The 56,964-nt window shown below is 62.2% G+C and carries 53 protein-coding genes (1 of these 53 only partly in view); 18 read left to right on the forward strand and 35 right to left on the reverse strand.

Annotation, left to right across the window (positions count from 1 at the left end; genetic code table 11):
• The 3 genes from BLS27_RS24015 to BLS27_RS22055 all read right to left on the reverse strand — a co-directional run.
• Positions 1–79: hypothetical protein (locus BLS27_RS24015; RefSeq protein WP_244155263.1), on the reverse strand; the 79-nt coding region annotated here is incomplete at its 3' end.
• Positions 80–137: 58 nt separating this feature from the next.
• A complete protein-coding gene (gene phnX / locus BLS27_RS22050) occupies positions 138–965 on the reverse strand; it encodes a phosphonoacetaldehyde hydrolase (protein WP_090346850.1) in 828 nt (275 codons plus the stop codon).
• Positions 966–1,077: 112 nt separating this feature from the next.
• The gene (locus BLS27_RS22055; protein WP_090346851.1) at positions 1,078–2,235 is read right to left on the reverse strand and encodes a 2-aminoethylphosphonate--pyruvate transaminase; all 1,158 of its coding nucleotides are present in this window, start codon (positions 2,233–2,235) and stop codon (positions 1,078–1,080) included.
• A 248-nt stretch (positions 2,236–2,483) separates the two neighbouring features.
• Between BLS27_RS22055 and zapE the strand changes: the two genes are divergently transcribed.
• The gene (gene zapE / locus BLS27_RS22060; RefSeq protein WP_090346852.1) at positions 2,484–3,557 is read left to right on the forward strand and encodes a cell division protein ZapE; all 1,074 of its coding nucleotides are present in this window, start codon (positions 2,484–2,486) and stop codon (positions 3,555–3,557) included.
• A gap of 22 nt (positions 3,558–3,579) precedes the next feature.
• Here the strand turns inward: zapE and BLS27_RS22065 are convergent, their stop codons facing one another.
• Entirely contained in the window at positions 3,580–5,469 is a 1,890-nt protein-coding gene (locus BLS27_RS22065; protein WP_090346905.1) for a propionyl-CoA synthetase, read from the reverse strand.
• Between the two features lie 177 nt (positions 5,470–5,646).
• Here BLS27_RS22065 and BLS27_RS22070 point away from each other — a divergent pair, with 177 nt between their 5' ends.
• The gene (locus tag BLS27_RS22070; protein ID WP_090346853.1) at positions 5,647–6,513 is read left to right on the forward strand and encodes a LysR family transcriptional regulator; all 867 of its coding nucleotides are present in this window, start codon (positions 5,647–5,649) and stop codon (positions 6,511–6,513) included.
• Here BLS27_RS22070 and BLS27_RS22075 read toward each other — a convergent pair.
• The 5 genes from BLS27_RS22075 to BLS27_RS22095 form a co-directional block, all read right to left on the reverse strand.
• Positions 6,487–7,644, reverse strand: coding sequence for an HPP family protein (locus tag BLS27_RS22075; RefSeq protein WP_090346854.1), 1,158 nt, complete (start codon positions 7,642–7,644; stop codon positions 6,487–6,489). The genes BLS27_RS22070 and BLS27_RS22075 overlap by 27 nt on opposite strands.
• A gap of 341 nt (positions 7,645–7,985) precedes the next feature.
• Positions 7,986–9,305 (reverse strand): sensor histidine kinase, encoded by a 1,320-nt coding sequence (locus tag BLS27_RS22080; RefSeq protein WP_043213977.1) that lies wholly within the window; start codon positions 9,303–9,305, stop codon positions 7,986–7,988.
• Positions 9,302–9,970: a response regulator transcription factor gene (locus BLS27_RS22085; RefSeq protein WP_070574033.1), complete on the reverse strand. Its 669-nt coding sequence runs from the start codon at positions 9,968–9,970 to the stop codon at positions 9,302–9,304. The genes BLS27_RS22080 and BLS27_RS22085 overlap by 4 nt, the downstream gene beginning before the upstream one ends.
• Positions 9,971–10,285 (reverse strand): PepSY domain-containing protein, encoded by a 315-nt coding sequence (locus tag BLS27_RS22090; RefSeq protein ID WP_090346855.1) that lies wholly within the window; start codon positions 10,283–10,285, stop codon positions 9,971–9,973.
• Complete coding sequence (locus BLS27_RS22095) at positions 10,285–10,593, reverse strand: PepSY domain-containing protein (RefSeq protein ID WP_043213984.1); 309 nt, start codon at positions 10,591–10,593, stop codon at positions 10,285–10,287. The genes BLS27_RS22090 and BLS27_RS22095 overlap by 1 nt, the downstream gene beginning before the upstream one ends.
• 228 nt (positions 10,594–10,821) lie before the next feature.
• Here BLS27_RS22095 and BLS27_RS22105 point away from each other — a divergent pair, with 228 nt between their 5' ends.
• The gene (locus tag BLS27_RS22105) at positions 10,822–11,901 is read left to right on the forward strand and encodes a hypothetical protein (protein ID WP_043213988.1); all 1,080 of its coding nucleotides are present in this window, start codon (positions 10,822–10,824) and stop codon (positions 11,899–11,901) included.
• Positions 11,902–11,953: 52 nt separating this feature from the next.
• Entirely contained in the window at positions 11,954–12,310 is a 357-nt protein-coding gene (gene queD, locus BLS27_RS22110; RefSeq protein ID WP_043213989.1) for a 6-carboxytetrahydropterin synthase QueD, read from the forward strand.
• Positions 12,311–12,358: 48 nt separating this feature from the next.
• On the opposite strand, the gene BLS27_RS22115 is transcribed toward queD, so the two are convergent.
• A complete protein-coding gene (locus BLS27_RS22115; RefSeq protein WP_090346856.1) occupies positions 12,359–12,826 on the reverse strand; it encodes a DUF1289 domain-containing protein in 468 nt (155 codons plus the stop codon).
• A gap of 406 nt (positions 12,827–13,232) precedes the next feature.
• Between BLS27_RS22115 and acnB the strand changes: the two genes are divergently transcribed.
• Entirely contained in the window at positions 13,233–15,842 is a 2,610-nt protein-coding gene (gene acnB, locus BLS27_RS22120; protein WP_043213992.1) for a bifunctional aconitate hydratase 2/2-methylisocitrate dehydratase, read from the forward strand.
• 157 nt (positions 15,843–15,999) lie between these two features.
• On the opposite strand, the gene prpD is transcribed toward acnB, so the two are convergent.
• The 6 genes from prpD to BLS27_RS22150 form a co-directional block, all read right to left on the reverse strand.
• Positions 16,000–17,484, reverse strand: coding sequence for a 2-methylcitrate dehydratase (prpD, locus tag BLS27_RS22125; protein WP_090346857.1), 1,485 nt, complete (start codon positions 17,482–17,484; stop codon positions 16,000–16,002).
• Between the two features lie 68 nt (positions 17,485–17,552).
• On the reverse strand, positions 17,553–18,743 hold the full coding sequence (gene prpF, locus BLS27_RS22130) for a 2-methylaconitate cis-trans isomerase PrpF (RefSeq protein WP_043213997.1): 1,191 nt from the start codon (positions 18,741–18,743) through the stop codon (positions 17,553–17,555).
• Positions 18,744–18,873: 130 nt separating this feature from the next.
• Positions 18,874–21,462, reverse strand: coding sequence for a Fe/S-dependent 2-methylisocitrate dehydratase AcnD (gene acnD / locus BLS27_RS22135; RefSeq protein ID WP_043213999.1), 2,589 nt, complete (start codon positions 21,460–21,462; stop codon positions 18,874–18,876).
• A 96-nt stretch (positions 21,463–21,558) separates the two neighbouring features.
• A complete protein-coding gene (gene prpC / locus BLS27_RS22140; RefSeq protein WP_043214001.1) occupies positions 21,559–22,686 on the reverse strand; it encodes a bifunctional 2-methylcitrate synthase/citrate synthase in 1,128 nt (375 codons plus the stop codon).
• Between the two features lie 186 nt (positions 22,687–22,872).
• The gene (prpB, locus tag BLS27_RS22145) at positions 22,873–23,763 is read right to left on the reverse strand and encodes a methylisocitrate lyase (protein ID WP_043214002.1); all 891 of its coding nucleotides are present in this window, start codon (positions 23,761–23,763) and stop codon (positions 22,873–22,875) included.
• A complete protein-coding gene (locus BLS27_RS22150) occupies positions 23,760–24,476 on the reverse strand; it encodes a GntR family transcriptional regulator (protein WP_090346858.1) in 717 nt (238 codons plus the stop codon). Before BLS27_RS22150 ends, prpB begins: the two co-directional genes overlap by 4 nt.
• A 295-nt stretch (positions 24,477–24,771) precedes the next feature.
• On the opposite strand from BLS27_RS22150, the gene rloA reads away from it, so the two are divergent.
• The 5 genes from rloA to BLS27_RS22175 all read left to right on the forward strand — a co-directional run bounded on the left by rloA (position 24,772) and on the right by BLS27_RS22175 (position 30,223).
• The gene (gene rloA / locus BLS27_RS22155) at positions 24,772–25,308 is read left to right on the forward strand and encodes a retropepsin-like aspartic peptidase RloA (protein ID WP_043214007.1); all 537 of its coding nucleotides are present in this window, start codon (positions 24,772–24,774) and stop codon (positions 25,306–25,308) included.
• A 5-nt stretch (positions 25,309–25,313) separates the two neighbouring features.
• Complete coding sequence (gene rloB / locus BLS27_RS22160) at positions 25,314–26,846, forward strand: osmotic stress tolerance membrane protein RloB (RefSeq protein ID WP_043214010.1); 1,533 nt, start codon at positions 25,314–25,316, stop codon at positions 26,844–26,846.
• Complete coding sequence (locus tag BLS27_RS22165; RefSeq protein WP_043214012.1) at positions 26,846–27,826, forward strand: alpha-L-glutamate ligase-like protein; 981 nt, start codon at positions 26,846–26,848, stop codon at positions 27,824–27,826. Before rloB ends, BLS27_RS22165 begins: the two co-directional genes overlap by 1 nt.
• 192 nt (positions 27,827–28,018) lie before the next feature.
• Positions 28,019–29,362 (forward strand): aminodeoxychorismate synthase component I, encoded by a 1,344-nt coding sequence (pabB, locus tag BLS27_RS22170; RefSeq protein ID WP_090346859.1) that lies wholly within the window; start codon positions 28,019–28,021, stop codon positions 29,360–29,362.
• Positions 29,363–29,488: 126 nt separating this feature from the next.
• A complete protein-coding gene (locus BLS27_RS22175) occupies positions 29,489–30,223 on the forward strand; it encodes a phosphoadenylyl-sulfate reductase (RefSeq protein WP_043214017.1) in 735 nt (244 codons plus the stop codon).
• Positions 30,224–30,314: 91 nt separating this feature from the next.
• Here the strand turns inward: BLS27_RS22175 and cysB are convergent, their stop codons facing one another.
• The 3 genes from cysB to BLS27_RS22190 all read right to left on the reverse strand — a co-directional run bounded on the left by cysB (position 30,315) and on the right by BLS27_RS22190 (position 32,966).
• Positions 30,315–31,289, reverse strand: coding sequence for an HTH-type transcriptional regulator CysB (cysB, locus tag BLS27_RS22180; protein WP_027593928.1), 975 nt, complete (start codon positions 31,287–31,289; stop codon positions 30,315–30,317).
• Positions 31,290–31,416: 127 nt separating this feature from the next.
• Positions 31,417–31,914 carry a universal stress protein gene (locus BLS27_RS22185; protein WP_043215810.1) on the reverse strand — a complete coding sequence of 166 codons (498 nt, stop codon included), beginning with the start codon at positions 31,912–31,914 and terminating at the stop codon, positions 31,417–31,419.
• A 104-nt stretch (positions 31,915–32,018) separates the two neighbouring features.
• Complete coding sequence (locus tag BLS27_RS22190; protein WP_090346860.1) at positions 32,019–32,966, reverse strand: putative 2-dehydropantoate 2-reductase; 948 nt, start codon at positions 32,964–32,966, stop codon at positions 32,019–32,021.
• Between the two features lie 270 nt (positions 32,967–33,236).
• On the opposite strand from BLS27_RS22190, the gene BLS27_RS22195 reads away from it, so the two are divergent.
• Positions 33,237–34,313, forward strand: a complete 1,077-nt coding sequence (locus BLS27_RS22195) for a 3-deoxy-7-phosphoheptulonate synthase (RefSeq protein ID WP_043215813.1) — start codon at positions 33,237–33,239, stop codon at positions 34,311–34,313.
• 68 nt (positions 34,314–34,381) lie between these two features.
• Here the strand turns inward: BLS27_RS22195 and BLS27_RS22200 are convergent, their stop codons facing one another.
• Positions 34,382–34,663 (reverse strand): GNAT family N-acetyltransferase, encoded by a 282-nt coding sequence (locus BLS27_RS22200; protein WP_043215814.1) that lies wholly within the window; start codon positions 34,661–34,663, stop codon positions 34,382–34,384.
• A gap of 491 nt (positions 34,664–35,154) precedes the next feature.
• Here BLS27_RS22200 and oprI point away from each other — a divergent pair, with 491 nt between their 5' ends.
• Positions 35,155–35,406 carry an outer membrane lipoprotei OprI gene (oprI, locus tag BLS27_RS22205; RefSeq protein ID WP_003259780.1) on the forward strand — a complete coding sequence of 84 codons (252 nt, stop codon included), beginning with the start codon at positions 35,155–35,157 and terminating at the stop codon, positions 35,404–35,406.
• Between the two features lie 152 nt (positions 35,407–35,558).
• Here the strand turns inward: oprI and BLS27_RS22210 are convergent, their stop codons facing one another.
• The 3 genes from BLS27_RS22210 to BLS27_RS22220 all read right to left on the reverse strand — a co-directional run bounded on the left by BLS27_RS22210 (position 35,559) and on the right by BLS27_RS22220 (position 37,585).
• The gene (locus BLS27_RS22210) at positions 35,559–36,533 is read right to left on the reverse strand and encodes a L,D-transpeptidase family protein (protein WP_043215815.1); all 975 of its coding nucleotides are present in this window, start codon (positions 36,531–36,533) and stop codon (positions 35,559–35,561) included.
• Between the two features lie 106 nt (positions 36,534–36,639).
• A complete protein-coding gene (locus BLS27_RS22215; RefSeq protein ID WP_043215816.1) occupies positions 36,640–36,921 on the reverse strand; it encodes a hypothetical protein in 282 nt (93 codons plus the stop codon).
• 58 nt (positions 36,922–36,979) lie between these two features.
• Positions 36,980–37,585 carry an arylesterase gene (locus tag BLS27_RS22220; protein ID WP_090346861.1) on the reverse strand — a complete coding sequence of 202 codons (606 nt, stop codon included), beginning with the start codon at positions 37,583–37,585 and terminating at the stop codon, positions 36,980–36,982.
• A 10-nt stretch (positions 37,586–37,595) separates the two neighbouring features.
• Here BLS27_RS22220 and BLS27_RS22225 point away from each other — a divergent pair, with 10 nt between their 5' ends.
• Together BLS27_RS22225 and BLS27_RS22230 are read left to right on the forward strand one after the other, a co-directional pair.
• Positions 37,596–38,270: an ABC transporter ATP-binding protein gene (locus tag BLS27_RS22225; protein WP_043213513.1), complete on the forward strand. Its 675-nt coding sequence runs from the start codon at positions 37,596–37,598 to the stop codon at positions 38,268–38,270.
• Entirely contained in the window at positions 38,270–40,777 is a 2,508-nt protein-coding gene (locus BLS27_RS22230; RefSeq protein WP_090346862.1) for an ABC transporter permease, read from the forward strand. Before BLS27_RS22225 ends, BLS27_RS22230 begins: the two co-directional genes overlap by 1 nt.
• A gap of 172 nt (positions 40,778–40,949) precedes the next feature.
• On the opposite strand, the gene greB is transcribed toward BLS27_RS22230, so the two are convergent.
• From greB to BLS27_RS22250, 4 genes are all read right to left on the reverse strand, one after another.
• Positions 40,950–41,429: a transcription elongation factor GreB gene (greB, locus tag BLS27_RS22235; protein WP_090346863.1), complete on the reverse strand. Its 480-nt coding sequence runs from the start codon at positions 41,427–41,429 to the stop codon at positions 40,950–40,952.
• 87 nt (positions 41,430–41,516) lie between these two features.
• Positions 41,517–41,825, reverse strand: coding sequence for a hypothetical protein (locus tag BLS27_RS22240; protein WP_043213510.1), 309 nt, complete (start codon positions 41,823–41,825; stop codon positions 41,517–41,519).
• Between the two features lie 274 nt (positions 41,826–42,099).
• Positions 42,100–42,537, reverse strand: a complete 438-nt coding sequence (locus BLS27_RS22245) for a DoxX family protein (protein WP_043213508.1) — start codon at positions 42,535–42,537, stop codon at positions 42,100–42,102.
• A 112-nt stretch (positions 42,538–42,649) separates the two neighbouring features.
• A complete protein-coding gene (locus BLS27_RS22250) occupies positions 42,650–44,053 on the reverse strand; it encodes an MltF family protein (protein ID WP_090346864.1) in 1,404 nt (467 codons plus the stop codon).
• A 159-nt stretch (positions 44,054–44,212) separates the two neighbouring features.
• On the opposite strand from BLS27_RS22250, the gene BLS27_RS22255 reads away from it, so the two are divergent.
• The 3 genes from BLS27_RS22255 (at position 44,213) to BLS27_RS22265 (ending at position 47,042) form a co-directional block, all read left to right on the forward strand.
• Positions 44,213–45,010, forward strand: coding sequence for a TatD family hydrolase (locus BLS27_RS22255; protein ID WP_090346865.1), 798 nt, complete (start codon positions 44,213–44,215; stop codon positions 45,008–45,010).
• A gap of 109 nt (positions 45,011–45,119) precedes the next feature.
• On the forward strand, positions 45,120–46,598 hold the full coding sequence (locus BLS27_RS22260) for a methyl-accepting chemotaxis protein (RefSeq protein WP_090346866.1): 1,479 nt from the start codon (positions 45,120–45,122) through the stop codon (positions 46,596–46,598).
• Positions 46,599–46,673: 75 nt separating this feature from the next.
• A complete protein-coding gene (locus tag BLS27_RS22265) occupies positions 46,674–47,042 on the forward strand; it encodes a DUF962 domain-containing protein (protein WP_090346867.1) in 369 nt (122 codons plus the stop codon).
• Between the two features lie 10 nt (positions 47,043–47,052).
• Here the strand turns inward: BLS27_RS22265 and BLS27_RS22270 are convergent, their stop codons facing one another.
• The 3 genes from BLS27_RS22270 to BLS27_RS22280 form a co-directional block, all read right to left on the reverse strand.
• Positions 47,053–47,850 carry an acyl-CoA thioesterase gene (locus tag BLS27_RS22270; protein ID WP_043213497.1) on the reverse strand — a complete coding sequence of 266 codons (798 nt, stop codon included), beginning with the start codon at positions 47,848–47,850 and terminating at the stop codon, positions 47,053–47,055.
• Between the two features lie 119 nt (positions 47,851–47,969).
• Positions 47,970–48,737, reverse strand: coding sequence for a CHAD domain-containing protein (locus BLS27_RS22275; RefSeq protein WP_090346868.1), 768 nt, complete (start codon positions 48,735–48,737; stop codon positions 47,970–47,972).
• Positions 48,738–48,751: 14 nt separating this feature from the next.
• Entirely contained in the window at positions 48,752–49,030 is a 279-nt protein-coding gene (locus BLS27_RS22280; RefSeq protein ID WP_043213493.1) for a hypothetical protein, read from the reverse strand.
• 159 nt (positions 49,031–49,189) lie between these two features.
• Here BLS27_RS22280 and BLS27_RS22285 point away from each other — a divergent pair, with 159 nt between their 5' ends.
• Positions 49,190–50,230, forward strand: a complete 1,041-nt coding sequence (locus tag BLS27_RS22285) for a patatin-like phospholipase family protein (protein WP_043213492.1) — start codon at positions 49,190–49,192, stop codon at positions 50,228–50,230.
• A 59-nt stretch (positions 50,231–50,289) separates the two neighbouring features.
• On the opposite strand, the gene BLS27_RS22290 is transcribed toward BLS27_RS22285, so the two are convergent.
• The 5 genes from BLS27_RS22290 to clpP form a co-directional block, all read right to left on the reverse strand.
• Positions 50,290–52,161 carry a SurA N-terminal domain-containing protein gene (locus tag BLS27_RS22290; RefSeq protein ID WP_043213490.1) on the reverse strand — a complete coding sequence of 624 codons (1,872 nt, stop codon included), beginning with the start codon at positions 52,159–52,161 and terminating at the stop codon, positions 50,290–50,292.
• 184 nt (positions 52,162–52,345) lie between these two features.
• Positions 52,346–52,618: a nucleoid-associated protein HU-beta gene (gene hupB / locus BLS27_RS22295; protein ID WP_011533117.1), complete on the reverse strand. Its 273-nt coding sequence runs from the start codon at positions 52,616–52,618 to the stop codon at positions 52,346–52,348.
• Positions 52,619–52,771: 153 nt separating this feature from the next.
• Positions 52,772–55,168 (reverse strand): endopeptidase La, encoded by a 2,397-nt coding sequence (gene lon / locus BLS27_RS22300; RefSeq protein ID WP_090346869.1) that lies wholly within the window; start codon positions 55,166–55,168, stop codon positions 52,772–52,774.
• A 154-nt stretch (positions 55,169–55,322) separates the two neighbouring features.
• Positions 55,323–56,606 (reverse strand): ATP-dependent Clp protease ATP-binding subunit ClpX, encoded by a 1,284-nt coding sequence (clpX, locus tag BLS27_RS22305; protein WP_043213487.1) that lies wholly within the window; start codon positions 56,604–56,606, stop codon positions 55,323–55,325.
• Positions 56,607–56,714: 108 nt separating this feature from the next.
• Positions 56,715–56,964, reverse strand: the 3' end of a protein-coding gene (clpP, locus tag BLS27_RS22310; protein WP_043213484.1) for an ATP-dependent Clp endopeptidase proteolytic subunit ClpP. Its footprint extends 392 nt past the window's final position; the window shows 250 of its 642 coding nt (coding positions 393–642); its start codon lies beyond the right edge, outside the window — the gene reads right to left on this strand; it ends in the stop codon at positions 56,715–56,717.

Consider the following 56,964-nt stretch of genomic DNA (forward strand, 5'->3'; position numbering starts at 1 on the left):
ACTCACCGCCGATGTAGTTGCCGTAGCGGCTCTTGAAGGAAATTTTCGCGCCTTCGGTACCCGGATGTGCGTAACGCATGGTGTGTCTCCTGGCTCTAGCTCGTAGGGGTTGTGAGTGTGGTGTCGTTGTGCGCCGCTCAATAGGCTTGCGGTGTTTCACCCCGGGCCAGACGCTGGTTGATGTCGTCGATCACCCCTGGCAAATCGGCGATGGTGTCGATCAGGTAGTGTGGACGGGACGGCTCGAACATCTTGACGATGCGCGCGCGCTCCTCGGCCAGTTTGGCCGCCGGCAACGACTTGTAGGCCTGGTAGGACAGGCCCAGGGCATTGCCCGAGCAGGTAAGGGCTACGGTCCACATGCCGGCGCGACGGCCTTCGAGGATGCCCGGCCAGGTGTCGTCGACCTTGACGCAGGCGGCGACGTCATCGATGCCCAAGGCAATCACGTTGGCCAGAGCCTGGGCGGGCCATGGTCGGCCATTGGGTGTTTCGTCAGTGGCCACCACATGATCGGCGACATAACCGTTGTGCTTGGCCAGTTCCACAACCTTGTCCATCACCACTTTCGGGTAGCCGGAACAGGAGCCGATCTTGAGCCCCTTGTCACGCACCGCTGCGATGGCCTCAAGGGCACCCGGGATCAGCGCCGAATGCATGGCGATCTTCTCGATCTGCAGGGGCATGAAGCGCTCGTAGATGGCTGTGACGTCGTCGTCGGTCGGTGTACGACCGAACACCTTGCGGTAGCGCTCAGCAATCTCGGGCACATCGCACAGGGTACGGATGTGATCCCACTTGCCCATGCCCATCGGGCCACGGGCTTCGTCCAGGGAAACGCTCACACCGAATTCGGCGAAGGCTTCGACGAAGATCTGGGTGGGCGCGAACGAGCCGAAATCGACGACGGTACCGGCCCAGTCGAGAATCGCGGCTTGCAACGAGGAAGGCTGTTCGTAGTGCATCGTGGTGGCTCCGGAAATCGCTAACAGGCACCCAAGATCCGCGCAAGGAATCCAGGTCAACGGTATGGGAAAGCGTCGAGGCAGCTAAGCGTGCCGCCTCGACAGGGCCGACTCAGGCAGCTGGACGTTGCATGTCCACGCCCATCGCCAGAAGAGCGTCGGCGATGGCACGCAGCAGTTGGTGAACGATGTGTTCGTCGATCTGGCCGATGCAGCCGATGCGGAAGCTTTCGGCCACGGTCAGCTTGCCGGGGTAGATGATGAACTGGCGGGCCTTGAGTTCGTCGTAGAAACGCTTGAAGTCGAAATTCGGATGCTCAGGGCTGAAGAACGTGGTGATGATCGGCGACAGCCAGCAGTCTTCAAGCAAGGTCTTGAAGCCTAGCTCGCGCATGCCGGCCACCAGCACATCGCGATTGCGCGTGTAGCGCGCTTGCCGGCCCGCCACGCCACCTTCGGCACGGTGCTGCTCCAAGGCCTTGTGGAAGGCCACCACGCTGTGGGTCGGCGGAGTGAAGCGCCATTGTCCGGTGCGCTCCATGTAGGCCCACTGCTCGAACAAGTCCAGACTCAGGGAGTTGGCGCGGCCCTTGGCGGCCTCCAGCACACTGCGACGGATAATCACGAAGCCAAAACCCGGGATGCCTTCGATGCATTTGTTGGCAGACGAGACCAGCACATCGAAGGCGATGTCCTGAACGGTCAGGGGCACGGCGCCGAAGGAACTCATGGCATCGACGATCAGGCTCTTGCCATGGGACTTGACCACGTCGGCGATGGCGCGCAGCGGGTTGAGGATGCCGGAGCTGGTCTCGCAGTGGACGATGAAGACGTTGGTGACGTCCGGGTTGGCCTTGAGCAGCGCATCGACTTCATCCGGCTGGGGCGGCAGGTAGTCGCCCTTGTCCAGGGTGATGTAGGCGCGCTCGAGGTATTCGAGGGTCTTGCTGGCGCGCTGGCCGTAGGCACCATTCATCAGGACCAGGGCCTTGCCGTCCTTGGGGATGGTCGTGGCCAGGGCCGCCTCGACCGAATAACTGCCGCTGCCTTGCAGCGGGACGCAGGCGAAGCTGTCATCCTCCACGCCGGCCATGCTCAACAGTTGCTGACGAACCTCGGCCGTGACCCGATTGAAATCACCGTCCCATGAGCCCCAGTCGCGCAGCATGGCCTCTTTGGTGGCCTTGGAGGTGGTAAGCGGGCCTGGCGTCAGCAGGTAGGGCTCACCCAGGGCTGGCGGGGCGAGCGGGAGGGCTTCGGCTTTGGTCATGATCTTCTCCGGCGGTTTTGTTTTTGTGAAGGAGTGATGCATGAGCGCATGGAAGCAATTTGCACTGGATAAGAAAAATCGATTTATCGTATTTCACAAATAAGCTTTGTTTATTTATCGCAGTTTCCAACGCCTCCAGCGTCTAGACCCATCGCATTTCACGATCATCCCTAGGCATATTCTCGATTGCTCACAGCGCCAGCCTCCTGCAAGCTGCCCTGCCTGCCTTCGCAACGAGGAACCCGCACGTGTCCGCCTGGCTTCCGATGCCGCTACGTCATTTCAAGCAGCGCTTGCGCAACGAGTCGCCCACTGACAACAGACTCCTGGCGTTCTTTCAGGACAAGGCCGACAGCCGCGGCTACCAGCTGAGCGACGGGCAACGTCGCGTCATCCAGGCCATGGCCGAACAACTGGCCCTGCTGGAACAAGGCCAGGCGCGCAGTCTCTACCTGCATGGCTCAGTGGGGCGTGGCAAGAGTTGGCTGCTCGACGGGTTCTTCCAGGCCGTGCCGGTCGAGGCAAAGCGCCGCCTGCACTTTCACGATTTCTTCGCCCGCCTGCACCAGGGCATGCACCGCAACCGAGCGCTGAACGATGCCTTGGGCGCAACGCTGGACGAACTGCTCGATCACTGCCAAGTGCTGTGTTTCGATGAATTCCATGTCCATGACATCGGCGATGCCATGCTCCTCACCCGCCTGTTCAACGCTCTGTTCGACCGCGGCGTGTGCCTGCTGGTGACCTCCAATTACGCCCCCGAGGGGCTGCTGCCCAACCCGCTGTATCACGAGCGCTTCCTGCCGGTGATCCGCCTGATCCACAGCCGCATGCAGGTGCTGGAAGTCGGCGGTGACACGGACTTTCGCAGCCTGCCGGCGAACCGCGCGCATCAGCGCTTTACCCAAGGGCATTACCTGTGGCCTGGCGATGCCAACCAGCGCCAGAGCCTGGCGCTTCCGGTCGCACAGCCAGTCCTGCTGGAGGTGAACAAACGCAACCTGCGCGCCCTGGCCAGCCAGGGACGAGCGGTGATGTTCGCCTTTGCCGACCTGTGCGAACAGGCCACAGCGGTAATCGACTATCTGGCGTTGGCCGAGCGATTCGACGCGTGGATCATCGACGGGCTGGACGACCTGTCCGAATGCTCGCTGGCCGCGCAGCAACGCTTCGTCAATCTGGTGGACGTGCTGTACGACCAGGACAAGACCGTGACAGTGATCGGCAAGCGGCCGCTGGCAGAGAGCCTGGGCGGCTCACTCGCCGACCTGATGCGTACCCGCAGCCGCCTGGGGCAACTGCATCAGGTCGGGCCTGACTGAGCGCACGCTTCGCACTGCCCAGTCAACTCGCCCTGGGCAGATCCGCCAATACCCCTTCGATTTCAACGAGCACCGCCGGATCGTCCAGCGTCGAAGGCGGCACGTAGTCCTGGCCATCGGCGATCTTGCGCAGCACCGCGCGCAGGATCTTGCCCGAACGGGTCTTGGGCAGGCGCTTGACCAGACGCACGCGGTTGAAACACGCCAAGGCGCCAATGTGCTCGCGCACGCTGGCCACCAGCTCTGCCTGCAACTGCTGCTCGCCGATCCCATCGCCGTCCTTGAGCACTACCAGCGCCAGCGGTACCTGGCCCTTGATCTCGTCATGAACGCCGATCACTGCGCATTCGGCCACCGCCGGATGGCGGGCGACCAGGTCTTCCATTTCACCCGTGGACAGGCGATGGCCCGAGACGTTTATGACATCGTCAGTGCGCCCCATGATGTAGACAAAGCCGTCATCGTCCAGGTAACCGCCGTCACCGGTGTGGTAGTAACCCGGGTGGGGGTGCAGGTAAGCCTGCAGGTAACGCTCGTGATCACCCCAAAGGGTCTGGCTGCAACCGGGCGGCAAGGGCAAGGCAATGACGATCGCGCCCTGCTCGTTCGGCCCCAACAGTCGGCCCTCGTCATCGAGCACCTGTACGTTGTACCCCGGCACCGCACGATTGCTCGAGCCTGGCCGCGCCGCGCTGCCCTCCAGGCCGACGCAGGGCGCGGTGACCGGCCAGCCCGTCTCGGTCTGCCACCAATGGTCATGCACCGGTTTGCCGCTGACCCGCTCCAGCCATTGATGGGTGCTCGAATCCAGTTTCTCCCCGGCCAGGAACAACTGGCGCAGCGAGCTCAAATCATGACGACGGATCAGCGCTCCGTCCGGGTCTTCCTTGCGGATCGCCCGCATGGCGGTGGGGGCGCAGAACAGGCCATTGACCTGGTACTGCTCAACCACGCGCCAATAGGCCGAGGCGTCCGGGGTGCGAATGGGCTTGCCTTCGTAGAACACTGTGGTGCAGCCATTCATCAACGGCCCATAGACGATCAGCGAATGCCCGACCACCCAACCCACGTCCGAAATGCCCCACCACACGTCCCCAGCCTGCATACCGTAGATGTGCCGCATGGCATAGCACAGGGCGACTGCGTTACCGCCGTTCTCGCGCACGATGCCCTTGGGTTTTCCGGTGGTGCCGGAGGTGTACATGATGTAGAGCGGATCACCCGCCTCCAGCTCCACCGAGGGCACCGGGTCGACACCGGCCTGCGCCTGCTGCCAGTCCAGATCGCGCCCCGGCTGCAGGGTGGCGTGGGCCTGCGGGCGTTGCAGCACCAGGACATGACGCGGCTGGTGCCTGGCCAGTTGCAAGGCGCGATCGACTAGCGGCTTGTATTCGATCACCCGGTCGAACTCCAGGCCGCAGGAGGCGGTGAGCAGCAGCGTGGGTCGGGCGTCATCGATGCGCAGGGCCAGTTCGTTGGCGGCAAAGCCGCCGAACACCACCGAGTGCACGGCACCGATTCGCGCGCAGGCCAGCATGGCCATGGCGGCCTGGGGCACCATGGGCATGTAGATGATCACCCCATCGCCCTTGCCCACGCCCAGCTGCCGGAGCAGGCCGGCCAGGCGGGCCACTTCATCTCGCAACTGGTGGTAGGTGAAGGTCTGTTGCACGCCGGTCACCGGCGAGTCGTAGATCAACGCCAGCTGGTCGCCGCGGCCCTGCTCGATCTGATGGTCCAGGGCCAGGTGGCAGCTGTTCAGGCGGCCATCGGCGAACCAACGGTGGGTGCCGTCGGGGTTCTCCTGCAGGGTCAGCGAAGGCTTGCGATGCCAGGCCAGGTGTTCGGCCTGTTCGGCCCAGAAGGCAGCGGGGTCGGCGATGGAGTGGGCGTAGCTGTGCTGGTAGGTCATGGCGATTTGCAACCCGGTACTTGTTGTTATTGAAGGGCGAACCCCGAGTATGGACCGGTACCCCGCGCCCGCCATCGGACTTAAGTCGCAACCGATATGCAAGATTGCACGGGGTTGTCGCCCCGCTACAGCACGAGGCCTAGAATAGGGCTTCTCGTGAGCCAAAGAGCCGTTTCAATGGATATCGACCAGGCCCGTACCTTCCTGGAAATCGTGCGCTGCGGCAGCCTCGTCGCCGCCGCCGAACGCCTGTTCGTATCGCAGACGGCCATCAGCGCGCGGGTACAACGCCTCGAGCAGCAACTGGGCTGCCAGTTGTTCATCCGCAGCCGCAACGGCGCAACCCTCACCAGCGACGGCGAGGCGTTCATCATCTACGCAAACCAGATGGTGCAGACCTGGGAGGCCGCCCGCCGCGACCTGCCGCTGCCCCAAGGGTGCCAGCAAGTGCTGCACGTGGGGGGCGAGGTGAGCCTGGCCAACCCGATGATGCTCGCCTGGGTCAGCGCCCTGCACCGGGAATTGCCCAGCCACGCCATCCGCAGCGAGGTGAGCGATGGCGAGTCGTTGCTGCGCAAGGTGGAAATGGGCCTGCTCGATGCCGCGCTGGTGTACCAGCCGACCTACGGCCCGGGGCTGCAGGTGGAGCAATTGATGGAGGAAAAGCTGATCCGCGTGCGCCGGGTCGGTCAACCCGAGCCCTATATCTACATCGACTGGGGCGAGGCCTTCCGTCGCCAGCATGATGCCGCCCTGCCCGACTGCGCACGCCCGGCGCTGAGCTTCAACCTGGGCCCCTTGGCGTTACAGTTCATCCTCGAGCAAGGGGGTAGCGGCTATTTCCGGACGCGGGTGGTGCAGGCCTACCTGGAAAAAGGCGTGGTCGAGCGGGTTCCACAGGCGCCGGAATTCACCTACCCGACCTTTCTTGTCTACGCCCGCAAGCGCGACAGCGAGGCCTTGCAGCAAGCCTTCAATGTGCTGCGCCGGCTGGTGGCCACCGGCGATAGCGATTGGTCACAGCGCTGGGACCCGATTATCTGAACGTTGCGCGGCGGCGTTGAGCAGGTGCCGCTTGAGCCCGGCGATAAGATCGGTCTGGGTGATCACTCCGACCAACTTGTCATCCTCGAGCACCGGCAGGCAATGCAGGCCCTGCTCGCTGAGCAACGGCAACAGGCGATCGAGCGGATGCTGGCTGCTGACACTGATGACCCGGCGGCTCATCACCTGCTCCATACGCACCACCGGGCGACGGAACAGCCCACGCCAACTGAAACGTGCTCGGGCCATGGCCGGGCCGACCAGGTCGCTGAGGCTGACAATGCCCACCAAACGCCCTCCTTCCAGTACAGGCAGGGTCTTGAGCTGGTGGTTGGCAAGCATCTTCCAGGCCTGCTCCAAGGTAGTGGCCGGCGACGCGAACTGCACGTCACGGGACATCACCGAGGCCGCGGTGATACCGTACAGGCTGCGTTGCAGGGCATGCTGCTCGGTGGCCAGGATGATGCGCTCGAGCTCATCGCGCGTAACATCGACGAACTCGCCCAATTCTTCCAAGGCGACATCCAGGTCTTCGCTGTTCACCCCGACCCGCTCGCTGGGCAGCGGATCGTGGGTGTGGTGCAGGTCTTTGCGCGGCAACGGGCCCTTGGGGTAGCGCACGCCGGTGAGACGGTTGTAGAGCACCGCCACGACAATCAGGATCAAAGCATCGAGCACGATCGGCTCTAGCAGATGGTTGCCCAGCGCCGTCAGCCCCGGGTCCGCCAGCACGGCACCTACCGCCACCCCGCCACCTGGAGGGTGCAGGCAGCGTAACAGGCACATCATCACGATCGACAGTCCCAGGGCGCTGGCTGCGACCCACAGTTCAGTACCCAGGTAATGACGCATCACCAAACCCACGATACAGGCCACGGCATAGCTGCCCAGCACCGGCCACGGCTGGGCCAACGGCCCGGAATGCACCGCGAACACCAGCACTGCCGAGGCGGCCAGGGGGCCGAGCAGGTGCAGGGCGACCGAGGGACCATAGGCCAGGCTGACGAGGGTTCCGGCAAGCAGCAGGCCAAGCAGCGCGCCAAGGCCAGCACGCAACCATTCTTTGGGAGGGATGTTCAGGGGCGCAGGCAATAAGCGCTGCAGACGGTTTTCGGGACGCGAGGCAGACATCAGGGCAGTCGATCGTGTTCTTCTTGATTTGAAAAGAAAGCCCAGCCGAACGGGCCTGGGCTTGTATTGCCAATGCAATAGCTTAATGGCTCCGTCCCTGGAGATGGAAACACGAAGTTTCATGGCGGCGATTGTGCCGGGTGTGATAGCAAGCGGGCCAATTCAAAAAAGTGCCGCTGTACTGCAATTTTTTTGCAGTGCCAGGCGTTACGGTGGCCTCGTGGAAGTGGATTTACCGGCCAATACAGGGCTGACGGTGGTCCTCATGGGCGCTGGCGAAGCCTGCGATGGGCTGTGGCAGACCCCACAGTGAACCAATCGAGGTGCTGCCCGTGGCGCCTTCAACGCCCCTTGCGCGGCAGCGCGATACTCACCCGCAAACCGCCCAACGGGCTTTCCAGCAGCGCCAACGTCCCGCCCCAAGCCTCGACGATATCGCGCACGATACCCAGGCCCAGGCCATGCCCATCGACCTGCTCATCCAAGCGCGAGCCCCGCTCCAGAACCTGCAGACGCGCGGCTTCGGGAATGCCAGGGCCGTCATCGTCGACCCACAGCTGATAACCCTCGACCGTCGGCGCGATACCCAGGCGCACCTCGCTGTCGGCCCATTTGCAGGCGTTGTCCAGCAGGTTGCCGAGCAGTTCCAGTAGATCCTCGCGGTCCCATGGCAACAACAGTCCCGGTGGCACGTCGCGTTCAAGCAGCAGCCCTTCGCCATGGATCATGCCCAGGGTGCCGAGCAAGCCCGGCAGCTCGGTGTCACAGTCAAACTGCGCACCGGGCAGCGCGTCGCCGGCCAGACGCGCACGGTTGAGTTCACGGGCCAGGCGTTGCTGGATCTGCTCGAGTTGCTCGCGCAGTTGCTCACGTACGTCCGGCAAGCCCTTCAGGCGTTCACTGGCCGCCAGGCTCAGCAGGACCGCCAGCGGCGTCTTCAGGGCATGGCCGAGGTTACCCAAGGCGTTACGCGAGCGGCGCAGGCTGTCCTCGGTGTGCGCCAGCAGGTGGTTGATCTGGTCCACCAAAGGTTGCAGCTCACTGGGCACCTGGGCATCGAGCTGGGAGCGCTGGCCTTGCTGCAACTGAGCGATCTGCTGACGTGCCCGCTCCAGCGGGCGTAGCGAGCGGGTCACGGTCAGGCGCTGTAGCACCAGCACCAACACCAACGCCACCAGCCCCATGCCAAGACCGATCTGTTGCATGCGCCTGAAGCCCTCGCGCACCGGGGAGTAATCCTGGGCCACGCTGATCGAGATGTCCTGGCCCAGGCGTCGGTAGTCTGCACGCAGGGTCAACAATTGCTGACCCTCCGGCCCTAGCTCAAGGCCATCCTCGAGCCCCGCAGCCGCAGGCTTGGGCATGTCCAAATCCCATAGCGAGCGTGAGCGCCACGTGCCTTGGTCGAAGTCGATGCGAAAGTAATAGCCCGAAAAAGGGCGCTGATAGGCCGCCGATATGCGTCGCTCGTCCAGCTGCAGCCCTGACGGCCCGCGCACCAGGGCCACCAGCAGGTTTTCGCTCTCCTTGCGCAGGCCGGCCTCCAGGTAACGCTGCAAGCCGACCTCGAACAGCCACAGACTCAGCTGGGCCAGGACCAGGCCGACCACCACCAGCACGGCCACCAGACCCAGGCTCAAGCGTGCCTGGATCGACCTCACGCCGCGCTCCCGGCATACACGTAACCCTGGCCGCGGCGGGTCTCGATCACGCTGCGACCCAGCTTGCGACGCAGGTGGTTGACATGCACTTCCAGCACGTTGGAGTCGCGCTCGGTCTCGCCGTCATACAAGTGCTCGGCCAAGTGACTCTTGGACAACACCTGTTGCGGGTGCAGCATGAAGTAGCGCAACAAGCGAAACTCCGCAGCGGTCAGTTGAATGTCGACACCTTCGCGGATCACACATTGACGGCCTTCATCCAGGTGCAGGCCAGCGGCCTCCAGCGTCGGCTGATTGGCCAGCCCCCGGGCACGACGCAACAACGACTGGATACGCAGTTGCAGCTCCTCGGGGTGGAAAGGTTTGGTCAGATAGTCATCGGCGCCGGCCTTGAGCCCTTCGATACGTTCAGCCCAGGAGCCGCGCGCGGTGAGGATCAGCACCGGCGTGGCCAGGTTGGCGGTGCGCCACTGGCTCAGTACCTCGAGCCCCGGCAGGCCGGGCAGCCCCAGGTCAAGGATGATCAGATCGTAAGGTTCGCTCTGGCCCTGGTACACCGCGTCACGGCCATCGGCCAGCCAGTCCACGGCATACCCCTGGCGCTGCAAGCCGGCGATCAATTCGTCGGCCAGGGGGACATTGTCCTCGACAAGCAGCAGGCGCATTCAGTCGTCTTCCTCGTCTTTGAGCAGCTCACCGGTGCGGGCATCGAGCTTGATCTCCCGTACCACGCCGGCCGGGGTCAGCAACTCGACCTCGTAGGCGTATCGGTCATGTTTCTCTTCGAGCTCCGCCTCCAGCAAACGCGCCCCGGGATAACGTCCCAGGGCGGATTCGAGCAGGTGTTCCAATGGCAGGATGATGCCCTTCTGACGCAGTTCGAGGGCTTCATCCTGGTCCAGATCTCTAGCACCGGCCAGCGAACAGGCGGCCATCAGGGCCAGGGCCAGGTAGCGCGCCGTTCGCGGTAGATCACTCATCAGTTGTCTCGTTCGTCCTTGAGGACTTCACCGGTCTTGGCGTCCAGGTCCACGTCCCATTCGACGTTCTGGGTGTCGCGCAGCTCGACTTTGTAGATGTAGCGGCCGTACTCGTTCTCAAGCTCGGAGTCGGTCACGGTGGCACCCGGGTGCTTGGCTACGGCGGCAGCCTTGAGCTCGTCCAGGGACTTGATGGTCTTGGCATTGACCAGCTTCACCACTTCATCGGGCTGAACGTCCTTGGCGAAGGCAGCATTGGCACCGAAAGCGAGGGCGGCGGCAGTGAACAGGGCAGTCAAAGTTTTCATGGGTTCTCTCTCCATCGAGATCAGCAAGTTGTCTACGGGGTTAAGATTACCCCGCGGTCCTTAATCCAACCTGAAAACAGCTGGCCGCATGATAGCGCAGCTTTGTCTCCCATTTCGCGGGTAAACCCGCTCCCGCAGACCACACCTGTGGGCGCGTGCTTGCCTGCGAAAAGGCCGATACAGACAATCCCCTTTATAATCACCCGCTTGTTGCCTGCGAGATCTGTCATGAGCGCCATCCACATCAAGTACCCCGCCCTGACCTTCAAGGCAGGCCAACGCGCCTTGCGCCAGATCCGCGAGCGCGGCCTGCGGGCAGCCGATGTGGGCGTATTGCCAGGCGCCGCTGGTGGCCCCAAGCCACTGGGCATCCAAGGGCTGGACCTGGCGCTGTTTGGTGAGTGGCTGCCCTCGGCCCCGCGCCAACGCGCACTGATCGGTGCCTCGATCGGTGCCTGGCGCTTCGCCAGTGCTTGCCTGAGCGACCCCGTCGATGGCCTGCGCCGCCTGGGTGAGTTGTACACCGAGCAAAATTTTGCCAAAGGCGTGACGCCGACCGAAGTCAGCCAAAGCTGCACGCGCATGCTCGATGAACTGCTGCAAGGCCGCGATGGGCAGATACTCGCCAACCCGCATTACCGCCTGAACATCATGGTGGTCAAAAGCCACGGCCTGCTCGCCGACGACCATCGCGCTCGCCTGGGCATGGGGTTGTCCTCGGTGATCGCCAACAACCTGCTGGGCCGCTCGCGCCTGGCGCGGCACTTCGAGCGGGTCATCCTGCACGACGGGCGTGCCGCGCCGCCGCTGGACGCCCTGACCGATTTCCCGTCGCGCTGCCTGCCACTGGACCTGGCCAACTTGCGCCAAGCCCTGCTCGCCTCAGGCTCGATCCCCATGGTGATGGAAGGCGTACGTGACATTCCCGGCGCAGGCGCCGGCACCTACCGCGACGGCGGCCTGCTCGACTATCACCTGGACCTGCCCTACCAGGGCGACGACCTTGTGCTCTACCCGCACTTCACCGACAAAGTGGTGCCCGGCTGGTTCGATAAAGCCTTGCCTTGGCGCCGCGGCGATGCCACGCGTCTGCAGAACGTGCTGCTGATGACGCCATCGCCCCAGTACCTGGCCGCTCTGCCCTACGGCAAGCTGCCAGACCGCAACGACTTCAAACGCTTCATGGACGATGCACCTGCGCGAAAGCGTTACTGGTACAAGGCCATTGCCGAGAGCCGGCGCCTGGGCGACGAACTGCTGGAGCTGATCACCACCGGGCGGCTTCATGAACAGCTGCAAGCCTTGTAACGGGCATGCTGATAAACTGCACGCCAGCATTGTTTTCAAGAGTCTCTAAAGCGTGGAAATCTTCAAAGAATTTACTTTCGAATCGGCCCACCGCCTGCCCAACGTTCCCGCCGGGCATAAGTGCGGTCGCCTGCACGGCCATTCGTTCAAGGTCGGTCTGCACCTGACCGGGCCGCTCGATCCTCACACCGGCTGGATCCGCGACTTCGCCGAGATCAAGGCGATCTTCAAGCCGATCTACGAACAGTTGGATCACAACTACCTGAACGACATTCCGGGCCTGGAGAACCCCACCAGCGAAGTGATCGCCAAGTGGATCTGGGACCAGGTCAAGCCCCTGCTGCCGGAGCTGTCGAAGGTCCGCATCCATGAAACCTGCACCAGCGGCTGCGAATACAGCGGCGACTGAGTTCGCTGGACGGGCGCCTGCGCGGCGCCCCTGCTCGCGGTCGGCGGGCTAACCCAGCGCCTGCTTGAGAAAGGACGGCGCGATGTAGCGTTGGTAGTGCGCTTCGGAAAGCAAGAAAAACTCCCGGTCAATGGCATCGCGCAACTGCGGCAGCTCCCAGTCGCGAAACTCTGGCAGCAAGGCCATGCCGTAGGCTTCCAGGTCCCGGATCATGCGCGCGCCGCGGGCGATCAACTGATAGGCCCAGCAATACTCGGACTGGTGCGCCAGAAAACGAATCGAACGTTGCTCCAGTTGCTGGCGCAGGCATTGTTTGTCGAACACTTCCAGCTTGGCCATCATCACCTGCACCAGCAATTGCTCCAGGCGCTGCCAGACGGCACGTTTTTCGTCCTCATCGTAGCTGTTCCAGTGGATCACTTCATGATGAAAGCGCTTGCAACCCCGGCATACCAGGTCGCCATAGACCGTGGAACAGAGCCCTACGCAAGGGGTTTTGATGGAGTGGTTGGACATGTACAGACAACAGCCTGGCGGTGGAACACCCGGCAATGTTAGCCCTTTGTCTAAGCAGGGTCACTCGTTAAAGTCGTATGCGCCGCCTTACGTTCGCCCTTTTTTTCCCGTAGAATCACACCGCCTTTTCAAGGCACCAATGTCCGTTGGAAGCTGTTTTCAAAGCGTCACGAGCACAGTTCATCCGGTAGAACGGCGTTGGCCGGGGCATGCCACCGTGCATGGCCCGCGCCAGCCCTCATCAGCTCACCGTTCTACAGGCGTAAAACTTTGAAAGCAGCTTCTGTAAGGATTCTCTGCGACCCTGGCTGGGCGGCCCACAAAGCCGTCATTGCGCATGGGTGCAAAGAATGCTGGATGAGCGTCCCGGACTCCCCTTTAGGGACCACTGATGAGGGTAATAACTGTGCTTGAAGCCTACCGCAAACACATCGAAGAGCGTGCCGCCCTGGGCATCGTGCCCCAGCCGCTTAACGCCGAACAAACTGCAGGCCTGGTCGAGCTGCTGAAAAACCCGCCGGCCGGCGAAGAAGCCTTCCTCGTAGACCTGATCACCCACCGCGTTCCCCCAGGAGTCGACGAAGCCGCCTACGTCAAGGCCGCTTTCCTCTCCGCCATCGCCAAGGGCGAAGCCAAATCCCCGCTGATCGACCGCAAGCATGCCACCGAGCTGCTGGGCACCATGCAGGGCGGCTACAACATCGAGACGCTGGTCGCGCTGCTGGATGACGCCGAACTGGGCGCCGTCGCGGCCGAACAGCTCAAGCACACCCTGCTGATGTTCGATGCCTTCCACGATGTGGCTGAAAAAGCCAAGGCCGGCAACGCTCACGCCAAAGCCGTCCTGGAATCCTGGGCTGCCGGCGAATGGTTCACCGCCCGCCCGGCCATCGCCGACAAGTACACCCTGACCGTGTTCAAGGTGCCTGGCGAAACCAACACCGACGACCTGTCCCCTGCCCCGGACGCCTGGTCGCGCCCTGACATCCCACTGCACGCCCTGGCCATGCTGAAGATGGCCCGTGACGGCATCGAGCCGCAGCAGCCTGGCTCGGTCGGCCCACTGGCCCAGATCGAAGCGGTCAAGGCCAAGGGCTTCCCGGTCGCCTATGTCGGTGACGTGGTCGGTACCGGTTCCTCGCGTAAATCGGCCACCAACTCGGTGCTGTGGTTCTTCGGCGACGACATCCCGTACGTGCCGAACAAGCGCGCCGGCGGCTTCTGCTTCGGCACCAAGATCGCCCCGATCTTCTACAACACCATGGAAGACGCCGGCGCCCTGCCGATCGAATTCGACTGCACCAACCTGGCCATGGGCGACGTCATCGACGTCTATCCGTTCAAAGGTGAAGTACGCCGCCATGGCAGCGACGAGCTGGTCACCACCTTCGAGCTGAAAACCGAAGTCCTGCTGGATGAAGTCCGCGCTGGCGGCCGTATCCCGCTGATCGTCGGCCGTGGCCTGACCGAGAAAGCCCGTGCCGAACTGGGCCTGGGCGCTTCGGATCTGTTCAAGAAGCCAGAGCAGCCTGCCGACACCGGCAAGGGCTTCACCCTGGCGCAGAAGATGGTCGGCCGCGCTTGCGGTCTGCCAGAAGGCCAGGGCGTGCGTCCAGGTGCCTACTGCGAGCCGAAGATGACCACCGTCGGTTCCCAGGACACCACCGGCCCGATGACCCGCGACGAGCTCAAAGACCTCGCCTGCCTGGGCTTCTCCGCCGATCTGGTCATGCAGTCGTTCTGCCACACCGCGGCCTATCCGAAGCCGATCGACGTCAACACCCACCACACCCTGCCGGATTTCATCCGTACCCGTGGCGGCGTGTCCCTGCGTCCAGGCGACGGCATCATCCACAGCTGGCTGAACCGCATGCTGCTGCCTGACACCGTCGGCACCGGTGGCGACTCGCACACCCGCTTCCCGATCGGCATTTCCTTCCCGGCCGGTTCCGGCCTGGTCGCCTTCGCCGCTGCCACCGGCGTCATGCCGCTGGACATGCCAGAGTCGGTACTGGTTCGCTTCAAGGGCAAGCTGCAGCCTGGCATCACCCTGCGTGACCTGGTCCACGCCATCCCTTACTACGCCATCCAGCAGGGCCTGCTGACTGTCGAGAAGAAGGGCAAGAAGAACATCTTCTCCGGTCGCATCCTGGAGATCGAAGGCCTCAATGAGCTGACCGTCGAACAAGCCTTCGAGCTGTCCGACGCCTCGGCCGAGCGTTCCGCCGCCGGTTGCACCATCAAGCTGCCGGAAGAGTCGATCGCCGAGTACCTGAAGTCCAACATCACCCTGCTGCGCTGGATGATCAGCGAAGGCTACGGTGATGCCCGTACCCTGGAGCGCCGCGCCCAGGCGATGGAAGCCTGGCTGGCCAAGCCTCAGCTGCTGTCCGCCGATGCCGACGCCGAGTACGCTGCGGTCATCGAGATCGACCTGGCCGACGTCAAGGAGCCAGTGCTCTGCGCGCCGAACGACCCGGACGACGCCCGTCTGCTGTCGACCGTCGCCGGCGACAAGATCGACGAAGTGTTCATCGGTTCGTGCATGACCAACATCGGTCACTTCCGCGCTGCAGGCAAGCTGCTGGACAAGGTCAAGGGTGGCATTCCAACCCGTCTGTGGCTGGCCCCGCCAACCAAGATGGACGCCCACCAGCTGACCGAGGAAGGCTACTACGGCATCTACGGCAAAGCCGGTGCGCGCATGGAAATGCCAGGCTGCTCGCTGTGCATGGGTAACCAGGCACGTGTACAGACCGGTTCGACCGTGGTCTCCACCTCGACCCGTAACTTCCCGAACCGTCTGGGCGACGCCACCAACGTCTACCTGGCTTCGGCCGAGCTGGCCGCAGTTGCCTCGATCCTCGGCAAGCTGCCGACCGTTGAAGAGTACCTGCAGTACGCCAAGGACATCGACAGCATGGCTGCCGACGTCTACCGCTACCTGAGCTTCGACCAAATCGCCGAGTTCCGCGAAGCGGCGGCCAACGCCAAGATCCCAGTGGTCCAGGCGTAATGAGCGGCAAGCTGTAAGCTACAAGCTGTAATAAGAAGCCCCGGCAGAGATGCCGGGGCTTTTTTGTGGGCCTTGCATTGACTGCCCTGGACGCCTGGCAGGCACAAGCAGATGGAACAACGTGCGGGTTTACCCGCGAGAGGCTGGCAAGGCGCGCTCACATCACAAAGAGATCGACAAACCGCTGCACCGCTGTGCCTTCCAGCCTCGCCTGATCCTTGCACAAGGCAAAGATCTCATCACAGCGCTGACGCACGAACCGCGTCGCCAGGTTCTCCCTGAACTTGGCCTCCAACAGCGGTATGCCCTCCCCGCGCCGCCGCCGATGGCCGATCGGGTACTCCACCACCACCTGGGCGGTATGGGTCCCGTCCTTGAAAAACACCTGCAGCCCATTGGCAATGGAGCGCTTGTCCGCCTCCAGGTATTCCCGGCTGAAGCGCGGCTCCTCGACCACTTCCATCTTCTCGCGCAAACGATCGATGCTGGGGTGGGCAGCATGGAATGCGTCCTCGTAGTGCTCAGCTACCAGGTTGCCGAAGATCAGCGGTACTGCAGTCATGTATTGCAGGCAGTGGTCACGATCGGCCGCATTGGCCAAGGGGCCGACCTTGGAGATGATGCGGATCGCCGACTCGTTGGTGGTGATGACGATGCGATCGACTTCGTGCAGGCGATTGCGCACCTGCGGGTGCAGCGTCACGGCAGCCTCACAGGCCGTCTGCGCGTGGAATTCGGCCGGGAAGCTGATCTTGAACAGCACGTTCTCCATGACATAAGTGCCGAACGCTTGAGGGAGACGCAACGTGCGCTGGTCGACGGGCTTGAGCGCCAAGTCCTTGTTGGTATGGCTGAACGAGACATCGTAGAAGCCCCACTGCGACGCCGTGAGTACGCCCGGTACGCCCATCTCGCCACGCATGGCGATATCGGCCAGGCGCACTCCCCGACTGGACGCGTCGCCCGCCGCCCACGACTTGCGCGAGCCGGCATTGGGCGCATGACGGTACGTCCGCAGCGCCTGGCCATCGACGAAGGCATGGGACAAGGCCGAGAGCAATTGCGCCCGATTGGCGCCCATCAGTTTGGCGCACACTGCCGTGGAGGCAACCTTGACCAGTACCACGTGATCGAGGCCGACGCGATTGAAGGCGTTTTCCAAGGCCAGCACCCCCTGGATCTCGTGTGCCATGACCATGGCTTCGAGCACCGTGCGCATGGTCAGCGGCGATTCACCGTTGGCCACGCGTTTTTGCGAAAGGTGGTCGGCAACCGCAAGGATGCCGCCCAGGTTATCGGAGGGATGGGCCCATTCGGCGGCCAGCCAGGTGTCGTTGTAATCCAGCCAACGCACGGTACAGCCGATGTCCCAGGCAGCCTTGACCGGGTCCAGCCGGTAGGCCGTACCGGGCACCCTTGCGCCATGAGGGACCACGGTGCCCTCCACCAGCGGGCCGAGGTGCTTGGTGCATTCAGGAAAGCGCAGCGCCAGCAAGCCACAGCCCAGGGTGTCCATCAGACAGTTGCGGGCGGTATCCAGGGCTTCGACCGACTCGACCTGGTAGTCGAGTACGTAGTCGGCGATGGTCTGCAGGACCCGGTCGTAGTCCGGGCGGTCGTTGAGGTCTACGTTGGCGCTCATTGTCTGCTCCCTTGAATAGGGGCCGCAGCGCAGCCCCTTCTCAACGCAAGCCGAGCGCCAACGACGTGCTAGAAGCTATCGCCAGGCACGCGCACCCAGCCTTCCATCAACACGCGAGCACTGCGGCTCATGATCGCTTTGGTCACGGTCCATTCACCGTCCACCTTGCGCGCCTCGGCCCCAACCCGCAAGGTGCCAGAGGGATGACCGAACCGCACAGCGCTGCGCTCGCCGCCGCCAGCGGCGAGATTGACCAGCGTGCCCGGAATCGCCGCGGCAGTGCCAATCGCCACCGCTGCAGTCCCCATCATGGCGTGGTGCAGCTTGCCCATCGACAGCGCGCGCACCAGCAGGTCGACATCGCCCGCCTCGACAGGCTTGCCGCTGGACGCGGTGTACGACACCGGCGGCGCGACGAAGGCGACCTTCGGCGTGTGCTGGCGCCCCACCGCCTGGTCGACATGCTCGATCAGCCCCATGCGCACTGCGCCATAGGCGCGGAGTGTCTCGAAGCGCATCAGCGCGGCAGAATCGCCGTTGATGGCATCCTGCAGCTCGGTGCCGGTGTAACCGATATCGGCAGCATTGACGAAGATGGTCGGGATCCCGGCATTGATCAAGGTCGCCTTTAAGGTCCCGACACCCGGTACCTCCAGATCATCGACCAGATTGCCGGTGGGGAACATCGAACCACCGCCGCCCTCCTCGTCGGCAGCCGGATCGAGGAACTCCAGCTGCACCTCGGCGGCCGGGAAGGTCACGCCGTCGAGCTCGAAATCACCAGTCTCCTGCACCTCGCCGTCAGTGATCGGCACATGGGCGATGATGGTCTTGCCGATGTTGGCCTGCCAGATGCGCACGGTGGCGATGCCGTTGCGCGGAATGCGCGCCGTATCCACCAGGCCTGCGCTGATGGCGAAGGAACCGACAGCGGCCGACAGGTTGCCGCAATTGCCGCTCCAGTCGACGAACGCCTTGTCGATGGAGACCTGGCCGAACAGGTAGTCGACGTCATGCTCAGGGCGAGTGCTGCGCGCGAGGATGACCGTCTTGCTGGTGCTGGAAGTGGCGCCGCCCATGCCGTCGATCTGCTTGCCGTAGGGGTCGGGGCTACCGATCACCCGCAGCAGCAGCGCGTCGCGCGCCGGGCCCGGTTGCTGGGCGCGCTCGGGCAGGTCTTGCAGACGGAAGAACACGCCTTTGCTGGTGCCGCCACGGATGTACGTTGCGGGAATCTTGACTTGCGGTACATGTGCCATGTTCGAATTCCTGTTTGCACGCCCCTGTGAGAGCACGTTTACTCGCCAAAGCGTGAGCACGGGCAACAGTGTTGCCTGATCGAACGCTTCGCGGGCAAACCCGCTCCCACAAGGACCGTGCTGCTCCTGTTTAGGCGGTCGCTTCCAGGAAGTCCTGGGCAAAGCGCTGCAGCACACCACCCGCCTCGTAGATCGACACTTCCTCGGCGGTATCCAGACGGCAGGTCACCGGCACCTCGAGGCGCTCGCCGTTACGACGGGTCACCACCAGGGTCAGGGTCGCACGCGGGGTACGCGCGCCAAGCACGTCATAGGTCTCGCTGCCATCCAGGTCCAGGGTCTTGCGGTTGGTGCCCGGCAGGAACTCCAGCGGCAACACGCCCATACCCACCAGGTTGGTGCGGTGGATGCGCTCGAAGCCTTCGGCGACGATCGCCTCGACCCCGGCCAGCCGCACGCCCTTGGCCGCCCAGTCACGGGATGAGCCCTGGCCGTAGTCGGCGCCGGCAACGATGATCAACGGCTGCTTGCGCTCCATGTAGGTCTCGATGGCTTCCCACATGCGGGTCACCTTGCCTTCCGGCTCGATGCGCGCCAGCGAACCCTGTTTCACGCTGCCGTCTTCCTTGCGCACCATCTCGTTGAACAGCTTGGGGTTGGCGAAGGTGGCGCGTTGGGCGGTCAGGTGATCACCGCGGTGGGTGGCGTAGGAGTTGAAGTCCTCTTCCGGCAGGCCCATTTTCGCCAGGTACTCACCCGCAGCGCTGTCGAGCATGATGGCGTTGGACGGCGACAGGTGGTCGGTGGTGATGTTGTCCGGCAGCAGCGCCAGCGGGCGCATGCCACGCAGCGTACGCTCGCCAGCCAGGGCACCTTCCCAGTACGGCGGGCGACGGATGTAGGTGCTCATTGGACGCCAGTCGTACAGCGGCGCAACCTTCGGCCCGGTGTCCTGCTCGATGGCGAACATCGGGATGTACACCTTGCGGAACTGCTCCGGCTTGACCGCTGCCTGGACCACGGCGTCGATTTCCGCATCGCTCGGCCAGATATCCTTCAGACGGATTTCCTTGCCATCGACCACACCCAGCACATCCTTCTCGATGTCGAAGCGGATGGTGCCGGCGATGGCGTAGGCCACGACCAGGGGCGGCGAAGCCAGGAACGCCTGCTTGGCATACGGGTGGATGCGCCCATCGAAGTTGCGGTTGCCGGACAGCACGGCGGTGGCATACAGGTCGCGGTCGATGATTTCCTGCTGGATCTTGGGGTCCAGCGCACCGGACATGCCGTTGCAGGTAGTGCAGGCGAAGGCGACGATGCCAAAGCCCAGTTGCTCCAGCTCCTTCTCCAGCCCGGCTTCTTCCAGGTACAGCTGCACGGCCTTGGAGCCTGGCGCCAAGGAGGACTTGACCCACGGCTTGCGGGTCAGGCCCAGCTTGTTGGCATTGCGCGCCAGCAGGCCTGCAGCGATCACATTGCGCGGGTTGCTGGTGTTGGTGCAGCTGGTGATGGCAGCGATGATCACCGCACCGTCTGGCATCTGCCCGGGGACTTGCTCCCAGGCACCGGCGATCCCCTTGGCGGCCAGGTCGCTGGTCGCGACGCGGGCGTGGGGGTTGGACGGGCCAGCCATGTTGCGCACCACGCTCGAGAGATCAAAGCTCAGGACACGCTCGTATTCGGCCTTGGCCAGGCTGTCGGCCCACAGGCCGGCGGTCTTGGCATAGGTTTCCACCAGCCTGACCTGTTGCTCTTCACGGCCGGTCAGCTTGAGGTAATCGATGGTCTGTTGATCGATGGCGAACATCGCCGCCGTCGCGCCGTACTCCGGCGCCATGTTGGAAATGGTGGCGCGATCCCCCAGGGTCAGGGCGCGGGCACCTTCACCATGGAACTCCAGGTAGGCACCGACCACCTTCTGCTTGCGCAGGAATTCGGTCAGCGCCAGGACCAGGTCGGTGGCGGTGATGTTCGGTTGCAGCTTGCCGGTCAGTTCGACGCCGACGATTTCCGGCAGGCGCATCCAGGAGGCGCGGCCGAGCATGACGTTCTCGGCTTCCAGGCCACCGACGCCGATGGCGATCACGCCCAGCGCATCGACGTGCGGAGTATGGCTGTCGGTGCCGACACAGGTGTCCGGGTAGGCAACGCCATGATCGTTGTGGATGACCGGGGACATCTTCTCCAGGTTGATCTGGTGCATGATGCCGTTGCCCGGCTGGATCACATCGACGTTCTTGAACGCCTTCTTGGTCCAGTTGATGAAATGGAAACGGTCTTCGTTGCGGCGATCTTCGATGGCGCGGTTCTTTTCGAACGCCTGCGGGTCGAAACCACCGCATTCCACCGCCAGGGAGTGATCGACGATCAATTGCACCGGCACCACCGGGTTGACCTGGGCCGGGTCACCGCCTTTTTCGGCGATGGCATCACGCAGGCCCGCCAGGTCGACCAGGGCGGTCTGTCCGAGAATGTCGTGGCAGACCACGCGCGCCGGGAACCATGGGAAGTCCAGATCGCGCTTGCGCTCGATCAACTGCTCCAGGGAAGCGTTGAGGGTAGCCGGATCGCAACGGCGCACCAGGTTCTCGGCGAGCACGCGGGAAGTGTACGGCAGGCCATCGTAGGCGCCGGGCTTGATCGCCTCGACGGCCGCGCGGGCGTCGAAGTAGTCCAGGTCGGTGCCTGGCAGGTTCTTGCGAAATGCGGTGTTCATATCGTTATCAGGCTCGGTCACGGTTTACCTAAGCGGGCACCACCCCTGCAGGAGCGGGCTTGCTCCTCTCCTGCAGGGAACGCGGAGCGCTCTGTTTCAACGCTGCTCGATGGGCACGAACTTGCGTTGCTCGACGCCAACGTACTCGGCACTCGGACGGATGATGCGGTTGTTGGCGCGCTGTTCGAAGACGTGCGCAGCCCAGCCGGTCAGGCGCGAGCAGACGAAGATCGGAGTGAACAGCTTGGTCGGGATGCCCATGAAGTGGTACGCCGAGGCATGGTAGAAGTCGGCGTTGGGGAACAGGCGCTTCTGCTCCCACATGGTCTTGTCGATCGCTTCGGAGACCGGGTACAGCACGGTGTCACCCACTTCATCGGCCAACTGCTTCGACCAGCCCTTGATGACCTCGTTGCGCGGATCGGACTCTTTGTAGATCGCATGGCCAAAGCCCATGATCTTGTCCTTGCGCTCAAGCATGCGCAGCAGCTCGGCAACGGCCTCCTGCGGGCTCTGGAAGCGCTCGATCAGCTCCATGGCCGCTTCGTTCGCGCCGCCGTGCAGCGGGCCGCGCAGCGAACCGATGGCTGCAGTGATGCACGAATACAGGTCCGACAGGGTCGAGGCGCAGACACGGGCGGTGAAGGTCGAGGCGTTGAACTCGTGCTCGGCGTAGAGAATGAGCGAGACATTCATCACCTTGACGTGCAGCTCGCTCGGCTTCTTGCCATGCAGCAGGTGCAGGAAGTGGCCGCCCAGGGTGTCTTCGTCGCTGGTGCAATCGATGCGTACGCCATGGTGGGTGAAGCGGTACCAGTAGCACATGATCGCCGGGAAGACGGCCAGCAGGCGGTCGGTCTTCTCGCGCTGGGCCTCGAAGGTCAGTTCAGGCTCCAAGGTGCCCAGTACCGAGCAGCCGGTGCGCATCACGTCCATCGGGTGGGCGTCGCGGGGGATGCGTTCGAGCACTTCCTTGAGGGCCTGGGGCAGCTCGCGCAGGCCTTTGAGCTTGCGTTTGTAATCAGCCAGCTCTGCCTTGGTCGGCAGCTCGCCGTACAGCAGCAGGTAGGCGACTTCTTCGAATTCGGCACCGGCCGCCAGATCGCGGACATCGTAGCCACGGTAGGTCAGGCCGGCACCGGCCTGGCCAACGGTCGACAGCGCGGTCTGGCCGGCCACCTGGCCACGCAGGCCTGCGCCACTGAGTACTTTTGCTTCGGCCATGGTGTGTTCTCCTTTCTTGAATTTGTTATCGAAATCTTGCTGGCTAATTCGGTTGCCTGTGCCGGTCTCATGCGTGGGGTGAAACCCACTCCTGCAGGTCCGGCGCATCATCGAGCATCAGCGAAAACCCTGTGGGAGCGGTCTTACCTGCGAACCGGCCGCTCACTCCTGCACAGCCTCGAACCTTCAGCCTTTCTTCTGGGCGAACAGCGCATCGAGGCTTTGCTCGAAGGCGTGATAGCCGATGGCATCGTAGAGCTCCATGCGCGTTTGCATGGTGTCGACAACGTTCTTCTGGGTACCGTCGCGGCGCAGTGCGGTATAGACGTTCTCGGCTGCCTTGTTCATGGCCCGGAAGGCCGACAGCGGGTACAGCACCAGCGAGACATCGACCGAGGCCAGCTCTTCGGTGGTGTACAGCGGCGTGGCGCCAAATTCGGTGATGTTGGCCAGGATCGGCGCCTTCACGCGGTCAGCGAAGGTCTTGTACATCGAAAGCTCGGTGATCGCCTCGGGGAAGATCATGTCGGCACCGGCCTCGATGCAGGCGGCGGCGCGGTCCAGGGCGGCGTTCAGGCCTTCGACGGCCAGAGCGTCGGTACGAGCCATGATCACGAAGCTGTCATCGGTGCGGGCATCCACCGCGGCCTTGATGCGGTCGACCATTTCCTGCTGGGTGACGATTTCCTTGTTCGGGCGGTGGCCGCAGCGCTTGGCACCGACCTGGTCCTCGATATGAATGGCCGCCGCGCCGAACTTGATCATCGAGCGCACGGTACGGGCCACGTTGAAAGCCGATGCACCGAAACCGGTGTCGACATCCACCAGCAACGGCAGGTCGCACACATCGGTGATCCGGCGCACGTCGGTCAGCACATCATCCAGGCCACTGATGCCCAGGTCAGGCAGGCCCAGGGAGCCCGCCGCGACACCGCCGCCGGAGAGGTAGATGGCCTTGAAGCCGGCACGCTTGGCCAGCAGGGCATGATTGGCATTGATGGTCCCGACCACCTGCAACGGATGTTCGGCGGCAACCGCGTCACGGAAACGCTGGCCGGGCGTGCTCTTCAAAGTCATGACTCACCTCGTGGGCTATTGTTGTCGGCGCCTTGGTAGTGACGCTCGATGTTGCGCTTGGATGCGCCGATGTGGCGACGCATCAGGAGTTCGGCCAGCTCGCCGTCACGGTCGGCAATGGCATCGAGAATGCGATGGTGTTCGGCGAACGCCTGGCGTGGACGATTGGGCGTGGCGGAAAACTGGATGCGGTACATGCGCACCAGCTGGTACAGCTCGCCGCAGAGCATCTTGACCAGGGTCTGGTTGCCGCTGCCCTGGATGATCCGGTAGTGGAAGTCGAAATCGCCTTCCTGCTGGTAGTAGCCGACGCCGGCCTGGAACGCCGCGTCGCGCTCGTGGGTGTCCAGTACCCGGCGCAACTCATCGATCTCGACTAGGCTCATACGCTCGGCAGCCAAACGACAAGCCATGCCTTCAAGCGATTCACGGATTTCGTACAGCTCGATGAGTTCGGCGTGATTGAGCGACACCACCCGGGCGCCGACATGCGGAACCCGAACCAGCAAGCGCTGGCCTTCCAGACGGTGAATGGCCTCGCGCAACGGGCCACGGCTTATCCCATAGGTGCGAGCCAGTTCCGGTTCGGAGATCTTGCTGCCCGGGGCGATCTCGCCTTTGACGATGGCCGCCTGGATACGCCGGAAGACGTTCTCCGAGAGCGTTTCCGACTCATCCGACGCAGACAGGAGCGCTTGGCTTGCATCCAACATATTGTCGACACCTTGCGTTTCAATAGCGCCAAAGCTAGCTAAACGGAGCAATGGAGTCAAAGACAAAATCAATATTGTCGACAATCGTCTAAGAACGAACTTACCCGATACACCTGCTGTCAGATCGCGGCGCGCTGGCGTCCAACTGTCGGCGTGATAGAATGCCGCGCCTCCCAAGGGAGTATGGATAGTGTGTCTGCCAACCTTTTCAGCGTGTTGACAGATGAACGAGGAAGCTTGCGCAGTACTTGCCAGTCGCCTTGCCCCGAACCCGCACAGCACCGCGCCAGGATTTATGAGACTTACACCCGCTTCATTGCTGTTCTGCCTCGCCCTGCTGCCGGCCCTTGGCCAGGCGGGAGAAAAGACCGTGTACGGCCTGAATGAATATGCGCGCCTTTCCGATCTTGATCTGGAGGTGGCGGCCAAACTCGACACTGGCGCCAAGACCGCGTCCCTGAGTGCCCGAGACATCAAGCGCTTCAAGCGCAACGGCGAAAGCTGGGTACGTTTCTACCTGGCCATCGATGCTGCCCATTCGCATCCGATCGAGCGTCCCTTGGCCCGCGTCAGCAAGATCAAGCGCCGGGCCGGCGACTACAACCCCGACGAAGGCAAGGCCTACACCGCCCGCCCGGTCATCGAACTGGATATCTGCATGGGTCAGGCCAGGCGCACCATCGAGGTCAACCTCACCGACCGCAGTGCCTTCCAGTTCCCGTTGCTCATTGGTTCCGAGGCGCTCAAGCACTTTGACGCGCTGGTCGACCCAAGCCTTAAATACGCGGCCGGCAAACCTGCCTGCGCCACCAAAGCTCCCACCGCAGAGTAATTCCGATGCGCTCTCTTACCCTTCACCTGAAAGTCCTGATCACCGTCCTGGTGCTCCTGGGCGTGCTGGTCACGGCCTATCAGATCTTCATCCTTGGCATCCCGGTGACCGAGGATGAAACCGACGATTTGTGGAACATCGACGCCAAGGTCGAGTTCGTCGCCAACTCGAAGGACCCGGTCAAGGTGCAGATGTTCGTGCCCCCCCTGAACCGTGACTATGTCAGCCTCAACGAGAGCTTCATCTCCAACAACTATGGGGTGAGCGTCAACCGCGCCGACGGCAACCGCAAGGTGACCTGGTCGGCCCGCCGAGCCAGCGGCAACCAGACCCTTTACTACCGCCTGGTGCTGACCAAGCGCTACAGCAACGAGAAGACCACGGTCAAAGGCCCGACCTTCCGCGACAGCCTGGCGGTCGAAGGCCCTGAGAAGATCGCCGCTGAAGCGCTGATGGCACCGATCCGCCAGCATTCGGCCGATGTCGAGACCTTCGTCAGCGAGACCATCAAGCGGGTCAACAACCTCAACGACGACAACGTCAAGCTGCTGCTGGCCGGCGATACCTCGTCGATGAAGAAAGCCCAGGTCATCGACCTGCTGCTGTCCATCGCCCACGTGCCGATGGAGAAAGTCCACACCATCCGCCTGGTTGCCGACACCCCGCAAACACCCGAACTGTGGCTGCGCAGCTTCAACGGCAACGACTGGCTGTACTTCAATCCCGATACCGGCGAACAGGGTCTGCCCAGCGATCGCCTGCTGTGGTGGACCGGTGATGACAACCTGATCACCGTCGATGGCGGCAAGAAAGCCAACGTCACCTTCAGCATGAACAACAGCGAGATGAACGCCATCCGCCTGGCCAAGCTGACCGACGAGAACACCGACGCCGACTTCCTGGAATACTCCTTGTACGGCCTGCCCCTGCAGACCCAGCAGACCTTCATGATCATGGTGATGATCCCGATCGGTGTGCTGGTGATCCTGGTGCTGCGCAACCTGATCGGCATCCAGACCCTCGGCACCTTCACCCCGGTCCTGATCGCCCTGGCCTTCCGCGAAACCCAGCTGGGCTTTGGCATCATGCTGTTCACGGTGATCACCGCCCTGGGTCTGTCGCTGCGCTCGTACCTTGAACACCTGAAGCTGCAGATGCTCCCGCGCCTGTCGGTGGTGCTGACCTTCGTCGTGGTCCTGATCGCCGCCATCAGCCTGTTCAGTCACAAGCTGGGTCTGGAACGCGGCCTCTCGGTGGCCCTGTTCCCAATGGTGATCCTGACCATGACCATCGAACGCCTGTCGATCACCTGGGAAGAGCGTGGCGGCGGCCATGCCATGAAGGTGGCCATCGGCACCCTGTTCGCTGCTTCGCTGGCGCATCTGCTGATGATGGTGCCGGAGCTGGTGTACTTCGTCTTCACCTTCCCGGCCGTACTGCTGATCCTGGTGGGCTTCATGCTGGCGATGGGTCGCTACCGCGGCTACCGCCTGACCGAGCTCGTTCGCTTCAAGGCTTTCGTGAAGGCTGACGCCTGATGTTCGGACTGATCAAGACCTGGAAAGCCCTGGAGGCCCGGGGCATCATGGGTATCAACCGGCGCAACGCGGACTACGTCCTGAAGTACAACAAGCGCCACCTGTACCCGATCGTCGACGACAAGATCATCACCAAGGAGCGTGCGATCAAGGCCGGCATCCATGTGCCGGAGATGTACGGCATCATCGAGACCGAAAAGCAGATCGAGAAACTCGACCAGATCATCGGCAACCGCAACGATTTCGTCATCAAACCGGCCCAGGGGGCCGGTGGTGACGGCATCATGGTGATCGCCGACCGCTTCGAGGACCGTTACCGCACGGTGTCGGGCAAGATCATCAGCCACGAGGAGATCGAGCATCAGATCTCCAGCATCCTCACCGGGCTCTATTCGCTCGGAGGGCACCGCGACCGCGCGCTGATCGAGTATCGAGTCACCCCGGACCAGATCTTCAAGAGCATCAGCTATGAAGGGGTGCCGGACATTCGCATCATCGTGCTGATGGGCTACCCGGTGATGGCCATGCTGCGCCTGCCGACCCGCCAGTCCGGCGGCAAGGCCAACCTGCACCAGGGTGCGATCGGCGTGGGCGTGGACCTGGCCACCGGCCTGACCCTGCGTGGCACTTGGCTGAACAAGATCATCAGCAAGCACCCGGACACCACCAACGCGGTGGATGGCGTGCAGTTGCCGAACTGGGATGGCTTCATGAAGCTGGCAGCCAGCTGCTACGAACTGTGCGGCCTGGGCTACATCGGGGTCGACATGGTCCTGGACCAGGACAAAGGCCCGCTAATTCTCGAGCTCAACGCCCGCCCGGGTCTGAATATCCAGATCGCCAACGACTGCGGCCTGACCCAGCGCACCCACGCCATCGAGGCGCACCTGGAAGCGCTGGCCAAAGACGGCGTGAAGGAAACCGCCGAGCAACGCGTACGCGTGTCCCAAGGCCTCTTCGGGCACGTTCACCCGCAATAAACCCAGGGCTGCCTTGCAGCCCATCGTAGGCTTCGCCGGCCCCCACAGTGCAAGCGCTTTTACTGTGGGAGCCGGCTCAGTCGCGAACGAGCCTAGCCTCGCCATCTGCCATCTTCTCCGCCCGACAGCTTTGCGCTTCTCCCACAGGCGAATACAATCCCCCTCCTCGCTTTGTCATCGCCGTCCACTCTGATGCCAACCTGTACGCTTCACCCCCTGCCCTATCAGATCGACCCCGCTGTCCATTTCGCCCGCCTGCGTCAGGCGCCGGGCGCGATCCTGCTCGACAGTGCCCGCCCCGGCGCCGAGCGTGGTCGCTTCGACCTGCTCAGCGCCTGGCCGTTGCAGCACTTGCAAGCCGAGGCGGGAGAAGATGGCCGAGCCTATCTGCAACGCCTTCGCGATGCTCTTGCTCATCTGGGTCACGCGACGTTGCCCGACGGCATCGAACTGCCGTTCGCCGGCGGCCTGATCGGCTACCTGAGCTACGATTTCGGTCGACGCCTGGAGCACTTACCCAGCCAGGCTAAGGATGACCTTGGCCTGCCGGACGCGCAGCTGGGCCTGTATGCCTGGGCCATGGTCAGTGATCATTTGCGCTGCACGACACACTTGGTGTTCCACCCCAGCCTCGAGGCCGGCGAACGCGCCCGCCTGATCGAGCTGTTCGAAACGCCTGAGGCCGATGAGGCAAGCGATTTCACTTTGCTCGCGCCGATGCGCGGCGACCTGCATCCTACGCAATACCGAGACGCGTTCGATCAGGTACAGGCGTACATTCAGGCAGGCGACTGCTACCAGATCAACCTGACTCAGCGTTTCCGCGCCCCCTGCCAAGGCGACCCGTGGCGGGCGTATCAGGCGCTGCGCAAGGCCTGCCCGACGCCGTTCTCCGGCTATCAGCAGCTGGCCGACGGCAGCGCCTTGCTGAGCTTCTCGCCGGAGCGCTTCATCCAGGTAAGCCAGGGCCAGGTTGAAACCCGGCCGATCAAAGGCACCCGCCCTCGCTCCGCCGATCCGCAGCAGGACGCACGCAACGCCGCCGAGCTGCAGAACAGCCCCAAGGATCGCTCGGAAAACCTGATGATCGTCGACCTGCTGCGCAACGACCTGGGGCGCACCTGCCAGATCGGCTCGGTCAAGGTGCCTGAGCTGTTCAGCCTGGAAAGCTACCCCAACGTCCACCACCTGGTCAGTAGCATCACCGGGCGCCTAGCCGCCGGCAAGGATGCCCTGGACCTGATCGGCGACAGCTTCCCCGGTGGCTCGATCACCGGCGCCCCGAAAATCCGCGCCATGCAGATCATCGACGAGCTCGAGCCGACGCGCCGCGCGCTGTACTGCGGCTCGCTGCTGTACGTGGACGTACGGGGCGAGATGGACAGTTCCATCGCCATTCGCAGCCTGTTGGTCAAGAAAGGTCAGGTCTGCTGCTGGGGCGGTGGCGCAGTGGTGGCCGACTCCGAATGGCAGGCCGAGTACGAAGAGTCCATCGCCAAGGTGCGGGTATTGATGGAAACCCTGCAAAGCTTGTGACCGTTGGCGCCTCTTCACGGGCCGAACCGCGAAGAGGCGCCTCAAGGCAAACGTCTACCTGCCATTTTTTGTTACCATCGGCTCACTACGAGCGCACAGCGCCACACACACGATGGAAACCGCCTGATGAGCCAACCCTTCGACGTCGCCGCCCTGGCCGCGACCTATGCCAGCAAGTCCCCCCAGGAGATCCTCAAGCTTGCCTTCGAGCACTTCGGCGATGACCTGTGGATTTCCTTCAGCGGCGCCGAGGATGTGGTGCTGGTCGACATGGCCTGGAAGCTGAACAAGCAGGTCAAGGTGTTCAGTCTCGACACTGGTCGCCTGCACCCGGAGACCTACCGCTTCATCGACCAGGTCCGCGAGCAGTACAACCTGCCGATCGAGATCCTCAGCCCCGACCGCGCCCTGCTCGACCCTTTCGTGAAGGAAAAAGGCCTGTTCAGCTTCTACAAGGACGGCCATGGCGAATGCTGCGGCATCCGTAAGATCGAGCCGCTGCGCCGCAAGCTGGCCACCGTGAGCGCGTGGGCAACCGGCCAGCGCCGCGATCAAAGTCCCGGCACTCGCAGCCAAGTGGCAGCACTGGAAATCGACACAGCGTTTTCCACACCCGAGCGCACCCTTTACAAGTTCAACCCCCTGGCGCAGATGACCAGCGAGGAAGTCTGGGGCTATATCCGCATGCTCGAGCTGCCCTACAACAGCCTGCATGAGCGCGGCTTCATCAGCATCGGCTGCGAGCCGTGCACACGCCCTGTGCTGCCCAACCAGCACGAACGTGAAGGTCGCTGGTGGTGGGAAGAGTCGACCCAGAAGGAATGCGGCCTGCACGCCGGCAACCTGATCACCAAGGCCTGACCCTACAAGCTCCAAGCTACAAGCCACAAGAAAAAAGCGGCCCTCATGAGGACCGCTTTTTTCTTGTGGCTTGTAGCTCGGGGCTTGTAGCTCAATGCACCGGCAGCTCGACCCCTTCGAACAGCTCTTCGAGCTCCTGCTTGTTATGGCACTGGATGGCCTTGGCCATCACTTCGCGGGTCAGGTGCGGCGCGAATTTCTCGATGAAGTCGCACATGAAACCACGCAGGAAGGTGCCACGGCGGAAGCCGATCTTGGTGATGCTGGCCTCGAACAGTTCGCTGGCGTCCAGGGCCACAAGGTCGCTGTCGAGCTTGGTGTCCACAGCCATCTTGGCCACGATACCCACGCCCAGCCCCAGGCGCACGTATGTCTTGATGACGTCGGCGTCGGCGGCGGTAAATACCACTTTCGGCGTCAAGCCACGGTGATTGAACGCCTCGTCCAGCTTGGAACGACCGGTGAAACCGAACACGTAGGTCACGATCGGGTACTCGGCGACCGCTTCGAGGGTCAGCTTCGGCAGCTTGGTCAGCGGATGCCCCTGAGGCACCACCACGCAGCGGTTCCACTTGTAGCAAGGCATCATGATCAAATCGCCGAACAGCTCCAACGCCTCGGTGGCGATGGCGAAATCGACGGTGCCGTCGGCAGCCATCTCGGCGATCTGCATGGGCGAACCCTGATGCATGTGCAGGGCGACTTCAGGGTACTGCTTGATGAAACTGCTGATCACCGGCGGGAGCGCGTAGCGTGCCTGGGTATGGGTGGTGGCGATGGACAGGGTGCCCTTTTTCTCGTTGGAAAATTCCTGGGCGATCTGCTTGATGCTCTCGACCTTTCGCAGGATTTCACCGGCGGTATTGATGATGCGCTCACCGGCGGGAGTGACGCGTGTCAGATGCTTGCCGCTGCGGGCGAAGACCTCGACGCCGAGCTCGTCTTCGAGCAGACGGATCTGTTTGCTGATCCCGGGCTGGGAGGTATAGAGGCTCTGCGCTGTCGCGGAGACGTTGAGGTCATGGTGCGCTACTTCCCAGATATAGCGCAGTTGTTGAAGCTTCATAGGTTTCCCTCGGATCAGCGGTAGGTCACCGGCAGCAGGCAGCGATGAGATATAACTATATTAGTGGTTCCCGAAATAAAACTAGAACTATTTTGTTACGCGCCCTCGTTTTGACCTACCCCCTGTTTCAGCCTTTCCTACGCCCCAAATGCTGCGCCAACGGCACCATGTAGATCGGAACCGGGGACAGTTGCAGCAACCGCGCCGCAGTGCGGCCGATCGGCACATCCACCCCTGCTCCCTGGCTGTGACTGCCGAAAATCAGCAGATCGACGCTCAAGCGCTTAGCCTGCTCGATGATCACCTGGGCCGGATCCCCCTGACGCACCCTCACCGCCCGGATCAAGGCCAGGTCCGCTTCTTCACCTAGTTCGTCACGAAAGTTTTCCAACACCCGCTGCTCGATGTTGGCCATGACCGTATTCACACCCTCGCTGTGCAGCTCGTCCAGGGTCTGCTCGTCGAGGTAACTCTGCAGCAGGGACTCGGCGAACTGGCCCATGGGTTCCACCGCATGGATCACGTACAGCTCTGCGTTGAATGTCCGGGCCAGGGCCAAGGCGTGCTGCATGACAAAAGGCGCGTATACACCGAGGTCGGTGGCATACAGCATGGAATGAATCATTCGACCTCCTCGACTGCCGTTACGACAGAGCAAGGTTCAGCTTAGCAGCGCCGCGTACGACCGCTTGGCCGTCCGGCGCGCTGCCAGCGCCCGGCCTGGAGGGGTCAGCCGCTGCGATTGCGACGGTCGATGAAGGCCAGGGTCTGATACAGCATCTGCAGTTGCGGCAAATGACACCCAGCCGCTTGCGCACGTGCCAGCGGTTCGGCATAGATCGCCTGCAACTCGAGCGGTCGCCGCTGGGCATGATCGTGGTACATGCTTGGCCAGTAATCAGGCATCTTTTCGGTCAGGCGAAACAGTTGCTCGGCGTAACCATTCGGCAAGTCATGGCCGCAAGCCTGGGCTCCCTGCACCACTTCAGCCATCAGCGCGCGTACCAGATCACGACTGTCGGGGTCCGTCATCAGTGCTGTGGTGCTGGCCTGAAGCAGTACCGAAAGACCGTTGTAAGGCATATTCCATACAAGCTTCTGCCAACGGGCCTGAGCAAGGTCATCCATGGCCTGGGAGTCGATGCCCGCCGCCCGGAACAGCGCCACCCCTTGGGCAACGATAGCGGCACCTCGATCCTCGGCCGGACCACTGTGGTATCCCAGATTGACCGTGCCCAGCGCCTGATGGCACACCACTCCAGGTGCCTGGCGGTTGACGCAAATGAAGCACAGTCCGCCAAGCAGGTGCATATCGGCGCGCAGTGACGGCCGTAACTGCTCCTCCACGCCCAGGCCATTTTGCAACAACACGACCCTGGCACCTGGGGCTGCGGCCTGGAGGATGAGCGGTGCAAGCTCCCGGTTGCTGGTGGCCTTGGCGCCTACCAGCAACCAGTCGCAGGGCGGCATGTCGGCGGCCGAGGCGTAGGCCTGCACTTTCATGTGCAATTGGCCGTGAACCGCGCTGTCCACGGCCATGCCATGCTCATGCACGATGCGGTATTCACTGCGCAACAGAAAATGCACATCGAAACCGGCCCGCGCAAGCATGAGCCCGTAGAAACCGCCGATGGCGCCGCTGCCGATAATGCCGATACGTGGGTTGCTAGTGTCCACACGCGCTCCTTGTCCGAAATCTGGTACTTGGTTTTACACCTAAACCCTCCGGTTTTCGAACGCAGAAGCATCCGCTCGCCCCTTAGCTGGCCGTACCACCTTGCAAATAAATCACGCCTTGGTCGTAAAAACCCAGTACCAGCGGGGAGCAGCCCATTGTCGAGCCACCTTGTAACGCGCTAAGGTTCGGCTCCCCGTTGCGAACAATCTTGCTGCTGGGCCGCACGGGGATTGCTGGCGGCCGGCACCCGTGACCTGACGAGTAACACGATGGCTGATTTACCGATCGACGACCTTAACGTTGCCTCCAACGAGACTTTGATCACCCCCGATCAGCTCAAGAAGGAACTCCCCCTCAGCGCCAAGGCCCTGCAGACCGTGACTGCCGGCCGAGAAGTGGTGCGCAACATCCTCGACGGCAAGGACCATCGACTCTTCGTCGTGGTGGGCCCCTGCTCCATCCACGACATCAAAGCCGCCCACGAGTATGCCGAACGCCTGAAGGTGCTGGCCGAAGAAGTTTCCGACACCCTTTACCTGGTGATGCGCGTGTACTTCGAGAAGCCGCGTACCACCGTCGGCTGGAAAGGCCTGATCAACGACCCTTACCTGGATGACTCCTTCAAGATCCAGGACGGTCTGCACATCGGTCGCAAGTTGCTGCTGGACCTGGCCGAAATGGGCCTGCCCACCGCCACCGAGGCACTCGACCCGATCTCCCCGCAGTACCTGCAGGACCTGATCAGCTGGTCGGCCATCGGCGCCCGCACCACCGAATCCCAGACCCACCGGGAAATGGCCTCCGGCCTGTCCTCGGCAGTCGGCTTCAAGAATGGCACCGACGGCGGCCTGACCGTGGCTATCAATGCCCTGCAGTCGGTCTCCAAGCCTCACCGCTTCCTGGGCATCAACCAGGAAGGTGGCGTGTCCATCGTCACCACCAAGGGCAACGCCTATGGCCACGTGGTGCTGCGCGGTGGCAACGGCAAGCCCAACTATGATTCGGTCAGCGTTGCCCTGTGCGAACAAGATCTGGCCAAGGCCAAGATCAAGGCCAACATCATGGTCGATTGCAGCCATGCCAATTCCAACAAGGATCCGGCCCTGCAGCCGCTGGTAATGGAGAACGTCGCCAACCAGATCCTCGAAGGCAACCAGTCGATCATCGGCTTGATGGTCGAAAGCCACCTGAACTGGGGTTGCCAGGCAATTCCGAAGGACCTGAACGAGCTGCAATACGGTGTTTCCATTACCGATGCCTGCATCGACTGGAGCGCCACCGAGAAGGCCCTGCGCAGCATGCGCGCCAAGCTCAAGGATGTCCTGCCTCAGCGTCAGCGCGGCTGACAATCGGGAGCAAACGAAAACGCCGGGCAATGCCCGGCGTTTTCATGTTCGGTGTTCGATTGTACCGTTCAGGCCTTGCTCGACTGACGTTGCTGACGCTCCATGTAGCGTTCGACGTAGGAGCAGGAGGGGATCACCGTGTAGCCCATCTCCTCGGCGTATTCCAGCGCCTTCTCGGTCAACGCTGCAGCGATGCCTCGCCCCCGTAGGGCATTGGGCACGAAGGTACGGTAGATATCCAGCGTCTGCTTGCCCAAGTCCATGTACGTCAGATAGGCACGGTGACCGTCCACATTGGTCTCGAACTGATGACCGGCCTGGTCATGGTGGATGGTCAACGCTTCGCTCATCACTACTCCTCGCAGGTCTGTCGGCAGACCCTTACCTTAACCGATGGTGTTTCCGGCGGAGGAACCTCTACGCCACCCCTGCCCCTTGGACCATAAGGCGATCCGAATCGTTCTGCTGCGCGGGCACCCTACAAATAGTAGGCGCCGGAAGCGGGATTGCTCAAGGTGGCACGGGGAAAAAGTACGAGATAACCCCTGCCGGTCGCTTCGCGGCCGCGTACACAGTGTTCTAGGCCTATGACGCTGACCGACAGTTAAAGTCACCATTAGTTCACCAAAAAGTTCCCGCTCTACAAATGCTTGCAGCCGCTGCGCAAAATTTTCACAAATGCCATACAAAGGTTGTCACCTTTTGGGGGCGGCAACATTTTTTTTGCAGTTCTTGCGCTTAGTCAGTTTACTTACTACAAGTAATGGGTACTATGTACGCCGGCCAGTTTCTCTTTTCCGAGAGATGGCTCTTTAATAGAAAGTCCTTGAAGGGGAACACGATGAACAACGTTCTGAAATTCTCTGCTCTGGCTCTGGCCGCAGTTCTGGCTACCGGTTGCAGCAGCGTATCCAAAGAAACCGAAGCTCGTCTGACTGCGACTGAAGACGCAGCAGCTCGCGCTCAAGCTCGTGCTGATGAAGCCTACCGTAAGGCTGATGACGCTCTGGCTGCCGCTCAGAAGGCTCAGCAGACCGCTGACGAAGCCAACGAGCGCGCTCTGCGCATGCTGGACAAAGCCAGCCGCAAGTAATAATCCTCACGGATTGTTATGGAGCCGACCCACTAGTGGGTCGGCTTTTTTTATTCCCGCCTGAAAAGCAAACGGCAAAAACGAAAAAGGCCTGCACTAAGGCAGGCCTCGATTCGGGTTAACGGGAGCACCTCCCGAAAGAGACATCCCGCTTACTGCAGCTCCGGGGGAATGCTCGAAACCATCGGCGCTGTCCCACCATTGACCGGCACCGCGATTTCCACTGGCATGCCATCTTCGGCAGCCACCACGTCGCGCACCATGTCCCAGTTCATGCGCAAGTTGTTGGCTAGGTCTTCGCGCTTGAGCAGAGCATTGATGACCGCAGTATGTTTATCCACCACCGATGGATTGCCATGATCATCGAGCGGTGTATGAGCCTCGAGATAGACCTTTCCGCCACTGATGCCAAACTTGTAGGGTTCGTTGATGATACGTACTGGCGTACCCACCGGGACCATCTTGGAAAGTTCCAGCACGTTGTTGTTGAGCATACGGAAGCAGCCATGGCTGGTACGCATGCCGATACCGAACTTCTTGTTCGAACCGTGGATCAGGTAACCCGGTACACCCAAGGTGAACTTGAACGGCCCCAGTGGGTTGTCCGGGCCGGCCGGCACCACGGCAGGCAGGATGTCACCGTCGGCGGCGTGTTCGGCACGGATCGAGGCGGGTGGCGTCCAGGTCGGATTAGGGGTTTTGGCCGTGATCTTGGTGTTGGCGATGGGCGAGCCCCACCCTTCGCGACCGATACCCAGCGGGAAGGTGTGCACCACGTTCTGCCCTTTCGGGTAGTAGTACATGCGGTATTCGGCCAGGTTGATGACGATGCCTTCACGCGGACCTGGCGGCAGAATGTAGCGGGTCGGCAGGATGATCTCGGTGCCAGCGCCCGGCAGCCATGGATCCACGCCCGGGTTGGCCGCGATCATTTCGAGGTAGCCCAGGTCATTGGCGGTGCCGATGTCGGCAAAGGTGTCTTCGTACTTGGCTTTGATCACCTGGACCTGGCCGACGATATCTTCACCGGCAGGTGGCAACGGCAATTCCAGCGCAACGGTTGGACCGGCCACCAACAGGGCGGCCAGGGACAAGCTACGGGTGACGGCGGGAAGGCGCGGCAACATCCGGTAAATCCTTCGAAAGATGGGTCAAGAGGATCGATTGTACACCTACCCCAGGACAAGCGGGAGGCATCGGGTTCATGCTGGCATTTCAGATGATGAAAGGTGCTCAGAGTTCCGGCCACACCGGACGCATGCCACGGCGCTGGGCATCGAGAATCGCTCGGCACAACGCACAAAGGCGACCATCGCGGTAGACCGACCGCTCCACTGCGGACCAGCGCGGTTGCGCTGGCAACAGCCCACCGCACAGCGTGCGATCGACGGGCACGCCAAGCTCGAGCTGACGCGCCACCAGGTGAACGCGAACCTCCTGGCAAGCGAACAGGTCGAGCTGTTCATCGGGCTCGATCAGTTGATAGGCGTACAAAGACCAGGCAGGGCGCGGCATTGGGGGCTCTCGAAGCGGGGGGCGCAACATTAGCCGAAAGCCGGCCCCGATAAAAGCGTCACAACAAGGGTTTTATCGCCGGCCAGGCATTTTCCAGCAAGCGCGGCTGGGCCCCTACGGTCGGGTGGATACCATCGGCCTGCATCATCTGCGGCACACCGCCGACCCCTTCAAGAAAAAAAGGCACCAAGGGGACTTGTTTCTGAGCCGACAAGCGCTCATAGACCTGAGCGAAGGCGCTGGTATAACGCACACCATAGTTGGGCGGCAGCCGCATACCCAGCAGAACCACCTTGGCGCCCGCCTCACGCGCCTGATCGACCATCGAAGCAAGATTTTGTTGCAATTGCTGGGGCGGCAGCCCTCGCAGTCCGTCGTTGCCGCCAAGCTCCAGTACCACCAGGCTCGGCTTGTGCGCCGCAAGCAGCGCCGGCAGCCGCGCCTGGCCACCGGCACTGGTGTCTCCACTGATCGAGGCATTGACCACCTGGTCGGTATAACCCTCCTCCTTAAGGCGCTGCTGCAGCAGGGAAACCCATCCTTGGCGGCTATCCAGGCCAAAACCGGCGCTGATACTATCCCCAACGACCAGCAGTGTACCTGCCGCCGCGCTTTGGGCCAGGCAATACAGGGCCAGACCGGCACTCAACCACCACACTCGCATCGGATTCTCCATGGGCCCCAGCATTCTCGTTGCGCAGAACCTTAGCAAAGTGGTCCCCAGCGCGGAAGGTGACCTGACCATCCTCCACGCCCTGTCATTGTCCCTTGCGCAAGGCGACAGCCTGGCCATCGTAGGCGCCTCGGGCTCGGGTAAATCGACCCTGCTCGGTCTGCTCGCCGGCCTCGACCGCCCCAGTGCGGGCAAGGTCATACTCGCCGGCCATGACCTGGGCCCTCTCGATGAAGATCAGCGTGCCCGGGTGCGCGCCGAGCATGTGGGCTTCGTGTTTCAGTCGTTCCAGTTGCTCGACAGCCTCAACGCTCTGGAAAACGTCATGCTTGCGCTGGAGCTCGATGGCCGCCGCGATGCACGCGAGCAAGCCCGGACCCTGCTGGAGCGGGTCGGCCTGGGCAAACGCCTGAGCCACACCCCACGCCAACTCTCCGGTGGCGAACAACAACGGGTGGCGATCGCCCGCGCCTTTGCAGCCCAGCCTGCGGTGCTGTTCGCCGACGAGCCGACCGGAAATCTGGACAGCCATACCGGCGAACGCATCAGCGACTTGTTGTTCGAATTGAACAAGGAGCGTGGGACCACACTGGTTCTGGTCACCCATGACGAGCGCCTGGCCCAACGCTGCCGACGTCTGATCCGCCTGGATGCCGGCCGCCTGGTGGAGTCCTGATGAGCCGCCTGCCCTTCTCCCTCTTCTGTCGCCTGGCCCTGCGGCAGTTACTGCGCGATGCCCGCGCCGGGGAAGTTCGGGTGCTGTTTTTCGCCCTGCTGGTGGCGGTGGCAGCCAGCACTGCCATCGGCTACTTCGGCGCGCGCCTAAACGGTGCCATGCAATTACGCGCCAGCGAATTCCTCGGTGCTGACTTGGTGCTGCAAGGCGGCTCGCCGGCCCGAGACAAGCAAATCAGCGCAGGCAAGGCGGCCGGCCTGCAGCACGCTCATGTGGTGGAGTTCACCAGCGTGGTCGGCGGCGACAGCGGCATCCAGCTATCGAGCATCAAGGCCGCCGACGCCGCCTACCCTCTTCGCGGCCAGCTGCGCAGTGCCGCCACGCCCTATGCCGAGGAAACCCCTGGCGGCGGCCCCGCACCTGGCGAAGCCTGGGTCGAGGCACGTCTACTGGCGGCGCTGGGGCTATCGATTGGCGACAGCATCGACGTCGGCATGAAGACCTTGCGTATGAGCCGTGTGCTGACCTACGAACCCGATCGCGCCAACAACTTCTATAGCCTCACACCACGCGTGCTGATGAACATAGCGGACCTGCAGTCCACCGGTGTGATCCAGCCGGGAAGCCGGGTCAGCTACCGCGACCTGTGGCGCGGTACTCCCGAGGCGCTGGCGCAGTACCGTGGGGAGGTGAAAAAGACCTTGGCCGCCAACCAGCGCCTGCTCGACACACGTGATGGTAACCAGCAAGTCGGTGGTGCGCTGGGCAAGGCTGAGCGCTACCTGAACATGGCCAGCCTGGTGGCGGTATTGCTGGCCGGGGTTGCCGTCGCGCTGTCTGCCAGTCGCTATGCGGCCCGCCGCCTGGATGCCAGTGCCTTGTTGCGTTGCCTGGGGCTTTCCCGACATCAGGCACTGGGCATGTACTGCCTGCAATTGGCCGCGCTCGGCCTGATTGCCGCGACCACCGGCGCCTTGCTCGGCTGGCTGGCGCAGCTGGGGCTGTTCCGTTTGTTGCAAGGGCTGATGCCGAGCGAGGTGCCGGCTGGCGGCATGACCCCAGCCCTGGCCGGCATAGGCACTGGCCTGGTGGCCTTGGCCGGGTTCGCCCTGCCGCCGCTGGCCGCCCTTGGCCGCGTCCCACCCTTGCGTGTATTGCGCCGCGACTTGCTGCCCGTGCCGCCGAGCAGCTGGCTGGTATACGGCGCAGCCCTGTTTGCCCTGGGGCTGATCATGTGGCGTTTGAGCCTGGACCTTTTACTCACTTCGGCCTTGCTCGCCGGGGGCGTCTTCGCCGCCTTGCTGCTTGGTGGCCTGCTACTGCTAGGCCTGCGCAGCCTGCGACGAGTGCTGGCCAGTGCTCCCTTGGCCTGGCGTCTGGGCCTGGGTCAACTGCTGCGCCATCCACTGGCTGCCGCCGGCCAGACGCTAGCCTTCGGCCTGATCCTGCTGGCCATGGCCTTGGTCGCACTGCTGCGAGGTGAATTGCTCGATACCTGGCAAGCTCAACTGCCCAATGACGCCCCCAACCACTTCGCCCTCAATATCCTGCCTGACGAGCGCGACCCTTTCGCCCAGCGACTGCAGGCGATCAACGCCAGCTCAGCTCCCCTGTATCCGGTGATACCGGGACGTCTGACGCACATCAACGGTCAGCCGGTGCGCCAGTTGGTCAGCAAGGAGTCCACCGCCGAGCGCGCCGTGCAGCGTGACCTCAGCCTCACCTGGGCCGCCGAACTGCCTCCAGGCAACACCCTGAGCGCCGGCCACTGGTGGCAAGCATCACCTGCTGCAGACGAGTTGCCTGGGGTTTCGGTGGAAGCCCAGCTTGCCGACAGTCTGAAACTCAAGCTCGGAGATCTGCTTGACTTCGATATCGGCGGCCAGCAACGCCAGGCGCGGGTGACCAGCTTGCGTGCCGTGCACTGGGACAGCTTCCAGCCCAACTTCTACATGATCTTCCAGCCTGGAACCTTGCAAGGGCTGCCGGCGACCTACCTGACCAGTTTCTACCTGGCGCCAGGGCACGACCAGGAAGCCGTTGCTCTGTCACGGGCGTTTCCGGCGGTGACCATTCTCCAGGTCGATGCGCTGCTGGCGCAGTTGCGCAGCATCCTGGCGCAGGTGACATGGGCGGTCGAATACGTACTGTTGTTCGTCCTGGCGGCGGGGCTGGCGGTGCTATTCGCCGGGCTCCAGGCGACATTGGACGAACGTATTCGCCAGGGGGCGTTGTTGCGCGCGCTAGGGGCCGCCAGGCCGTTACTGGTCAAGGCAAGGCGGATCGAGTTCGGCTTGCTTGGAGCGGTGAGTGGGTTGTTGGCTGCGCTAGGGTGCGAGCTGATTACTTGGGTGCTCTACCGATATGCGTTTGATCTGGCGTGGGGGCCACATCCCTGGTTGCTGGTGGTGCCGGTGGTGGGAGCTGTCGTGATAGGCGGAGCTGGAGTCGTCGGGACGCGGCGGGCCTTGAATGCAAGTCCGTTGGTGGTATTGCGGGAGGGGTAGGCTTGGGCTTTCAGAGGGTGTGGCTATCTGATTCTGGCGAAGGCCGCGAGGAACTGTGGCGCTGGCGAAACCTGCGATGGGCCGCATCGCGGCCCTCTGGGTAATGCCCCCTCAATCGAAGGTCTGTATGAGATGCGTTCGCGCGAAGCCTCTTGAAAACAGCACAACCCGACTACCCATCAATCCCATAAAAAATACGATTGACGTACCAGATCGCCTCCCCCGTAGGTGTCTTCACCACCACCTCATCACCCTCTTCCTTCTTGAGCAGCGCCCGCGCCATGGGTGAGTCGATGGAAATATAGTCGTTGCGCCCATAGATCTCGTCATACCCCACAATCCGAAACTTGAGCACCTCGCCTTCGTCATTTTCGATTTCCACCCAGGCACCAAAGAACACCTTGCCCTCTTGCTGCGGCGAATAGGCCACCACCTTGACGTCTTCAAGCCGCTTGCGCAGGTACCGGACCCGGCGGTCGATCTCTCGCAAAAGCTTCTTGTTGTACTGGTAGTCCGCATTCTCGCTGCGGTCGCCCAGGGAGGCGGCCCAGGTGACCTTCTGGGTAATCTCGGGACGATAGACTCGCCACAGGTGATCGAGCTCTTTCTTCAGAGCCTCATGACCTTCAGTGGTGATGATGTTGGTGCTCAAGCGGCATTCTCCTCAGTGCATCCTCCGCTGACGCACACCAGCGGAGGGCTCCGAGCTTAGCGAAAAATCCCGTGGACGACACGCAGCTCAGCGGCGGGTGATTAGCCCCTGGCGCGCGATACGTGTCAGCTGGCCGATGACTTCGGCGGCGTCGGCGGCCAAGGGCGCCTGGATCACCGCAAGGTCGAAACGGTCATTGCCAAACTGGGCAAAGCCGTCACAGGTTTCGGCAAACTGTACGAGAAATGCACGCGCTTGCCCCTTGCGCCGCGACAAGCCGTCAAGGTTGCGTAAAAGTGTGGGTTGATGCTGGCCACCGAGCAGGATGCGCGGTGTACGGGAAGCCTGGCTGGCAGGCAATGGACTCAAGCAGACACTGGTACGTGGACAACTCATGGAGATATCTCTGCGCCTCGCAAATCCCGCTGGGCAGCGGTGGGAGGCGTCACCGAACCAGCGCTTTAGCGGTATTTCGGATGACCCAAAAGAGTTATCCCGCGCCCCGCAAGTAGCTGTTTAAATCGGCGCAGTCGGTATGCTAGAGCGTGACGCGATAAGTTACAAGATACCGATAGCAGCTAAACGCTAAGACTTTCGCAGGTCTGCCCCTTCACATGAAAAAACCCGCTTACCCGTACACCTGGAAAGCGGGTTCGATGTTAGCCGCAGATCAGTGGCGAGCGATCAGCCGGTCCAGGGAGAAGCGGCCTGCGCCTTCGATCAACACCGCGACCGTACCCGCCAGTAGCGCCAGGGCGAACTCGTAGCCATTGTTTGCCATGAACAGGCCATTGTTGATGTGCACCGAGAGGATCGCTACCACCAAGGTCACGGACAGCGCCAGTGCCGCAGGCCGTGCCAGCAAGCCAATCACGAGGGCCAGGCCACCGAAGAACTCGGCGCTGCCCGACAACAGAGCCATCAGGTAGCCTGGGGCCAGGCCGATGCTTTCCATCCATTGGCCGGTGCCTTCCAGCCCGTAGCCGCCAAACAGGCCGAACAGCTTCTGGGCACCGTGGGCCAAGAAGATGATGCCTACCAGGATACGGATGACGCTCAGACCAGTGCCGGCGCGGGTAACGAACAGGGCGTTGAGTGTGTTGTTCATTTCGATGCTTCCTGAATCAAGGGATGATGTGTGCAGATGGCGCCATTCTAATCATCCAAATAGATACAAAAAGCGCAATAAACGGCCTATTTACATCTATATATTCGATTTGTTAGCGGTTCGCGACGCGCTCCAGCGATTCCCGCTGCCGATTGAAAGCCAAGAAGTACTTATTGACGCTGTTGACGAAGTTGACCGGCCCCATGCCTACCTGCTCCATGGCGATGCGCTCGGTCTGGAAGAACCACTGATTGCCATTTAGCCCGCGGCGCCGCGCCTCGGCGCGCATGGCCTGGACCCGTTCCGGTCCAAGGTTGTAGGCGGCGAGGACAAACGCCATGCGCTCACGCTCGTTGAGCTGTGGGCTGGCGAAAAACTTGCGGCGGATCAATGCCAGATACCGGGCGCCCGCCTGCACATTGCCGTCGACCGAGGCGATGTCACTCACCCCCACGCGGCGAGCCGCTGCTGGCGTGATCTGCATCAACCCATGCGCGCCACCACCTCCGCGAGCCGCCGGGTTCAAGGTGGATTCCTTGAACGCCAGCGCCGCCAGGTTCAGCCAGTCGATCTGCTGCGCAGCGCCATGCTTCTGCAGCACCGTGCGCAACGACTCCAGACGCTTGCGGTCCTTTCTCGCCAGCGGGTCATGCACACGGTATTGACGCCGGTAGATACGCTCGAAGGCTGCGTCCTGGTTCGCCGGTGCTCGGTAACCTTCCAGGAAGCGATCCACCGTGGCGAGCAACATGCTGGCGTCACGTCGCACATACCAGCGCATCGCCTGAGGCTGGCCCAGGCTCACGCGTGAATCCAGCCGCAAGCGCGGCATCACCCGAGCCCAGCGCTGGGCAATCGGGCGCTCCACCACGGTCAGGTGATAAATGCCTGCCTGGACCATCTCCAGCACATCTTCCACCGCCAGACTGGCATCGACCCACTCCACCTTGATCGGTGCACGCTTGCGCAACGCCAGTTGCTGGTTGATCTGGGTGATCACCGCGCCGGCGGCGCTGGCACTGGTCAACGCGACAGTTCGTCCGGACAACTGATCCACCCGGGTGAAGCCGCGCTCCCCTTTGCGTCCGACCAGCATCAATTGCACCTGGTCCCGGACCGCTACGCTGCCACTGACCCCACGCACCAGCGCAGGATCGAGCAGCTCGCCAGGGGCCGCCAAATCGCCCTCGCCACGCTGCAGGGCGGCAAGCAATTGTTCCTTGGCGCGGGGGATGAGCTTGAGGCGGATTTGCTGACCGTCCCGGGCCCGAGCATTTAGGTAGTGCTCGAGACCTCGCAAGCGGTGGTGTTCCACACCCACCGGCTCGCCTTTGACTTCACCCGAGCTGTTGCGACTCTGGTTGACCAAAACCCTGAGGACTTTGCTGCTGCGGATCTGTGCCAGGTCGCGAACCTGGCTGGCCGGAACATGCTGCTGGGGCCCCGGCAGCCGGGCATTGGCCGCTGGGGCCAGGGTCAAGCCGACAAGCAGCGGTATCAGCAGTGATCGCAGCATGCGAGAACCTGTCCGGGGGCTGGGAGCGGGTGTCATACAGCGAGGTCCGTCCATGACAAATGACGCTAAAAGACCACGACAACCACTTGAAGTTCTGGGATTTCTTACGAATTACCCGTTTTTTGCTATGCTGGCCGGCCCGCGGCACGAGGTAGAAAGATGCAACTGATCGATATTGGCGTCAACCTGACCAACAGCAGTTTCCATGACCAGCAGGCCGCTGTCGTCGAGCGGGCCGTACAGGCGGGCGTGGTCCAGATGGTGCTCACCGGGACTAGCCTCCAGGTCAGCGAACAGGCCCTGACGCTCGCTTCGCAGCTCGATCCGGAAAGCCTGCGCTTGTTCACCACAGCCGGTATCCACCCCCACGATGCCAGCCATTGGGACAACGCCAGCGAGCGCTTGCTGCGTGAACTGCTGGCCCAGCCGCGGGTGCGGGCCGTGGGCGAGTGCGGGCTCGATTTCAACCGCGACTTCTCCCCCCGCCCGCAACAAGAGAAAGCGCTGGAGGCTCAGTTGGCGTTGGCCGCCGAGCTGGGCTTGCCCGTGTTCCTCCATGAGCGAGAGGCCAGCGCACGGCTGCTGGCGATCCTCAAAGTCTATCGTGACCACCTACCAGCGGCCGTGGTGCACTGCTTCACCGGCGAGCGCCAAGCCTTGTTCGCCTATCTGGATCTGGACTTGCACATCGGTATCACGGGCTGGATTTGCGACGAGCGCCGCGGCACCCATCTTCACCCGCTGGTAGGCAATATTCCCGAAGGCCGCCTGATGCTCGAAAGCGACGCACCCTATCTGCTGCCGCGCAGCCTTCGTCCGAAGCCAAAGAAGGGCCTCAACGAGCCTGCTTTCCTGCCCGAAGTCCTGCGAGAGGTTGCGCTGCACAGGGGAGAATCCCTGGAACAGACAGCCGCGCACACCACTGCCACCGCCAAAGCATTCTTCCAGCTGCCCTGAGGCCGGGCTGGGGTTTGTTGACGCATATCAAGGCAGGCGCTGGGACGAGCGGACACAATGATGGCACCTTGCCAATAATGTTTCCGCTCAACTCAGAGAAGACCTATCCATGGGTGCCTGGCTTAGCAATATTTCCCTGAAGTACAAGTTCTGGGCCGTCAATGCGGTGGCCTTCGTCACGACCCTGCTCCTGGTGCTCTACGCGGTTTACCTGGAGCAGCAAGCCCGTGCAGAAGGCGCGCGCAACCAGGCCATTGCCCAGGCCGAGCTGATCGCGGCCTGGCCTGAAGGGCAACCACTGCCCCAACCCTCCCAGGCCGTGATGTGGCAGTCCGGGCAGACGCCGGTCATCGCCAACCAGCCGCGTGAGGCCTTGGTCGATGCACAAGGCTGGGTCGCCCTGCCCAATGCCTGGATCCTGGGCAACAATCCCTTGCAGGGCGCCCAAGTGATCCACCGGGCAGAGCAGCGCATCGCTGTGCTGGCCGAATCCCCCAGCCTGCGCCAGGTGTTCTTCGAGCGCTTCACCCAATACGCGGTCTGCGTGCTGATTCTGATGTTGGCGATGCTCTGCGCTTCGCAGTTGCTGATCCGTTTCTTGCTCAGCCAGCTCAATACGCTCAAAGACGTGATGCTGCATGTGGAGAAGACTGGCGACTTGTCGGCCCGTGTCCCGCTGTCCTGTGGCGATGAAGTCGGCCAGATGGCAGGCGCCTTCAATGCAATGCAAGCCACCTACCACCGGGTGGTCAGCACGGTAGCTCGTACCGCAGCGCAATTGGACAGCGGCGCAGCACGCCTGGCAGCGAGCATGGACGAGGTGCGCCACGGCATGATCGGCCAGCAAAGCGAGACCGACCAGGCTGCCACCGCCATCAACGAGATGTCCGCCACGGTCCATCACATTGCCCAGCATGCCGGCGCCACCCGTGACCTGTCGCAAACCGCCGATACCCTGGCCGGCAGCGGCCAGGCGGTGGTCACACGTGTGCAGGACTCCATCGCCGGCCTGTCCAGCGGTGTTCAGCAAACCGCCGAAATGATTCGCCAGCTCGCCGAGGACAGCCAGCGCATCAACGGCGTAGTCGGCGTCATCCATAGCATCGCCGAGCAAACCAATCTACTGGCCCTCAATGCTGCGATCGAGGCGGCCCGGGCAGGCGACCTGGGACGTGGGTTTGCCGTGGTGGCGGACGAAGTGCGCAACCTGGCCAAGCGCGTGCAGACCTCCACCGATGAAATCACCGGCATGGTGTCCGCCCTGCAGGCAGGTACCCGTGATGCCGTGGATTTCATGCAGGAGAGCTCCTACAAGGCCGACGATTGTGTCAAACAGGCCCAAGAGGCAGGCGAGGCGTTGCTGGAGATCACCAGTGCCGTCGCGCAAATGCGCGAGAGCAACACGCAGATCGCCGTCGCCGCCGAACAACAAAGCCAGGTGGCCGAAGAGATGAACCGGGCGGTGGTGAGCATTCGTGACGTCACCGAGGAAACGGTCCAGCAGACCGTCGGTTCTGCCACCACCAGCAACGAGCTGGCGACCCTGGCGGCCGAGCTGAACAAAGCCATCGGCCAGCTCAAGCTATAAGGCCGATAACCCGCCTCGATTGGCCCTCGCCGTAGGGCCACACTAAGCTTTGGGCATGACCGAGAGGAAATGCCCATGAGCAAACGCCTGCCCAATCTGCACGCCTGGCAATGGCGTGGTTACCATCACAATCACCGGCATCCGACCAACCTGGTGCTGCATCTGATCGCCGTCCCATTGTTCATCCTGGGCGCCCTGTTGATGCTCGGCGGGGTATTTGGCCTGGACCTCGGCCAACTGGCCATCGGCTTGATCGCCCTGGCCGCTGGCCTTGGACTGCAGCGCCACGGCCATCGTCTGGAAACCGAGCAATCCGAACCCTTCGCCAGCCGCAAGGACGCCGTTCAGCGTGTACTGACCGAGCAATTCATCACCTTTCCGCGCTTTCTGCTGAGCGGTGCCTGGTGGCGTGCCTGGCGCGAGCGCCACAAGCATCGCCGCTAGCTGCCCAGATCTAGGCGAACACCGTCACGGTCTGTCGGCTCAAGGCAATCAGCTCGTTCTCGGCTGTCCACAGGGCGGCCGAAGCGTGCCCATAGCCATCGCGGGCGTGCTCGGTCTCGACACAGTAACGACACCAGTCCAAGGTCGACAGCTTGGGCGCTGGCTGAATGAACTCGATCGTCCAGGTCAGGGTGCTGCCTGCGGCAGGTTGTTTAAGATGCGGTAGCAGACTGGGCGGCCAGGCATCGACCATTGCCAGCAGATGCGCTTCGCTCGCCGGCCCGTCGGCCATATCGCGCAGGCGTACCCAACCGCCCATCCGTCGATCATCGTTACCGCTGAACGGCAGGCCGCCAATGGCCCAACGCAAAGCCACATGACGCATGAACTCAGGCGTCACGCCTTTGATATAGGGCAATTCGGCGGCAGACTGCTCTAGCGGCTTCATGTCCACGGCAGGCTGAGCCTTGACCTCGATTGCCGAAGGACGGCCATCTCCGAAGCTGCCCTGTACCAGGGTCACCACCTGCCCCTCCTGCACCGCGCGTCCCAGCAGCGTGCTGACAGCTTTGCCCTCACGCAACACCTCGACCTCGAAACTGATCGGCACCTGCGGCGTCGCTGGCCCAACAAAGGTGACAGCCAACGACCGCACCGGACGTCCCTCACCAAGCTTGGCACGCATCGCCTCATGCATCAGCGCGACCATCAGCCCGCCAAATACCGCGCGCCCCTGGCCCCAACTGGCCGGCACACTGACAGATTCGGGACACTCGCGCACGGCGCTGAGCAATTGCGTGAAATTCATGTTCGGCTCCTGCACCGGGGCTTGATTGGCTGCCACGGGACGTGCCCGCGTCAGGACGTGCCCCGATATTAGCCAGCGAGTGTCTGGCTGACAGCCCGCATAATGGCCATTCCCTATGGCTATCGACGCGCCACGGCTGCCCGCAAGGCCTCAAGGGTGGCATCGGCCTTCTGCTCGGCCTCATGCAGCTCGCGTTCCCAGGCTTTCTTGAAGGGCGCCAGATCGGCGTGATCACGCGCCAGCAAAAGCCATTGCACACGGTCGTGCCAATCGCCCAGGTCGGCCTGGGTGCGCTTGAGCAGGCGTTGCAGTTTGTTTCCGGCGTGCTCCAGCTGTGGGTACGCCTCGTCGCCATAGCGCACCCGCTTGATCAATAAACGCAGGCGATGACGGTCGTGGCTGGGGTCGTCAAGCGCTTTCTCGAGCTTGCGCCATTGTTTGTTCAGGCGCTTGTCGATGCGCTTGTCCAGGCCACTGGCCAAGCCTTCGCGCGCGCAGGCCCGCAGGAATAACGGAAAGGTGTCGATGATCGCCAGCACCCGGGCGAGCTGACGGCTCACGGCCACACTGGCGAAGATGCCCGCCCTGCCCTCCAGACGACGCGCCCCAGCCTGCTGGTGCCCTTGGCCGATCATATGGGCCGCTAGCACCTCACGGTCCCGCAAGGGGGTCGTGAGCGCCCCCAGCGAGCGCGCGGCGTCCTCCAACTGCTCGACACCGGGCAGCCCCCGCAAAGGCCGCAGCAGGCTCCGCAGGCGCCGCAGGCTTGTACGCAGGTCGTGCAAGGCTTCGCTGTCGACATCGGCCGCCAGCCGCTCCCGGCATGCCAGCAGACGGACCTGCAAGGCCAGCACCTGGGCGATGACATGATCGAGCATGGCGGCCATACAGCCCTCCTGGATCAACGACCCGCGCGGGACTCACGGATGTAAAAACGCGCCTTCTCGGCCTTGCGGCTACAGCCTTCGAAGGCCTCGAACTGCTGCTGCGTCTTGGCGCCGGTCAACAGCGACAGGGCCTTGGAATAGCTGACGGTACCGGCAAACCCTTCGGCCTTGGCCAGGTCCAGCTCCTTCCATGCAGCATCGAGCTGAGTCGCACAGCTGTCACGGTACGCCGTCTTGCCCGCGCAACCGGTGAGGGCAAGAGCGATCAGGGGAAGGCAGATCCAGGCTTTCATCAGTCAGTAACCTCAAGTTTGAACAAAAAGAGTGGCCGTTCGACGCTCAGGCAAGCGAAAAGTGCCCTGCTCAGCGTAGCCCAGCACGGTCTACATTGAAGCACAGGCAACAATGGGTGCATTGTTGGACCATGGTTGCACAGCAGTAGGGGGACAGTCATGAGCAAACGCGTGGCATTGGTACTGGGATCGGGGGGCGCACGCGGGTATGCGCATATCGGCGTGATCGAGGAGATAGAGCGACGCGGCTACGAAATCGCCTGCATCGCCGGCTGTTCGATGGGTGCGGTGATCGGTGGGATCTATGCTGCCGGAAAACTGGATGAATACCGCAGCTGGATCGAGAGTCTGGACTACCTCGACGTGCTGCGCCTGGTGGATGTGAGCTTTCGCTTAGGCGCGATCCGCGGCGACAAAGTGTTTGGCCAGATCCGCAAGATCGTCGGCGAGGTGAACATCGAACAACTGTCCATTCCCTATACGGCGGTGGCAGCGGACCTCACCAACCAGCAGGAGATCTGGTTCCAGGAAGGCTGCCTGCACCAGGCCATGCGGGCCTCGGCGGCGATCCCCAGCCTGTTCACACCGGTGATGCAGGGTAACCGCATGCTAGTCGATGGCGGCATTCTCAATCCGCTGCCGATCGTGCCGGTGGTGTCCAGCCATTGCGACCTGATCATCGCCGTCAACCTCAATGCCACCAACCAGAAACAATACCAATTGCCGGTGATCGAGCGGCCTGCAGCGTTCAAGATGCGGTTCGACGCGGTCATCAGCTCGTTGGGCTCACGTCTGCCCTTTCGCCGCAAACCGGCCGAACAATTGATGCGCATCGAACAGGAAATCGTTGCCGAGGGACTGAACGCCAGCGACCCCTGGCTTGGCGAGTCTGCAGACCCGGAAGGCCAGCAGCCGGCAGCGGCCCCCGAACGTGGCGGCGCGCCCAGGTCCGCCACCGGTTCCTTCATCGTCGATAACGTAGGGCCTGCGTCCTTGCTCGACTTGATCAACCAGAGCTTCGAAGTCATGCAGACCTCCCTCGCTCAGTACAAGATCGCTGGCTATCCGCCAGACGTGCTGATCAACGTGCCCAAGCGGGTGTGCCGCTTCTTCGAGTTCTACAAGGCGCCAGAACTGATCGCCCTGGGACGGGAAATTGCCCGGGACACGATGGACATCTACGAAGGTGAGCGGCGTTAGCCCCTCCCAAAAAACAAGAAAGGCCGCATGAGCGGCCTGTCTTGTTGCGGCGATAGCACTCAGTAACGAGTGACGTCAGCCGCGGCTTCTAGTTGCTTACGGTAGGCCGCGAAGTCCTGCTGGCCTGCACGCGAAGCGAGGTAACGGCGGATCTGCGCTTTCTCCTCGTCAGTGGCTGCAGCGCCTTCGTTGACCCCCTTGAGCTGCAACACCACCAGGCTGCCATCGCCGAGGACCACACTGCCGTAGACCGGCTTGTCCTTGGAGGCAGGCTTGGCCAGGCGGAATACCGCTTGCAGTTCGGCCGGATCGATACCGTCCTGGCCACGCGTAACGGCCTCTTGGGTCTTCCACTTCTGGCCTTCCTGTTCGGAGGTCAGCGGGATGGCGCCATCGCGCAGGCCAGCGATCAGCTTGTCAGCCTTGGCCTTGAGCTCGGCAGTCGCCTTCTCCTTGGCCAGGTGCTCGCGGATGTTCTTGGCCACAGCCTCCAGCGGCAGTTGCTCCGGCTTGCGATGCTCCTTGACACGCAGCACGACCACGGTCTCCGGATCCAGCTCGATGGCATTGCTGTTGGCGCCCTCTTCCAGCACTTCTTCGCTGAAAGCGGCCTGGACGACCGAACGGTTGGCCGTGATGCCCTCACCGCCTTCCCGACCGAATGCGGCCGAAGTCTGAACCTTCAGGCCCAGGTCCTGGGCCGGCTGAGCCAGGTCAGAGGCCTCGAACGCGGCGTCTTCCAGCTGCTTGGTCACTTCCACGAAGCGCTGTTCGACCTGTTGGGTCTTGAGTTCGCGGGTCAGCTTGTCTTTTAGGCTTGCAAAGGTCGGCACTTCCGGTGCCTGCACACCTAGCAGCTTGATCAGGTGGTAACCGTACTCGGTGCGCACCGGTGCCGATACTTGGTCCTTGTTCAGCTTGTACAGGGCATCCTCGAAGGCTGGGTCGTAGACGCCTGGGCCTGCGAAGCCGAGATCACCGCCATTGCTGGCCGAACCTGGGTCCTTGGAGAATTCCTTGGCCAGTGTGGCAAAGTCCTCTCCCTTGGCCAGACGCTGCTGGATCTCTTCGATACGGGCCTTGGCCTGTGCATCGGAAACCTTGTCGTCGACCTCGATGAGGATATGCGCGGCATGGCGCTGTTCGGCCAGGTTGGCGATTTCCTTCTCGTACAGGGCCTTGAGTTCGTCCTCGTTGACCTGTACCTGGTCGAAGAAGGCCGACTTCTTCAGCTCGATGTAATCGATGACCACCTGGTCGGGTGTCATGAATTCCTTGGCGTGCTGGTCGTAGTGCGCCTTGACCTCGTCGTCGCTCACCTTGACGGCGGCCGGGTCGGCCTTGAAGGTCAGCGAAGCGAAATCACGGGTCTGCTTCTCCAGGCGAGCGAAGGCTTCGACTTGTTTGTCGGTGACGAAGCTGCTGCCGGCAAGGCCGGTGCGCAATTGCCCGATGAGCATTTCCTCGGCGAGCATCTCGCGGAATTGCATGCGCCCATAGCCCATCTGGCGAATGACCGCATCGAAACGTTCGGCGCTGAACTTGCCGTCGACCTGGAACTCCGGTGTCTGCAGGATCAGCTGATCCAGCGCGGCCTCGGAGAAGGCGAACTTGGCGTCCTCGGCACCCTGCAACAGCAGCTTGCGCTCGATCAGCCCTTTGAGCGCAGCTTCGCGCAGCATCTTTTCATCCAGCAGTGCTGGGTCGAAATCCTTGCCCAGCTGTTGCATCAGCTGGCGGCGCTGCATGTCGACGGCCTGGCTCAGCTCGTTCTGACTGATGGTCTGGCCGTTCACCTTGGCGGCGTCCTGGCTATGGCTGGTGGCCTGGAAAATGGCCTCGAAGCCGGTCAGCGCCATCAGCACGACGATAAGGCCGATGATGGTCTTGGCAATCCAACCTTGTGAATTGTCCCTGATATTCTGCAGCATGCGTCCCCCAGAAACGGTTGTACCACTGCGTCGACAACCGTGGAGCGTGGGTAGAGTCCTGATAGAAGAAAGGCGCATCCTGTGGGATGCGCCTTTTCAAAGCGAGCGTGCCAACGGGAACGTTTGCGGCCCCGCCGTCACGCGGTCGGGCCTGGTGTGACCAGGTCCGGCTGAAAGAGACGACTTAGTTGACGGCGTCTTTCAGGCCTTTGCCAGCCTTGAAGCCTGGAACCTTGGCAGCAGCGATCTTGATCGCCTTGCCGGTTTGCGGGTTACGGCCGGTGCGCTCAGCGCGCTCCTTGACCGAGAAGGTACCGAAGCCAACCAGTACAACATCGTCACCTTGCTTCAGGGCGCCGGTGACGGATTCGATGACTGCGTCCAGCGCACGGCCAGCTACAGCTTTCGGAATGTCAGCGGATGCGGCGATAGCGTCAATCAGTTCCGACTTGTTCACTCTAAGTCCCCTTATATCTCTATTGAGTTTGTTTCTAAGTATGTAATGAAAAGCTTATGAAACGAGCACTGGGCGGCCTATTGACACTGGCGTGCCGTTTTATAGCAAGGCCCCGAAAAAACTGTCAAGGAAAGCCCCCCAGCGAAATACGTACTAGTGCGTGCTAATTCTTTCCTTAGCATCGCCGTCGCGCTTTTCATCTTTCGCGACAATCTCCGGAGCCACATCTGGCAAGGGCTCCGGGGCGTATTGCAGCGCAATTTGGAGGACTTCGTCAATCCATTTGACCGGTTTGATCTGAAGATCCTGTTTGATATTTTCCGGAATCTCCTTCAGATCACGAACGTTTTCCTCTGGAATGATCACCGTTTTGATCCCACCGCGGTGTGCCGCGAGGAGTTTTTCCTTCAAGCCACCGATGGCCAGAACCTGGCCACGCAGGGTGATTTCACCGGTCATGGCCACATCGGCGCGCACCGGAATCTGGGTAAGTGCCGAGACCAGCGCCGTGCACATGCCGATACCCGCACTTGGGCCGTCCTTAGGGGTAGCGCCCTCGGGCATGTGGATGTGCACATCGTGCTTCTCGTGGAAATCGGCGGCGATGCCCAGACTGCGGGCACGGCTGCGTACCACGGTCTGCGCGGCGGTGATCGATTCGACCATGACGTCGCCCAAAGAGCCGGTCTTGATCAACTGGCCCTTGCCGGGGATGACCACGGCTTCGATGGTAAGCAGTTCGCCGCCCACCTGGGTCCAGGCAAGGCCGGTGACCTGACCGATCTGATCCTGCTGCTCTGCCAGGCCGTAGCGGAACTTGCGCACGCCCAGCAGATGTTCGAGCTGCTCGCCGGTCACCTTGACCTTGAGCTGCTTCTCGCCGGTGTGCTCCTTGACCACCTTGCGGCAGACCTTGGCGATCTGGCGCTCCAGACCGCGCACGCCGGCTTCGCGGGTGTAGTAACGAATGATGTCGCGGATCGCCGTGACATCGATATCCAGTTCACCCTTCTTCAGGCCATTGGCCTTCACTTGCTTGGGCGTCAGGTACTTGACCGCGATGTTGATCTTCTCGTCCTCGGTGTAGCCCGGCAGGCGGATGACCTCCATCCGGTCGAGTAGCGCCGGCGGAATGTTCATCGAGTTCGAGGTGCACAGGAACATCACGTCCGAGAGGTCGTAGTCGACCTCCAGGTAGTGGTCGTTGAAGTTGTGGTTCTGCTCAGGGTCGAGCACTTCCAGCAATGCCGAGGCGGGATCGCCGCGCATGTCGCTGCCCATCTTGTCGATCTCGTCGAGCAGGAACAGCGGGTTGCGTACACCCACCTTGGTCATTTTCTGAATCAAACGACCCGGCATGGAACCGATGTAGGTGCGACGATGGCCTCGGATCTCGGCTTCGTCACGCACACCGCCCAAGGCCATGCGCACGAACTTGCGGTTGGTAGCAGCCGCGATCGATTCGGCCAGGGAGGTTTTACCAACGCCAGGTGGACCTACCAGGCAAAGCACAGGGCCGCGAATCTTCTTCACGCGCTTCTGCACAGCGAGATATTCAAGGATGCGTTCCTTGACCTCTTCCAGGCCATAGTGATCGGCATCGAGGATTTCCTCGGCCTTGGCCAGGTCCAGACGTACTTTGCTCTGGGCTTTCCAAGGCACCTGCACGAGCCAGTCCAGGTAGGAGCGAACCACAGTGGCCTCTGCGGACATCGGCGACATCTGCTTGAGCTTGTTCAGCTCGGCCTGGGCTTTGGCCAAGGCGTCCTTGGGCAGGCCAGCAGCTTCGATACGCTTCTTCAGCTCCTCGGCTTCGTTGTGGCCCTCGTCGCCATCGCCGAGCTCCTTCTGAATGGCCTTCATCTGCTCATTCAGGTAGTACTCGCGCTGGCTGCGCTCCATCTGCTTCTTGACCCGGCCACGGATACGCTTCTCGACCTGCAGCAGGTCGATCTCTGCATCGAGCAATGCCAGGACATGTTCGACCCGGGTCGGTAGATCGACAATTTCGAGGATTTCCTGCTTCTGCTCGATCTTCAGGGCCATATGGGCGGCCATGGTGTCGACCAGGCGGCCGGGCTCTTCGATACTGTTGAGCGAGGACAGGACTTCAGCCGGGACCTTCTTGCCCAACTGGACGTACTGCTCGAACTGCGACAGCAACGTGCGCACGAAGACTTCCGACTCGCGCTCGGCGGCCTCGACTTCATCGATCAGGGTGACTTCGGCACGGACATGCCCTTCCACTTCCGTGAAACGCTCGACGGCGCCGCGCTGCTCGCCCTCGACCAACACCTTGACGGTACCGTCGGGTAGCTTCAGCAATTGCAGGACAGTGGCAATGGTACCGACGCGATACAGGGCATCTTCGCCCGGGTCATCGTCGGCAGGATTCTTCTGGGCCAGCAGGAGGATCTGCTTCTCGCCCGTCATCGCCGCCTCAAGGGCTTCGATGGACTTCTCGCGTCCCACGAACAGCGGGATGACCATGTGCGGATAAACAACGACATCGCGCAATGGCAAAAGAGGCAAGTCGAGGGTGGTCTTCATGATTTCGCCTCTACAGCGGCCTTATGGCCGGAAACCGGTGGAAATGATGCTTGGACCTAATGTGGGGGCAGGTCCATAAAATTACAAGCGTTGAGATCGGAAAAGCAGAAAGGGGCCCATAGGCCCCTTTCTTGCTCGACTTGGCTTACCCGACTCAGGCGTCAGGTGCGGCCTTGGCTTGCGGCTCGCTGTTCTCGTAGATCAGCAAAGGCTGCGAGGTGCCATCGATGACGCTCTCGTCGATCACCACCTTGCTGACATCCTTCTGCGAAGGAATCTCGTACATGGTGTCAAGCAGCACGCCTTCGAGGATCGAACGCAGGCCCCGGGCGCCGGTCTTGCGCTCGAGCGCCTTGCGAGCAACCGCCTTGAGCGCGTCGCTACGGAACTCGAGGTCCACATCTTCCATCTCGAACAGCTTGGCATACTGCTTGGTCAAGGCGTTCTTCGGCTCGGTGAGGATCTGCATCAGTGCAGCCTCATCCAGCTCGTCGAGGGTTGCCAGCACCGGCAGACGGCCGACGAACTCCGGAATCAGGCCAAACTTGACCAGATCATCCGGTTCGACCTCACGCAAGGACTCGCCGACCTTCTTGCCTTCCTGCTTGCTGCGCACTTCAGCGCCAAAACCGATGCCACCTTTGGTGGAGCGGTTCTGAATGACCTTTTCCAGGCCCGAGAACGCACCGCCGCAGATGAACAGGATATTGCGGGTATCAACCTGCAGGAATTCCTGTTGCGGATGCTTGCGACCACCCTGAGGCGGCACGGAAGCCACAGTCCCTTCGATCAGCTTCAACAGCGCCTGCTGCACGCCCTCGCCCGACACGTCGCGAGTGATCGACGGGTTGTCCGACTTGCGCGAGATCTTGTCGATCTCATCGATATAGACAATGCCCATCTGGGCCTTTTCCACGTCGTAGTCGCACTTTTGCAGCAGTTTCTGAATGATGTTCTCGACGTCCTCACCCACGTAACCGGCTTCGGTCAAGGTGGTGGCGTCGGCGATGGTGAACGGTACGTTCAACAGGCGTGCAAGGGTTTCGGCGAGCAGGGTCTTGCCCGAGCCAGTCGGCCCGATGAGCAGGATGTTGCTCTTGCCGAGTTCGACTTCGTCGCCCTTCTTGTCACGCTGGTTCAGGCGCTTGTAGTGGTTGTACACCGCTACGGACAGCACCTTTTTCGCGCGCTCCTGACCAATGACGTACTGGTCCAGGATACCGCTGATTTCTTTCGGCGATGGCAATTTGTGCGCGTTGCTTTCGGCCTGGGCTTCCTGCACCTCCTCACGGATGATGTCGTTGCACAGGTCGACGCACTCGTCGCAGATAAATACCGAGGGCCCGGCAATCAATTTGCGCACTTCGTGCTGGCTTTTGCCGCAGAAGGAGCAATAGAGCAATTTGCCGCTGTCCTCGCCGTTACGGGTGTCAGTCATTCGATCGATCCAATCCGGTAGGCATGAAACACAAGATGAAGGCAATTGCGGGCTTTTTCAAGTCCGCAGGTAGGCGCCAACGGCGCCCACCCGCTCTGGCACCTTGGTTCAGGACGCCAGTTGCCGCTTGTCGTAGACCGAGTCGATCAGGCCGTACTCGGCCGCGCGCGCGGCACTCATGAAGTTGTCGCGTTCGGTGTCGCGCTTGATGGTCTCGAGATCCTGGCCAGTGTGATGGGCCAGCAGCTCGTTCAGACGCGCCTTGATGTTGAGGATTTCCTGGGCATGGATCTCGATATCGGTCGCCTGGCCCTGGAAGCCACCCAATGGCTGGTGAATCATCACGCGCGAGTTCGGC

This window comes from Pseudomonas guariconensis (assembly GCF_900102675.1).
GTDB lineage: Bacteria > Pseudomonadota > Gammaproteobacteria > Pseudomonadales > Pseudomonadaceae > Aquipseudomonas > Aquipseudomonas guariconensis.

Coding starts and splice junctions, on each gene's coding strand:
- BLS27_RS22225 (WP_043213513.1), top strand. CDS start 37,596: ATGGGCCCCAGCATTCTCGTTGCGCAGAACCTTAGCAAAGTGGTCCCC.
- BLS27_RS22280 (WP_043213493.1), bottom strand. CDS start 49,030: ATGAAAGCCTGGATCTGCCTTCCCCTGATCGCTCTTGCCCTCACCGGT.
- lon (WP_090346869.1), bottom strand. CDS start 55,168: ATGAAGACCACCCTCGACTTGCCTCTTTTGCCATTGCGCGATGTCGTT.
- BLS27_RS22185 (WP_043215810.1), bottom strand. CDS start 31,914: ATGATTCATTCCATGCTGTATGCCACCGACCTCGGTGTATACGCGCCT.
- BLS27_RS22210 (WP_043215815.1), bottom strand. CDS start 36,533: ATGTTGCCGCGCCTTCCCGCCGTCACCCGTAGCTTGTCCCTGGCCGCC.
- BLS27_RS22105 (WP_043213988.1), top strand. CDS start 10,822: ATGAGCGCCATCCACATCAAGTACCCCGCCCTGACCTTCAAGGCAGGC.
- BLS27_RS22265 (WP_090346867.1), top strand. CDS start 46,674: ATGAGCAAACGCCTGCCCAATCTGCACGCCTGGCAATGGCGTGGTTAC.
- BLS27_RS22250 (WP_090346864.1), bottom strand. CDS start 44,053: ATGCTGCGATCACTGCTGATACCGCTGCTTGTCGGCTTGACCCTGGCC.
- BLS27_RS22255 (WP_090346865.1), top strand. CDS start 44,213: ATGCAACTGATCGATATTGGCGTCAACCTGACCAACAGCAGTTTCCAT.
- BLS27_RS22090 (WP_090346855.1), bottom strand. CDS start 10,285: ATGAGTGATCTACCGCGAACGGCGCGCTACCTGGCCCTGGCCCTGATG.
- BLS27_RS22065 (WP_090346905.1), bottom strand. CDS start 5,469: ATGACCTACCAGCACAGCTACGCCCACTCCATCGCCGACCCCGCTGCC.
- phnX (WP_090346850.1), bottom strand. CDS start 965: ATGCACTACGAACAGCCTTCCTCGTTGCAAGCCGCGATTCTCGACTGG.
- BLS27_RS22200 (WP_043215814.1), bottom strand. CDS start 34,663: ATGAGCGAAGCGTTGACCATCCACCATGACCAGGCCGGTCATCAGTTC.
- BLS27_RS22270 (WP_043213497.1), bottom strand. CDS start 47,850: ATGAATTTCACGCAATTGCTCAGCGCCGTGCGCGAGTGTCCCGAATCT.
- clpX (WP_043213487.1), bottom strand. CDS start 56,606: ATGACTGACACCCGTAACGGCGAGGACAGCGGCAAATTGCTCTATTGC.
- BLS27_RS22220 (WP_090346861.1), bottom strand. CDS start 37,585: ATGCGAGTGTGGTGGTTGAGTGCCGGTCTGGCCCTGTATTGCCTGGCC.
- BLS27_RS22245 (WP_043213508.1), bottom strand. CDS start 42,537: ATGAACAACACACTCAACGCCCTGTTCGTTACCCGCGCCGGCACTGGT.
- BLS27_RS22085 (WP_070574033.1), bottom strand. CDS start 9,970: ATGCGCCTGCTGCTTGTCGAGGACAATGTCCCCCTGGCCGACGAATTG.
- rloA (WP_043214007.1), top strand. CDS start 24,772: ATGAGACTTACACCCGCTTCATTGCTGTTCTGCCTCGCCCTGCTGCCG.
- acnD (WP_043213999.1), bottom strand. CDS start 21,462: ATGAACACCGCATTTCGCAAGAACCTGCCAGGCACCGACCTGGACTAC.
- BLS27_RS22075 (WP_090346854.1), bottom strand. CDS start 7,644: ATGTCTGCCTCGCGTCCCGAAAACCGTCTGCAGCGCTTATTGCCTGCG.
- BLS27_RS22150 (WP_090346858.1), bottom strand. CDS start 24,476: ATGTTGGATGCAAGCCAAGCGCTCCTGTCTGCGTCGGATGAGTCGGAA.
- BLS27_RS22275 (WP_090346868.1), bottom strand. CDS start 48,737: ATGGCCGCCATGCTCGATCATGTCATCGCCCAGGTGCTGGCCTTGCAG.
- BLS27_RS22215 (WP_043215816.1), bottom strand. CDS start 36,921: ATGCCGCGCCCTGCCTGGTCTTTGTACGCCTATCAACTGATCGAGCCC.
- BLS27_RS22095 (WP_043213984.1), bottom strand. CDS start 10,593: ATGAAAACTTTGACTGCCCTGTTCACTGCCGCCGCCCTCGCTTTCGGT.
- pabB (WP_090346859.1), top strand. CDS start 28,019: ATGCCAACCTGTACGCTTCACCCCCTGCCCTATCAGATCGACCCCGCT.
- BLS27_RS22285 (WP_043213492.1), top strand. CDS start 49,190: ATGAGCAAACGCGTGGCATTGGTACTGGGATCGGGGGGCGCACGCGGG.
- BLS27_RS22175 (WP_043214017.1), top strand. CDS start 29,489: ATGAGCCAACCCTTCGACGTCGCCGCCCTGGCCGCGACCTATGCCAGC.
- prpF (WP_043213997.1), bottom strand. CDS start 18,743: ATGGCACATGTACCGCAAGTCAAGATTCCCGCAACGTACATCCGTGGC.
- BLS27_RS22230 (WP_090346862.1), top strand. CDS start 38,270: ATGAGCCGCCTGCCCTTCTCCCTCTTCTGTCGCCTGGCCCTGCGGCAG.
- rloB (WP_043214010.1), top strand. CDS start 25,314: ATGCGCTCTCTTACCCTTCACCTGAAAGTCCTGATCACCGTCCTGGTG.
- BLS27_RS22115 (WP_090346856.1), bottom strand. CDS start 12,826: ATGTCCAACCACTCCATCAAAACCCCTTGCGTAGGGCTCTGTTCCACG.
- BLS27_RS22290 (WP_043213490.1), bottom strand. CDS start 52,161: ATGCTGCAGAATATCAGGGACAATTCACAAGGTTGGATTGCCAAGACC.
- prpC (WP_043214001.1), bottom strand. CDS start 22,686: ATGGCCGAAGCAAAAGTACTCAGTGGCGCAGGCCTGCGTGGCCAGGTG.
- prpB (WP_043214002.1), bottom strand. CDS start 23,763: ATGACTTTGAAGAGCACGCCCGGCCAGCGTTTCCGTGACGCGGTTGCC.
- BLS27_RS22055 (WP_090346851.1), bottom strand. CDS start 2,235: ATGACCAAAGCCGAAGCCCTCCCGCTCGCCCCGCCAGCCCTGGGTGAG.
- BLS27_RS22240 (WP_043213510.1), bottom strand. CDS start 41,825: ATGAGTTGTCCACGTACCAGTGTCTGCTTGAGTCCATTGCCTGCCAGC.
- oprI (WP_003259780.1), top strand. CDS start 35,155: ATGAACAACGTTCTGAAATTCTCTGCTCTGGCTCTGGCCGCAGTTCTG.
- cysB (WP_027593928.1), bottom strand. CDS start 31,289: ATGAAGCTTCAACAACTGCGCTATATCTGGGAAGTAGCGCACCATGAC.
- BLS27_RS22195 (WP_043215813.1), top strand. CDS start 33,237: ATGGCTGATTTACCGATCGACGACCTTAACGTTGCCTCCAACGAGACT.
- prpD (WP_090346857.1), bottom strand. CDS start 17,484: ATGAGCGCCAACGTAGACCTCAACGACCGCCCGGACTACGACCGGGTC.
- BLS27_RS22260 (WP_090346866.1), top strand. CDS start 45,120: ATGGGTGCCTGGCTTAGCAATATTTCCCTGAAGTACAAGTTCTGGGCC.
- BLS27_RS22070 (WP_090346853.1), top strand. CDS start 5,647: ATGGATATCGACCAGGCCCGTACCTTCCTGGAAATCGTGCGCTGCGGC.
- BLS27_RS22165 (WP_043214012.1), top strand. CDS start 26,846: ATGTTCGGACTGATCAAGACCTGGAAAGCCCTGGAGGCCCGGGGCATC.